The following is a 57,671-nucleotide window of genomic DNA, read 5'->3' as shown; positions in this document are numbered from 1 at the left end:
AAGTTAAATTCGAAGTTAAAGGCGCTAATAACCGTAAGTTTATTAGCATCGAAGCTTAACTTTCGAACCTAGCTTATACTGTTAAAGCCCCGCCATTGGTGGGGCTTTCTGTTTTTTGTGCTTCTATTTACGCCGTGTAGATGCTTGAGTTGGTAAATGATTACCAAGAATGAGCATTGACAGGTAAGATTGGGAGCAAAGTATCTCGAGTTTTTTGGCGACCAATGAAGTTAGACGGTATAATTGCTTCATTCAGTGGTGCCAGGAGTAAGTATGAAGTTTGTCGATGAGGCAGTAATTAGGGTCGAAGCAGGCGACGGCGGTAGCGGTTGTGTTAGCTTTAGGCGCGAAAAGTATGTACCTGATGGTGGTCCTGATGGTGGTGATGGTGGCGACGGTGGCAGTGTTTTTCTGCAGGCTGACGAAAACTTCAACACTTTGATCGAGTTCCGTTTTGAACGTTTTCACATGGCTGAACGTGGCGAAAATGGTCGTGGCCGTGATTGTACTGGTCATAGCGGTAAAGATTTGATCTTAAAAGTTCCTGTTGGTACTCGCGCGGTCGATCATGATACTGAAGAAGTCCTTGGGGATTTAACAACCCACGGTCAAAAGCTATTGGTTGCCAAAGGTGGTTTCCATGGTTTAGGTAACACCCGTTTTAAGAGCAGTACTAACCGTGCCCCACGTCAAAAGACGTTAGGGACACCCGGTGAAGTTCGTAGCCTTAAATTAGAGTTGTTACTGCTGGCTGACGTTGGTTTGCTTGGCATGCCTAACGCGGGTAAGTCGACATTCATTCGTGCGGTTTCCCGTGCAACGCCGAAAGTGGCTGATTATCCGTTTACAACACTGGTGCCTAACTTAGGTGTGGTTAATCCACGTCCTGGTCAAAGCTTTGTGATTGCGGACATTCCTGGTCTCATCGAAGGCGCTGCCGATGGTGCGGGTTTAGGTATTCGCTTCTTAAAGCATCTTGAGCGTTGTCGTATTCTGCTGCACATCATAGATATTGAGCCGATTGACGGAACCGATCCGGTTGAGTCTGCGCGCGCTATCGTAGGTGAGCTTGAGAAATACTCTCCAAAGTTGGCGAGTAAGCCACGTTGGTTAGTCTTTAACAAAACCGATCTGCTGCTTGAAGAGGAGCTGCAAGAGAAGGTTGATCGTATCGTTAAAGAAATGGGTTGGGAAGGCGATGTTTATACTATCTCCGCCTATAACCGCGACGGTACCAGTGAGTTGGCATTAAAACTCCTCGATTACATTGCGAGTCTTCCACCAGAAGACAATGAAGTCGACCCAGATAGTGAAGTTGAGTTCAAGTGGGATAATTATCATCAAGCAAACCTTGATTCATTGAATGAAGACTATGTTGATGAAGATGATGACGATGACTTTGATGATGACGACTACGACGTAGAAGTTATTTACCAAAGATAATAGTAATCTTTGAGTTTTGAGAGTTCTGTGTACGCTGATACTCAAAATGATATTACTCGGCAAGTTGTGCGTGCTGCACAATTGCTACTGGCCTACGGCGCGGAATCTGATTTAGTTGAAGAAATCAGCCAGCGTCTAGGTCAGGCTTTAGGTCTTGCCAGCGTAGAACTCTCTATTTCCTCTAATTCCCTCGTGTTAACCAGTTTGGTTCATGGTCGCTGTATCACAACTACTCGTCGTATTCGTGAGCATGGCATTAACATGACAGTCGTCTGTGAATTACAACGTATCTGTTTACTCGCTGAAAAGGGGTTGTATGGCCCAAATGAAGTGCGTAAACGCTTGGCGCGGATTGAACCTAAAACCTATCCTCCTAGCTTAGTGGTATTCATGATTGGCCTGTCGTGCGCTAGCTTCTGTCATTTATTTAATGGCGATCTCACTGCATGCGTGATTACTTTTTTTGCCGCGGCAGTGGGTATGTCGGTACGTTTAGCAATTGCTAAGCGGCATTTTAATTTATTAGTCAATTTTGCCATCACAGCTTTCGTCACCAGTATGCTGGCTCAAACGGGTTATTTGTTTGAATTAAGTGAAACTCCTAAGGCTGCTATGGCCGCGAGTGTGCTGATGTTAGTGCCGGGTTTTCCGATGATTAATGCGATTTCCGACATGGTAAAAGGGCACATGAATGTCGGTATATCCCGCTGGGGTCATGCAACTTTGCTGACCGTTTCTTCAGTGATAGGGATTACAATTGCGATGCAGATCGGCGGAATTTTCCTATGATGGAATTATTGATAGCTCTTTTGCACGATGCTTTTTTCTCTGCCATCCCCGCCGTAGGATTTGCTATGGTATTTAATGTTCCTAAACGATTTCTTCCTTACTGCGCTTTAGCGGGAGCCATTGGCCATAGTTCCCGTACTTTAATGTTACAGTTTGGTCTGCCAATCGAGTGGGCAACCTTCGCCGCCGCGGCATTAGTAGGGATTATTACCATAGGGTTTGGTAAGCGCCACTTAGCGCCACCTTTAATGTATGCTGTCGCCGCGATTATTCCTATGATCCCAGGCACTTATGCATTTAATACTGTGATTGCCTTAGTGCAATTGACCGCTCAATCTCAAGTCAGTCCTGAACTGACGGGGCAAGTGATTAGTAATGGCCTCAAAACCGTCTTTATTCTAGGGGCGTTAGCCGTGGGTTTGGCCATGCCGAGTTTGCTGTATTTCAGGACCCGCCCCGTCATTCAATAATTCTATTTCTATAAAACAGGAGTGAGCATGCGCATTGCTATGATAGCCGCGATGGCAAACAATCGAGTCATCGGAAAAGATAATAAAATGCCATGGCATCTTCCAGAAGATCTACGTCACTTTAAAGCGATGACCCTAGGCAAGCCTGTTGTGATGGGACGTAAGACCTTTGAGTCAATCGGTAGGCCCCTTCCTGGTCGACATAACATAGTGATTTCACGCCAAACGGATCTTGTGATTGAGGGCGTGACCTGTGTGACCTCGTTTGATGCAGCCAAACAAGCTGCTGGTGAGTGTGAAGAGTTAGTGGTTATAGGTGGTGGCCAGCTTTATGCCGAGTTATTGCCCTGCGCCGATATCTTATATTTGACGCAAATCAATCTTGAGGTGGAAGGCGATACATTTTTCCCCCACTGGGACGATGGGACTTGGAAGGAAACTGAATCTTTGACGAGTATAAATGCGGCTGGTTTGGAATATCGCTTTATCAATTTGGTAAAAAAATGTTAAATTGCAGCTTCTGTTGTGTACCCTGTGTGTATGGGGCGTCAGTTTATCTAACGTATTGCATCATATCGGACATTTAGTTTTCACGGAAAGAGATAGCCTATTTCGTTATCCTAGATTTCGAACGAGAGCTAAAGCCAAGAGGTCAATATCATTTAGACAATAGATGCAGCCCATACAGAATTGATAATAAAACTATAAGAAAGTATTAAGGAGTATCGGATGCGTCTTATGCCTGTGGCCTTGGCTGCGTTGATTGGATTTAGTTCTATTGCAGTACCAACCTCTGCTGTTGCGGGGGAAGATCCACTCGTAGCGAGTCTTTGTGATTATGTAAAAGCTAACGACAAAAACCGCTTACGTAAAAAGTTAAAAGAAAGCCGCGTTAAGTTACGTCAGATTTACAGTGGTATCAGTTGCGATGGTGCAAGTCTATTGCGCACCGCTTACGGTGCGAGTGCGAACGATACCGGTGAGTTTGTGGCTAAGCGTTTGTCGGCGACTGAATTGAGTGTTGCTGAAGCTGATGGGATGACTATCCAAGCTTGGGCTGAAGCAAACGGTCATGGTGCTAGCCCAATTACTGCTGCAGTGAAAGAGCGTCTTGGCGCTGCTGCTGGCGGTGAAGAAGAGTAATGCGGATTTGAACTTAGCGGCACTTTAGCTCTATTTGCTGCTACGTTATATTAAGCGTCTAATATCAAGTATCTAGCATTAAGCTAGATAAAAATGCCAAACTTAAGTTTGGCATTTTTTATGGCCTTAATTTGTGCAAAGGCCGGACAGTTCGAGTCGTCAGTAAGATAGGCAAGTGAATTCGTCTCAAAAGAAAGGGCCGCTAAGCGACCCTAGGTTTTAGTGGTGATAAACATTAGACTCTAAATTCACCGACCGAAGCTTGGAGTTCTTCGGCTAATTTGGCGACTTGATGGCTAGACTGAGCCGTTTGATCTGCGCCGATAGCGGTTTCTTCCGAAATGGCTGCAATATGCTCTAGTTTTTCAGACACTTGCTGGCTGACTAAATTCTGCTCTTGAGCAGCATGGGCGATATGAGTGCCTGAGTCATAGGCCTTATGCACTGATTGGCTAATTGTTTCGAGGGCAATGTTGGCTTGCTCAGTTTTTTCAACGCAGGCATTGGCCTGAGCGCGTCCCATATCCATGGCGGCAACGGCTTGTTCTGCACCTTGCTGCAACACTTCAATCATCTGTTGGATCTCTCGGGTCGATACCTGAGTGCGTGAGGCTAAGCTACGGACTTCATCGGCAACTACTGCAAAACCACGACCTTGTTCGCCGGCTCTAGCTGCTTCAATGGCGGCGTTAAGGGCGAGTAGGTTAGTCTGCTCTGCAATGCCGCGGATCACATCCAAGATTGAGCCAATTGAGGCGCTGTCCGACTGCACTTTATTGATCACAACGCCTGCCTTGGCGACTTCATCGGCTAAAGCCAAAATAGTCAGTTTGTTCTCTTGCGCAATGGCACGCATGTGCTGAGTTTCTTGATCAGCCTGTTTGATTTGCTCAAGGGCTTGATTGGCACTTAAAGACACCTGCTGAGCACTAGAGCTAAGTTCAGTTGTCGCAGTAGCCACTTGGTCAACTTGGCTTTTTTGTTCTTGTATGCCTGAGGTGGTTTGCGCTGTGATTGCTGATGTTTGTTCGGCTGCCGCGGCAAGTTGATTTGACCTATCTAAAATACCTATGATTAAACTGCGTAAGCTATCGACGAGACGATTACAGTTTTTTGCTAGTTCGGCAAATTCATCGTGTCCAGAGTCATCTAGTTTATGGGTAAGGTTACCTGAGGCTAAGACGTTCAGGGCATTGTTCACTTGGCTGAGTGAGCGTTTTAACGGATTCACCACAGCAAAACTCACAATCACAGCGACAATGATTGCTATTAACACGACAATCATGGTTTGTATGCTGGCAGAGTCAATCTTGGCTATGGTGTCATTGCTCATGTTCGCGGCAACAAGTTCGATGTTATCGCTGACATCATTCATGTTGGAATTGATGACTTTTACATCATTTTCGATAATGCCAAGTTTTATCACAGCTTCTTTGGAGTGGGAGAGCTGACTCGATTTTAGCAGCAACATAGATTGCGGACCGGTGACGAGCGCTAATACTTTTTCGATATCTTTAGTGACCGAGCTTAAGGTATCCGCTTCGACGATACCTTGACCGTGACGATTCACATATTCAAGTTTGTTCTTGGTTTCGCTGATAATGTAGTCAAGTTCCTTTGAGATCAGTTCGTGCTTACTGTCTTCGTCATTTGTTACTAAATCTGCAATAGTGGTGATGATATTTCCGAGACTAGTATCAATAGCGCTGGCTGATGCAGCAAGACTCTGCTCATCGGGATTTTGACTGCTTTCTAAATCAACAATATCGAGCAGTTCTGATGAGGCATCATCGGCGGCATTTTCGAGCTTTTTCTTTAGTTCAACGAGCTGTTCTTGCTTGCTCAATGAGGCCTCACGTTCGGCGATCATGGCAATACTATCTCGCTCAAAGGTGGCAAAGCTGCCGCTTAATTGGGCAATTAAAGAAGATAGATTCTGCTGGCTCTTGACTAACTGAGTCAGGGTGGCAATTTCGTTTTTGAACTGAGTCCCGTGGTCTTCAAACACTTTACGAATATTCGGGATATTTGCTGATCTAGGGGTGTTATAGGCAATGAGGATTTGTCTTTGTTGCTCACTCAATGCTTCACTAAGGTGGTTTGTCGATTTCAGCGCGGGCAAGCTTAATTCTTGCATCATAGCAGAGCTGGCTTTTAGGCTATTGTTGGTTAAATAAGATGTAAATCCTAGCAACACGAGTAAAAGTGTGACAATACCAAATCCGCCAATCACTCTGGTGGCTACATTAAATTTCATAGGATACTCCGATTTTTATTATATTTTTCCAAATGAAAACAGGGTGATATTCAGGGTTAGGCGGCTCAGTCTGTTATCGACTTTAAGCTGTTTTAGTTTAACTCTTTTTTAACTTTTTTTGCGTAATTTTTTGGTCTTTTTCAAGATGCCATAAGGTTAAGTGCTCACCCCAGCAACAGCCTGTATCTAAAGCCTTTAATTTAGTATCGTCGACTTTGCCCATCAGCGCAGCCCAATGGCCAAATACTAAGGTATGACTCTGGCGCAGCGGCGAAGCAAACTCAAACCAAGGTTTGAGTTGTGGATTAGTACAGTTTTCAGGAGGTTGTTTGCAATCAAAATCAAGTCGGCCATCGACATAAAGATAGCGCATGCGTGTTAATGCATTGATGCAATAACGTAAGCGCTCTATGCCTATTGCACTTGGATCCCATTGCTCGGCGGTATCTGAATACATTTGGCTTATTAATGTCTCAAGATAATCATCGTGCTTGAGCGCGCGACTGACGAGTGCGGATTCTTCTCTTAATACCTCCAGCGACCACTGGGGTGGTACACCCGCATGACTCATAATGAGTTGGTGTTCAGGTAATTCACGCATAAGAGGTTGTTGTCTCAGCCAGTCAATTGAGGCTGAGATATCGGGGGATTCTAGAATTTCAGTGAGATTATCGCTGGGTTTAGCGCGCTTGAGCTTACCGTGTAATGCCATTAGATGGAGATCGTGGTTACCCAAAACCGTTTTAGCGGAATCACCTAAAGAGCGAAAAAAACGTAGGGTAGCTAAGGAGTCAGGTCCGCGTGCAACAAGATCACCTACAGCCCAGAGTTCATCGCGGGAAGGATTAAAATCGACCTTAGCTAGTAATTTTTGTAACTCAGCGAAACAGCCTTGAATATCACCAACAAAATAATGCGCCACAGTACCCCTTTCCTAACGATATTAATGTAGTAAGCCTGGGGTCGCTAAACGGAAGGGACGGATTGTCGCCTGAAAACGCTCACCCGATTCGCTGACCATACCATAAGTGCCGTGCATTATGCCAAGTGGCGTATCGAGCACAGTACCACTAGTGTATTGATAGGCAGTATTCGGCGCTATGGTTGGCGTTTCACCGACAACACCGGCACCTTGGACTTCACTGGTGTTGCCATTGGCATCAGTGATTATCCAGTGACGAGTTTCAAGTTTAGCCGCTTGCTCACCTAAATTGATGATAGTGATGGTGTAACTGAAGAGGTACTTTTCATCCTCGGGCGATGACTGCTGCTCTATATACTCAGTTTTGACTTCGACCCGAATGGAGGTGTCCAATGCGCTCATTCTTGTTCCTAGGCTCTGGTCTAAGGGCATCTAAGTGCCCTGACATATTTATGCTTTCTTATCGCAAACCATGTTAGCCATAGCAACATACTGCTGCACGCTAATCTGTTCTGGGCGTTGACTTGAGTCAATCCCTAACTGCTCGAACTCATCGTCAGATAACATGTGCTTTAAGTTATTACGCAGAGTCTTACGACGCATGTTGAATGCGGTGGTACAAAGGTGGCGTAGTACGGTCACATCTTTACAAGGGAACGGCTTTACGGCGTATGGCAATAAGCGTACGACTGCTGAGTCCACTTTAGGCGCAGGGGTAAAGCTGTGGGGCGGTACTTCGAGAACCGGAACCACTTGGCAGAAGTATTGTGCCATGACCGTTAAACGGCCATAGGCTTTACAGCCTGGGCTTGCCGATAAACGCAGTACCACTTCTTTTTGTAGCATAAAGTGCATGGTTTCAATCTGTTCGGCAAATTCGAACAGGTGGAACATCAGCGGCGTTGAAATGTTGTAAGGTAAGTTACCGAACACTTTCATTTTTTTGCCGGGCACACTCAGTTGGCCAAAATCAAACTGCAGTGCATCACCTTGGTGGATGGTCAGTTTATCTTTAAGGACTGGGTGTTGATGTAAGCGTTCAACCAGATCGCGGTCGAGTTCGACAACAGTCAGATTATCCACAGCATCGGCTACAGGTTCAGTTAAGGCACCAAGGCCAGGGCCGATTTCGACCATCACATGGTGATTATCGGGTGCAATCGCACCCACAATGCGGTCAATCACATTGCCGTCGGTAAGGAAGTTTTGTCCGAAACGCTTTCTGGCCGTGTGGCCTAAATGTACTTTGTTGCTCATTAATAATGTAATCGTTTAGTTCTTTGAGGATAACTCAATGGCTTTATTCAGAGCACAGACAAAACTGCCAATATCGGCCTTGCCTGTACCCGCGAGATCGAGCGCCGTACCGTGGTCAACCGAGGTACGAATATAAGGTAAACCTAAGGTGATGTTTACCGATTTGCCAAATCCTTGTGACTTGAGAACGGGAAGTCCTTGGTCATGGTACATGGCCAAGACGACATCGGCGTCCTGTAAATATTTAGGTTGGAACAGAGTATCGGCCGGTAATGGGCCGACAATATTCATCTGGAACTCTTCTCTCAACTCGTTGAGTGCAGGAATAATCACGTCGATTTCTTCACGCCCTAAATGGCCGTCTTCACCTGCGTGTGGATTGAGACCACAGACATAAATTTTCGGTGAAACTATGCCAAATTTGCTGATGAGATCGGCATGTAGAATCTTGATAATATGCTGTAAGCGTTGGCGTGTTATGGCTTTTGCAACATAGGCCAGAGGAATATGGGTGGTCACGAGTGCCACTTGCAAACCCGGCGTTGCCAGCATCATCACTACATCGGGGCAATTTGCTTGATGGGCAAAAAACTCAGTATGGCCACTAAAGGAAATACCTGCTTGATTGATAATGCCTTTATGCACGGGGCCTGTCACGACAGCATCAAACTCGCCGCTCATGTTTTTTTCGCCCGCATAACGCAAGGTTTCAACTACATAAGTGCTGTTTTGCTCATCGAGCTGACCACAAATCGATTCGCTCACTAACTTAAAGGGCGCTATGGTTAATGTGCCCGCTTCTTGCGGTTTAGGAGCTTGATTTGGCTGGTAAGGGCGGAAAGTCACTTGCAAACCGAGTCGTTTCGCGCGGCTCGCAAGTAATTCTGGATCCGCACAAACGACTAACTCAGCAGGCCAAGCCTGCTGAGCGAGTTGTACGACTAAATCGGGGCCAATACCTGCGGGTTCGCCTGGGGTAACGGCAATACGTTTAGTGCTCAATTAGAATTAACCTCGATTGGTCTCTGGCTGGAAGATTTCAATGTATGCGTCTGAACGCATTTCGTCTAGCCAGTTTTGCAGTTCTTCGTTAAATTTGCGACGGAAGATCAACTGGTGCGCACGGTTGCTATTGAACTGATCCGTGGCGTCGGTTTTTCTGCGTTCTTCTAACTGAGTGATATGCCAACCGTGAGTCGTACGGAATGGCTCACTAATTTGGTCGTTTTTCAAACTGTTGAGCGTTTGAGCAAACTCAGGTACGTAAATGCTTGGTTCTGCCCAACCTAATTCACCACCTTTTGTTGCCGAACCAGGGTCTTCTGAGTACTGACGCGCTAGGTCTTCAAACTTAGCTTCACCTGAGCGGATTTGCTTCAGGAATTGCTCAAGCATGGCTTTAGCGCGGTCTTCTGACAGGATCGGCGATGGCTTGAGCAAAATGTGGCGCGCTCTAACTTCTTCGATTTCTTTGGTTTGTAGGCCGCGAGCATCCATGATCTTAATAATATGGAAACCTGCACCACTCTTAATCGGGCCGATAATGTCACCCATTTTCGCACCGTTAATCACTTCGGCGAACAGAGTTGGCATTTCGTTGATGTTCATATAATCCCAAATACCGCCTTCGAGTGCCTTAGGACCTGAAGAAGAAGCGATAGCGGTACGACGGAAATCCTCACCACTCTTCAAACGTTCTAATACGATATTGGCGCGTTTGCTTGATGCTTCGAGTTGTTCACTGGTGGGGTTATTAGGCACGTCAATCAGGATATGGCCAATTTGGTATTCCACATCTTTCATCCCTTGTTCTTGGATGAGTTTGACTAGGCTAGTAATTTCCTGTGGTGATACTTGAATACGGCGTTGTACTTGAATACGTTGAATTTCACCTAGAGTGATTTCTTCGCGCAATTGTTCGCGGTATTGGCTGAAACTTAAACCTTCGCTTTCAATTTTTTGTTGCATCTGCGCGACAGACATTTTTTGTTCGCGCGCGATGTTTTCAATCGCTTGGTCTAGTTGTAAGTCACCAATATTCAGCCCTATACGACTGGCCATTTGCAATTGTAGGCGAGTTAAGATTAAACGCTCAATCACCTGAGTACGCAGGGCACTGTCAGAAGGTAATGATTGGTTTGCTGCTTTGGCATTCGCTTTAACAGTGTCAATCATGTTAGTGATTTCACTTTCGAGCACTATGCCGTCGTTAATTTGGACTGCAACGCGGTCGAGCGGCTGGGGTGCGGCCAATGTAGGTTGGCTGATCGCGAGTGCAAATAAAGCAAAAATCAGATGTTTACTGGGTTTCATCCACAAAATCCTTGGCACGTTCTAAGGTCAGGTTCGACGGCTTAATTGAAATAACTTTACCATTTATATCGAAATTACAGTGAGTTGCCCTAATGTAATTTTTTGGCGACGCATTTGAGTGCAAGGTTAGACCTTAAGATCCGCTTTTATTCGCTTTAGCAAAAGGTGAACGGTAAAGCACTCATTAATCTGTTTGGACTCTGAGTCCTTGTTGAGGTTCAGCAATCTATCACAATTCTTTGCTAATTCCTCAGATAAAGCGGTTTTCTGTAGTTAAACAGGCCGTCATTGAGCATATCGGATACGCCTAATGGGCCAGAACCACCGAGTCCCTTAATGATTAAGTTCAGGTAGACACCACTATCAAACTGCTCACGAGGATCAATTGTGGCAGAACCTATATTGTCGTCATAGTTGGTTTTAATGCGATAATGATAACTAAGTCTTACTGCGTAACAGCATGATTCGTATTGGATACCTGTGTAAGTTTCAATACTGCGACTTTCGTTAAGGTCATAATACCAATTACCAACAAAGTAGAGATCGTCACTGATTGGCCAAGCGCCACGAACGCCCGCTTGGGAGATGTTCACTGTATCATTGGTATTTGAGTTCAATAAATCAGGGACATAGCGATAGCTAAATTGCAGTAATTTATTCGCTTCAGGTCTGAAATCTAAGGTGACTTCAGATTTTTTATTGTCACTGGTGTTGGTATCGTACTGAATCGCAGCCCCCATATACCAATCATGGGACAAGCGGGTATCTAACTCTGCAGCAAGTACTGAAGTTGATTGATTAGACTCAAAAATACTGTCTTCGTAACCGACTTTACTGTCTTGCAGGTAAAAAATTTGTCCTAGGCTGAATTTAGTGGCTTCTTGGTTGTGACTATCAAACAGGCGTGTAGTAACACCTAGAGTGACTTGATTTGCATCGGAAATCCGATCCAGACCCGAGAAGCGACGATCACGGAATAGACCAAAGTAGTCGTCCTGTAATTGAGCCGTATCATAAATGCCTATGTTGCGTTGATCTTCGTAGCCGACATAAAGATATTGAAATTGTGGCTCGAGCGTTTGGCGGTAGTTTTGATCGAAAAGCTCAGTAAAACGTTCGAAGTTGATTTGACCATTAATCCGTACCTGCGGGATGGTGCGATTCACTGTGTCGTCAACAACTATGTCTGGATCTTCGTTATGCTGCCAATAATTGGTCTGCATCAACTTAACTTGACTGGTGAGCGAGCCTGAAGGCCCATGTATTGGCAGAGTTACGCTTGGTGACATGTACAAACGAGTCGCCGTATTAACATTGTTGTCCTGATGGGCAAAATTCGTTAGCTCTGAATTAAAACCAAAATCTAAATTGTTCCAAAAATCAGCGGCACGATAGTTAAAGTTAACCTGAGGCATGACTTGATATGGTTTTTCATCCTCACCCAGTACTTTAATATCTTGTACTCGGGTGCTTAGATCCCAGTTACTTTCGAAGTAGCTGATTTCACCTATGCGTGATAACTGGTTATCGGTTGCACGGTTAACATCTGACTTTAAGTCATTGAAATAATTGTTATCTGATACATCGGTAAAATTCGCTAATACACGCCAATTTTTGTCGATCGCCCCTTGATGCTGCCAGTTATATAAGTAGCGATTCGGGCTACCATCGATCAATTGGTCATTGCCTAGATATTCTAAATTGACTCGGCCATTTTGGGCCTCACCCGCCAGATAACCAAACTCTGTTTTAGTGAATAAACCACGGTTTGACATATAGCTAGGTGTAAATGTTAAATCGTACTCTGGGGCAATATTCCAATAATAGGGTGCGGAAATTTCGACACCATCAGTAGTGCTAGTGCTAAAACTAGGGTAGAGAAAGCCAGATTTACGTTTGTCTGAAACGGGGACTGTCATGTAGGGAATATAGAATACAGGTACACCGCCAATTCTTAGTTTGGCATTCCAAATTTCGCCCCATTCTTCTTCACTGTTGATCTTGATCTTTTCGGCCTCGAGTAGCCAAGACACATTGTCAGGAGGGCAAGTAGTGAAGTTGGTATTCGTTAAAATTAAATTGTTATTGATAGTAATTTGCAGTTTTTCGGCATCACCGTGAACTTGTTGGCCATGGATCCAATATTGTGCGCCTTTAAGGGTGGCACGGTTTGTCCGCATTTGAGCTTGTAAGGATTCGGCTGTAACGGTGAAGTTACTGTCTTGAAAGACTAAATTACCATTGGCATCAAACTGTTCAGTAGCTTGATCTAAAATCGCCTCATCGGCAGCTATGTGCCTATCGCCTTGGCTAAAAACCACATCGCCACGGAAAATCGCCTGCTTCCCCATTTCGGCATTGGTGTTATCAGACGCAATACGAATTTTGTTGAGTTCAGCCGCACTCATCCCTTGGGTTTGAGATACGATACGGGGTACTGGCGGTTCGATTAAGCATTGGGATGCCGAAGCGGTTAGAGAGTCGTCTGCCAGGACTAATTGCGGTAACAGGCTCAGGGCCAGAAGGTATCGGATCTGCATCTTTAGGTCAGTAATTATGATTTCTTATTCTGGACAAGTATGGATGGGGAAAGTTGCAATTGACAAACGCAACATCGCTTAATAAATCTCTCAATTTCTTAGCTGTTTCCAAATTCTATGCCAGCTATAATAAAGCAATTTTTCTTTAAGAGCCATGAAATGACTTTATCCGATCCGAGATTTCTTTCCCTTAATCAGTGGCTGAATGCTTATTTTTCCTGTGAGGTGATGCCTGTGTTGATTTCCGGAGACGCAAGTTTTAGGCGTTACTTTCGGATTTCGATGCCTGATGCTACCTTTATCGCCGCTGATTCACCGCCTCAGTTAGTGCCTATCGCCCCCTTTATTGCACTGTCGAATGCTTATTCAGCCGTGGGACTGACAGTTCCAAAAGTAATCCACGCCGATGCCGATTTGGGTTTTATGTTGATGAGTGATTTGGGCGATACCCAACTCTTATCTGTATTGACGGTACAAAATGTGGAAGGGTTTTACCGTCAGGCGCTCGATTTATTACCGCAAGTGGCCGCTGTGATTGAGTGCAAGAATCTTGATAGCGGTTTAGTTCAGGCATTACCTAACTACGATGAAGCCTTTGTGCGCCGTGAATTACACATTTTTACTGAGTGGCTGTTAGGAACACATCTTAATTTGTCTTTGGACGCGGCAGAGTTGCAGTTGCTGAATGATACTTTTGATCGCCTCGTCGGCAATGCGCTGTCTCAACCTAGTGTGGGAATGCATAGGGATTTCCATAGCCGTAATCTTATGCTGCAAGCGGACAAGCTGTGCGTGATTGATTTTCAGGATGCCGTCGTTGGTCCTGTGACTTACGATGCGGTATCACTACTACGCGATTGTTATATTCGTTGGCCGCAGCCGTTAGTCGCAGACTTGATGCGGTATCATTATCAGCAAGCATTAGCGCTTGGTTTTATTTCCGCACAGACTCCTTTTGAGCAATATCAAACTTGGTTTGATCTCATGGGCTTACAGCGCCACATTAAGGCGGTGGGGATTTTTGCACGGTTAAACTATCGCGATAGTAAACCTGCGTATATGGCGGATATTCCACTGACATTAACGTATATTGTCGACATCTCGCTGCAGTATCCCGAACTCGTGCCATTTGCACACTGGTTAACTCGTCGTGTGTTACCTGCGTTTACTGTGAGTCAGTCTTCATCTGAGGTTAAGCAATGAAAGCCATGATCTTGGCCGCTGGACGAGGGGAAAGGTTACGGCCGTTAACGGATAGTTTGCCTAAACCTATGGTGCCAGTGTTAGGTAAGCCGCTGATTGTTTATCATATTGAAAAACTTGCCGCGATAGGCATAGTCGATATCGTCATCAACCATGCTTGGCTAGGGCATAAGTTAGTCGAAGCTCTGGGCGATGGCAGCACTTTTGGGGTGCGCATTCGGTATAGCGCCGAAGAGAGTGCGTTAGAAACCGGCGGCGGTATTAAACGCGCTTTGCCTTTATTGTGTGAGGACGGAAGCGACGAACCTTTTTTAGTGATTAATGGTGATGTGTTTATTGATGCTTTACCGCCAATCACGCAACTGGCTGCGGATAGGCTCGCTCACTTATGGTTAGTGCCTAATCCTGAGCAGCATCCAAATGGCGATTTTGCTTTGAATGGTCATCAAGTGCAGGAGCGTGGCGATGTTAAGCACACGTTTTCGGGCATGGGCATTTATCACCCTGCGCTATTTCATGACACGCCGCAGGGCGCCTTTGCACTGGGTCCGTTGCTCCGATCGCAAATGGCTCAAGACAGAGTTAGTGGTGCCTTGTTTAATGGATTTTGGTGTGATGTCGGTACCATTGCACGATTGCAAGCGCTTGAACTAAGGTTACAAAGTAACAAGTAAATTTCGGTGCTGGCATATCCATAGGATTAAGCTAGTGCATCAAATACATAATAGAAATCAGGAAATAAGATGCGGCTTTGGGGTAAGTTTTTTGGATTTGTCATTGGCTTTATGTTCGGCCGTATTTTTGGTGCGCTGCTAGGTTTGTGGCTCGGTCATCTTTACGATAAGCGTGCAGCATCGGGCGTGGGTTTTCGACAGATTCTAGGGCAGGCTAAGAATCGCCAAGCCATTTTCTTTAATACCACATTTGCAGTAATGGGGCATGTGGCGAAAGCATCAGGACATGTTACCGAAACCGATATTCGCATTGCGACCTTATTAATGGATCAAATGCGTTTAACGGGGGAAGCCCGTAAAGAAGCGCAACAGGCATTTCGTGAGGGTAAATCGGCGGATTTTGATTTGCGCAGCAGCTTACAAGCTTTCCGTGTTATTACGATGGGACGCAAAGAGTTAGTGCAGATGTTCATCGAAATCCAGATCCAAACGGCACTGTCTGATGGTGAATTGGATCCCGCTGAGCACGCTATCTTGATGACGATTGCTCAAGAGTTAGGTTATGGTCGAGCGCAGTTAGATGAATTACTTAAACGCTGGCAGGCGGAGTTTCGTTTCCATCAAACATCGAGTGGCAATAAAACATCGATTACTGATGCCTACAGTTTACTTGGCATTACGAACGAAGCTAGCGACCAAGAAGTTAAGCGGGCTTACCGTAAATTGATGAATGAACATCATCCCGATAAGTTAGTGGCGAAAGGGTTGCCACCGGAAATGATGGAGCTAGCTAATCGTAAGGCTCAGGATATTCAAGCAGCCTATGACAGAGTCAAGTCTGAGCGCGGTATGCGTTAGCCTTGATTAAATTGGTTTTTGTAAAAGATAAGGAATTCATTATGAAAAACACTTACCGTTTGTTGCTGTTGGCGAGTTTGTTACCTGTGGCTATGTCTACGCAGGCCGAGGTATTTATCGCTCCTTTTGGTGGTTATAGTCTGGGGGGCGGTCAATTTGATGTGAATCAATATGAGGTCAACACAGATCAAACTGGTGATAAGGCCGATGTGAAGGTTGAGGAGTCGAGTCATTACGGTTTGATGGTGGGTATTGGCACCAATGATCCCGGTAATATTTATCTTTTATATAGTCATCAAGCCTCTGAACTGAAAAGTGGCGGCTTGTTTACGCCAGACTTTCTTACCTCGTTAGATTTAGATTACATCCACTTGGGTGGTACTTTATATTTCCCCCGTGGCGATATCCAGCCCTATGTCACCGCCAGCGCGGGGATCACCCGCATGCTGCCTAGCGGTTGGTCGAGCGAAACGCGTTTCTCCATGGGGATTGGTGGCGGGGTAGAGTATCAAGTGACGCCACACTTTGGCCTGTTTGCGGATATTCGGGGTTATGCGACTTTTATCAACAGTGACACTTCGCTGTTTTGCAATGAAGATGATTGCCTATGGCATATTACGTCAGATGTGATATGGCAGGCTCAGGCTAACCTTGGGCTCAAAGTCAGTTTTTAGATCTAACGCATCGTCTTAAAAGGAGATTTAGTGGCATGAAAATAGTAGTACTTGATGGTGAAACCTTAAATCCTGGCGATCTCTGCTGGCAATCCTTAAATGAATTAGGCGAGTTTGCGTGTTTTTCCCGCACGAGTGGCGCTGATATTGTCGCGCGAGCCCAAGGTGCTGAAGTCATTCTCACCAATAAAACGCCGTTGAATGCAAAGACGCTAGCGCAACTTCCTAGTCTCAAATACATAGGCGTATTGGCCACGGGCACGAACGTTGTCGATATCGCGGCAGCTAAAGCGCAAGGTATAGTGGTCACTAATGTGCCCGCTTATGCGCCTGATGCCGTTGCGCAAATGGTGTTTGCCCATATTCTGCATCACACCCAAGCCGTGGCCGCCCATCATCAAGCTGTGGTCGATGGGCAGTGGGTGAACTGCCAAGATTTTTGTTTTACTTTAATGCCGTTGCAATCTTTAAAAGGCAAGACTTTAGGCTTAATAGGTTATGGCGATATCGGTCAGCAGGTGGGAACGCTTGCCCTCGCATTCGGGATGAAAGTTCTTGTCAATACTCGTTCAATCATCAAGGATTTACCCCAAGGCGTGACGTGGGCGCCACGTGATACTGTGCTTAGCGAATCAGATATTATTTCGCTCCATTGTCCGCTTACTCCAGAAACTGAGCAATTTATCAATCAACAAACCCTCGCCTTGATGAAGCCTAATGCGTTGCTGATTAATACAGCGCGCGGTGGATTAATTGATGAAGCCGCGCTTGCTGCTGCGCTGGCTCAAGGCAAGTTATTTGCCGGCGTTGATGTGTTATCGACTGAGCCGCCCACTGCAGATAATCCCTTATTGCGTGCGCCTAATATCAGCATCAGCCCCCATAATGCGTGGGCGACGAAGGAAGCAAGACAAAGTCTACTCAATATCGCAGTGGCGAATTTGAACGGTTATTTGAAGGGGGAAGTGATTAACTGCGTGAACAAGTAAAGCGGTATGCGTCTTCCTCTCTTTTCATCATATCGACGTTGAGAGAGAAAGACGTTAATGGTTATTTATTATTGAGTTTTTCTTCTACGCATCCACCACACACCCAATAAGCCTGTGATGGCTAATACGCCAAATACGACGGGCTTTTTCAGCTTGTGGTACAGTGCGTTCCATTCTGCCATTTCATTCGCCTGCGCTCGTTTTACTGCACCGTCAAAATCGGGCGCTTCACACTGCAAACCAAATTTCTCGGCCCAAGGCACAAAGGGGCCGTTGGCGACGTATTTTTTGTAGTAACGCAGGGCAAGCTCTTGATCTCGATACAAGACCCAACCAGTGGCTTGGCAGAGTAGCGCTGCATAGGCTTGGCTGTTGTGGGGTACATGATCCGATGCCTTGTTGGCTAGTTCTGCTGCCGTGTAGCGATAATGGAAGCGTTTATCGGGGATTGCTTGGCTGGCACTGATCCGCAGCTGTTCTTTCTCAGCCAGTTTGCTCGGTTCATTCCAATCACTTAGATCGAACACACCTTGGTAAATAGTGTAATCCGGGGCTAATTCAAACCCTAAGAGTTCCATGCCTTGGTGGCGGGCAAGTTCGGCAACAGCCCAATAGGCTTTCGCGCTATCAATGCCTTTTGTTTTTTTCGCTGCATTCAACTCTGTGCCGTAGGCAAGGGCGCTGGCATTCAGTTTAGGATTAGGGAAGTAAACTGGCGCTTCAGCTATCGCGCCTTCGCGTAATAGCCTGCGACCTAACAAGTAGCGCAAGCGGTTGTTAATTGGCTCAATATTATCGTACCAGTCGCTGTCTTTAGGGTATTCAAAGGCGATAAATGGCACATGTTCGTCGACAAATAACTTAAGTTCAGCCGTGGTGAGCACGCGCTCCGCCACATAGGCGATGTCTTGCCAGTACTCATCACCGCTGGCGAGTAAGTGATTGAGCGCATCGACATATTCGCCACGCTCTAGTGACAACACCCCTTGCTCGGCACGAATACGGCAGTAAGTGGCTGTATCTTCATCGGCATTAATGGCTTGTTGCTGAGTTTCTTTAGCGTCAACTGTGGCCGAGATCTTATTGAGTTGCTCAGGGAAGTGACGCGCTGCCTGAGCATAGGCCTTGGCAGCTTCTGCTTGATCGCCCTTTTGTAGCATTAATTTTGCGTTGAGCCACCAAGTGAGGCCGCTCGGTTTCGCTAGCGTTAATAGGCGCTCAGCACTGGCATAATCCCCTAACTGGTAATAAATCGCCGCTAATTTATCGCCATGGTTGAGCTGTAAGCCATCGGTTGGAAATACTTTAAGGAGCCCAGCAACCTTTAATCCCATTTCTGAAAGCTGGCCATTGTAGGCGAATTCATTAGTGCTGCTTTGCCAATAGGCAATCAATAACTGCTGCACGCTCGCCTGTTGCAGTAGCGGCTTAAGTTCAGCAATCTCTTTACCCATCAAAGTGCGGCTTAACATCAATAAGGAATCATAACCGCCGCTATCGCCCTGTACCGATTGGGTGGCATAGAGCTCAATAGCTTTATTCAGTGCATCAGGGGTGAGAGTCATTTGCAGCTCTGACTCAGTTTCACCTGTAGCTTGATTGGCCAATTGCGGGAGCGGCTGGCCTTGGTGTAGCAGGATATAGGCTTGTTCACCTAAGCTCGCTAAACTCAAACGCAGGGGATCGGCGGCGCCTTGTGCGACTTCGGTTTGTAATTGTGTCAGGTAAGCATTGGCACGATTAAAATGTTCAGGATCAGCCGAAGTCTTGCTTAAGATAAGCTCAATACGCGACAGCGAATAGAGTGCCCACAGGCTACGAGATGCGCGTTCACTTTGTGGTAATTTAATGATTTTGCTGAAATAGTTACTCGCCCTCTCATAATCTTTTGCTTCAAACGCTACGGCACCTAAGGTGTACCAAGTTAGCGCTTGTGGTAGATCTTTGTCTAACTTAGCGGCCATTTGTTCGGCTTCAATGGGGCCCGTTGCATCCCGCAAAGTGTTCACTAAGGCCAAATGGGCGTCACTTAACTCGCTGTTTTCAAAGGCGCGAGTTTGTGAAAGATAACGGCTATGCACTTCATCCCACAGATATTCCTGTGCAGCGGGTGCATCTTGATACTGCCAAGTTAAAGGCTTGGCGAGGGCGGTGAGCTGCTGGCTGAAAGAGGTTTGCGGTAAATAACTGAGATTGCTCTGCCTATCCTGAGTGAGTTGCAAAGGAAAATCGGGGCCGCAGGCCAATAGCATAGGGGAAAATAAGCTTAAACAAATGAGCGTGGTCTTTTTAAGCATAAAAGCCCGATTGGGTGTTGCCATGGTAAACGATAGTTTTGGCTTATGGCGCATAAATTCCCTGTAAATATAATGACTCACAACGTGCCCAGCCTATCACTTTTTGGCCGCCAGGGTTGAGCATGTGTGTTTGAATGTCTCTGTTTGATTGCGGCATAGGCATGATTGCAGTGCGTGAAACTGTTTTGGTTGGTGTCAACGCTGCTGTATTCTCAGCTCGCCATTGCCACGTTAACAGCCCATCTTTTTGTATTACGCTATAGCCATTTTGCGCATCATACCCGCTGCAAGCTTGTCCCGCTAGCGACAAAAGAGGAGGAATTTCACCTGCAATATTACCGTGATTCATTAAGCTCAGTTGGAATAGCTGTGGCTTGCGGATTTCCAGATTTTTTGGCTTATTTTCAGCGGCTAATATCGTTTGGGCTGTGGCCTTGTTATCGCTTGAGATCACTAATTCAATCTTGGCGGCAAGTTCACCTTGCTGTGCAACGGCGATTAAGGTGTTGAGTGCCCAAACCCTTTTATCCCCTTCCAGCGGCAGCCTAAACCAGATAATGCCTCTGAGTTTGGCATCTTTTTGAGTGTGTAGTTTTTGCACAAAGGCTTGTAATACTAGAGGATCGGCCATCAGTTCCTGTACTACATTGACTGATTTGAGTTGATCGCGCAGCGGTGTTTCACTTTCAACTTTATAACCTGAAGCTGTACTGATGACCGCTGAACCATAGGCGGGGAGTGCAATAAGGTAAGGCACAGTGCTGATATTTGAGAGTTGCTGCACCCACTGCCAACCTTGAGTCGCATCGAATAGTCCGAGGCGTGGATCGCTTACGCTGTGAATTTGTAGCACCAGTTCATCAATACTGGTGAGTAACACGGGAAAATCGGCGCTACTGAGCCAAGCGGGCAGTGCAGTAATGCTGAGTTTGAGTTCTGCGGGTAACTGCGCTTTAAGCTTTTTAAGAAAATCCCGATAGGCTGGCAGCTTACTGTTGGCACTGTCGTGGTCGATTTCAACCCCAGCGATTTTAGTGCCTTTAGCCTGCCAGCTGTTAAGTACTTGGCTGATTTTACTGATGATCTCAGCATCATTGAGTCGAGTAAGTTGACCATCTAAGCGAATCACGGCAATTTTTGGCCTAGGATCTGCCTGCAACCAAGCATGATTGACCGCAACTTCAAACCAAATGTCTGCGCCATTGGGTTTTGGATGTGCTTGCAGCGCTAAAATACGTAATCCTTGAAATGCATCTTGGCTTTGCACTAATGCCGTTTGATTGGCGGGGCGCCATTGGCGCTGCCAGATATAGACTTCCTGTGAAAGTGGCGCTCGAAGGGTTGTTGCTTCTGTAGCGGCTTTTACTGCGACACTGGTATTTGGGCTAGCCGTGGTTTCATTAGCGTTCGATGCTGGCTGACAGGCGCTCATAAATACGGCGGCGCTCAACAAAGCAAATAAGAACCATTGATTTCGGCTTATGTTTTTAACCAGATTGCCTATGCCCATACTACCGCTGTCGGTTCGTTTTGAGTGAGGCATTACTATGCCCGAAAAATGCCACTTATACATCGCGGTCAAACTTCTGATAATGCCCACTAAGCTTGGTTTTCCTTTTGGTGCCTTGCTAATCAATATCAGAACTCAGATCTCAAAAATCAGGATCGACTTGAAAGCGCATCTGTTCACGGGTGACGGGATGTTGAAGCATCAATAAATCGGCATGCAGATGCAGGCGATTGGCGCGAGTGCCGTACAGATCGTCACCCACAATGGGCGTATTTAGCCCTTCTGAGTGGGCGCAGTGAACTCTGAGTTGATGGGTTCGGCCCGTTTTTGGGGATAGATATACGCGGGCTGTACGTGCCATTTCATCGATATGGCTTAATTCCCAATAGGTTTGGGCCGCTTTGCCAAACTCGTGGCAAACGAGTTGCCTCGGTCTATCGTCTAAATCGCCACGTAGGGGTAAAGAGATTTGTCCTGCTGCCTGCTTATCTGCCATTGCTGTAGGGATCCCTGCTAAAAGTGCCACATAACGCTTAGTTACTGTGCGCTGGATAAACTGTTTTTGCAGCTGTTTATGGGCGTCTTTTGTCAATGCGATCACCATTAATCCCGAGGTCGACATATCGAGCCTGTGGACGATAAGTGGCCCAGTGGCATTGGGAAACATTTGCTGCATGCGCGAATACACTGAGTCTTCAATCTCTTTGCCGGGCACTGATAAAAACTCGGCGGGTTTGTTCACAATCGCCATCGCCTCGTCTTGGTAGAGGATGCTTAAGGTTTTGCCTTCGGCGGGGTTCGTCAGCAGCGGATTTTCATCGACAATAAGCCCTTCGAGCATATGCCCCAAGATAGGTTGGCATTTACGCAGACAGGCAGGATAAAACTGCTTATGTTGGCGAATTTCTGATTTTGGCGGCGCCCCCCACCAAAATTCGGCAATCGCCAATGGTTTAAGACCGTGTTTAAAGGCGTAATGTAGCAACTTAGGGGCGGCACATTCTCCCGAGCCTGCGGGCGGTGTTAACTCAACCGTCCCGTTAAATATGCCGTTAAGGCTTTTTTCTGCGCCGCGAATATTCAAAAAACGATACTGCTCAAACAGCTTTTGCTGCAGCGCCGCCGAGAGCTGTTTACGCTGTAGTCTTAATGCGTCACGCTTATCAGTGAGCAGAGTTAACGCTTGGCTGATGGCATGGATACGTTCATCCCAATAGTGCTTAATATCTCTTAACTGATTCTTTTCATTGATACTTTCTTGGCTGAGCTTGGCTTCAGTTACTGCGTTTTCACGCAATGTCTCATCAGTTGGATTAGCAGCCCATTGCATTGCGAGTTGATTGCGCTGCGTCTTGCGGGATTGACGGCCGTCAATCATCACTTGCCTGTGGGCGGCAAGCTTGGCTTGTGCTTGGGCTTGCTCAGCGTTGAGTTCGCTCGATAGCCGAGGAATATCGGGGTGATTTTCTACTGCAAGTAGCTGTTCGTTAATTTGGTTGATTTGCAGATTTTCGGCGTGGAAAAAATTGTCCTTAGCCAGCATATCAAACACAGGTGGAACGAAGCGTGGCCAATGGTTCTGCTCAGCTAACTTGCCCGAAAATGCCGACAAATAGCCTACTTTTCCCTGCAGATCTTGCACTAAAAGCACACCAAACATCTTGCCAATGGCGCCGGTTAACTCCCCCGTGAGGCCAAAGTTATGTTGCCAATCGTTTTGAGTCTCAAGGTGGCGTTGTAATTCGTTGGCAGCGATCACGCACAATGGATGTGGCTCGTAATAGAAAGGAAAGGTAAAACGCTGCGGCAGGGCATAGGCATCAATGGCTTGTGTGAAAGAGGTAAAGCAAGAAGGCTGAAGATGCATATTGGGGTCTACTGTTGGTTTTACTTATCAGGGTTAAGCCGCAACTTAAAGATGAGGGCTAGCAAGAAAGGGCGTTAGTTTACTCTGTCGATTTGGGACTGTCGATTTTGGGCCGTCACTTTTTATTAGTGCGGCTCTGTGTTGAAAAAGGGAAATGGCATTAAAGCGCATTTCCCTTTGATGTGTCACTTGTACTTAAAGCCAATTTTAAACGCTTAAACCCGCTTAAAAGATGACTTTCACTTTACTGGCGCTATCGAGTGCTTTGCTGATTGCGCTGTCTATATCGATATCACGGGCAAGCGCGACACCTAAACGGCGGCGACCATCAATATCGGGTTTGGCGAATAATCTAAGCTGAGTATTGACCGCTTCTAATGCCGCCCCAATCCCTTGATAGCGGATATTGTTTGAGATGCCTTCGGCCAAAATCACCGCCGAGGCACTTGGACCATGCTGATGGATATTGGGAATAGGCAGGCCGAGAATAGCTCTAACATGCAGGGCAAATTCCGATAAGTCTTGGCTGATGAGTGTGACTAAGCCTGTGTCGTGGGGTCTTGGCGAGACTTCAGAGAAATACACTTCATTGGCTTTAACAAACAGTTCTACGCCAAATAGTCCATAACCGCCAAGGGCTTCGACGACTTTGCTCGCAATCGCTTGGGATTTTGCTAACACTTCATCGGACATGGCTTGTGGCTGCCATGACTCGCGATAATCGCCATCTTCTTGCCTGTGGCCAATGGGCGCACAAAAATGAATGCCGTTGACTGCGCTGATGGTTAACAGGGTGATTTCATAATCGAAGGGAATAAAGCCTTCGACTATCACGCGACCGCCGCCGGCGCGTCCGCCTTCTTGGGCGTATTGCCACGCTTTATGGCTGAGGGCGATATCGCGAATAACGCTTTGGCCTTTGCCCGAGGAACTCATGACTGGCTTCACCACACAGGGAACACCAATTTCACTAATCGCTTGATTAAATTCGGTTTCGGTATCACAGAAAAAATACGGAGAAGTCGGTAAACCTAAGGTTTCAGCAGCGAGACGACGAATACCTTCCCTGTCCATAGTGAGCTTTGTTGCCCGAGCAGTCGGGATAATATTCACCCCTTCGGCTTCCATGTCCACTAAGGTTTGGGTGGCGATGGCTTCAATCTCTGGGATGACTAAGTGCGGTTTTTCTAACTCGATAACCGCACGCAGGGCGTTGGCATCGAGCATATTGATCACATGGGAGCGATGCGCGACTTGCATGGCGGGGGCGTTGGCGTAACGGTCAACGCCAATCACTTCAACGCCTAAGCGTTGTAGTTCAATGGCCACTTCTTTGCCAAGTTCACCGCAGCCGAGCAACATGGCGCGTCGTGCGCCCTCAGTGTAGGGAGTGCCTATCATGTGTGGGTACCTTTGAGATTGTAGGGATGATGGGTTTTATGCTTGCGTTCTATGCCGCAATGATGTGGCTAGTTTAGCCTGAACAGGCTTTAGGATCATGGAGTAAATTGACAAGTGTGTCCCGGATCACTGGGGGCAAAAACGAAACAGCATATCTTTGGTTAATATTGGAGCTGAGGTTGAGAGTAAACTCAAATGTTAATGTTATGTTGGTGGCATGTTTAGAGACCATCCACTAATCTTTGGGATGGAATACATATTATTAATACAAGGAGATGCAGATGTTCTTAGATTACTTTGCGTTAGGTATTTTGTTTTTTGTCATCATTATTATGTTTTATGGTGTCATTGCCATTCATGATATCCCCTATGAAATAGCCAAAAAACGTAATCATCCCCAGCAAGATGCATTGCATATCGCCGGGTGGGTGAGTCTATTCACCCTACATGCAATTTGGCCATTTTTATGGATCTGGGCGACTTTATACCGTGAAGATCGCGGTTGGGGGTTCAATACTGTAATGAAGCGAGAATTAGTTTTAGAGGAGGATGTGAATTTATTGCGCGAGACAGTCAGAGGGCTTCAGACTCGGCTTGAACAGTTAGAGCAAATAACTCCCATGAATATAGCGCCTGCTGTGGATGCGATAAAAACAGACAAAGTTGAGGTATAACATGGATTTATTACTCATACTCACCTATGCGGCCGTGTGTATTGCTATCTTTAAAATCTTTAAAATTCCGATGAATAAATGGACTGTTCCCACCGCAGTGCTGGGTGGGGTGTTCATTATTGGTGCCTTATTGCTCGTGATGAATTACAACCATCCTTATTCTCGTTTTGCCCGTGAATATTTTGTCACTATCCCTATCACACCCGCAGTAAAAGGCTTAGTGACTTCGGTGGAAGTGCAGCCTAATATGCCTGTTAAACAAGGGGATGTGTTATTTCGTCTCGATCCTATTCCCTTCGAGGCCGTTGTTAAACGTAAACGCGCAGCTTTGATGGAAGCAGAGCTCCAAGTGCCACAACTCGCCGCGGCGTGGGAGTCGGCTAAGGCTAATGTAGAGCGCGCTAGGGCCGATAAAGACCGTAATAAATCTGCCTTCGAGCGTTATGAGTTAGGCCGCAAGAAAGGGGGCGCGAATTCGCCTTTTACTGAACTGGAACTCGATAATAGGCGTCAATTGTACTTAGCCTCAGAGGCACAACTGACTGTCGCGAATGCTGAAGAACTGCGGGTTAGACTGGCCTATGAATCTAATATTGATGGTGTTAATACCAAAGTAGCTGGCTTGCAAGCTGATCTAGCCAGTGCACTCTACGATTTAGAACAGACCGTCGTGCGGGCACCTGCAGATGGTGTGGTGACGCAAATGGCACTTCGTGCGGGAGCGATGGCAGTGCCTTTACCATTACGTCCAGTAATGAGCTTTATTCCCGACGAGCAGCGCTACTTTGCGGGGGCATTCTGGCAAAACTCGTTAATGCGTTTGCAGGAAGGTGATGAAGCTGAAGTGATATTGGATGCCGCTCCAGGACAAATCTTTAAGGGAAAAGTGGCGAAAATATTACCCGCTATGGCTGAAGGTGAAGTTCAAATGGGCGGCGCGCTGCAGTCATCGGCTCGTTTATTTCAAAATGGTCGCGTTATTGTGCTGATTGATATCGAAGATGATGCTATTCGTAAGCAATTTCCTGCGGGTGTTTCTGGGCAGGTTGCAATTTATACTGAACATTTCCATCATGTCGCTGTGATGCGTAAAGTATTGCTGAGGATGCAAGGTTGGTTGAATTACTTGTTTTTTGATGGACATTAACCCTTAATCGGTTAACTTTTGTCTGTTGTATCAAGTCCAGTTCGCTGGACTTTTTTATGACCCATTTTGGGTGAATAAAAAGGAATTTGAAAGCATGCAAGATATTCACGATTTAACCTCAGTGCTGCGCTCCAATACGCCAATTGTAGTGATTGAAACCAATGAAGAATATCGCGTGGTTGAGCTGCTTAAGCGGGTCGCAAGTGTGCTCTATCAACCTGTGTTTACATGGAGCATCACCCAAGGCCTAGCACGGGTCGATAAGCCCTTGGCGGCGCAAAAGTTTAATAGTGAGCCAACCGATCTACTCGGGCAAATTAAATCAACCTCACAGCAGGGGATTTATGTGTTGTGCGATTTTCATCCCTTTGTGATTGATGCACCTAAGAATGTCCGTTTGCTTAAAGAAATCGCCCTTGAGTACGAGACGCTGCAACACACATTAGTGCTGGTGAGCCATGCCTTTGAAATCCCGCCTGAAATCAAACGTTATTGCGCTTATTTTCACTTAACTTTGCCAAGTACAGTGCAATTGCAAAATCTGATTTATCTTGAAGTTGATAAAATTCGTCACCAAGGTACGCCGCTACAGGTCGATGATGCTGCTGTGGTCAAATTAGCCGATAATCTGCGAGGCGTGACTTTAGACGATGCCCGTCGTCTCGTACGCAGAGCCATAGTCAATGACGGTGCTATTACCTTGTCAGATATCGACGCCATCAATAAAGCCAAGTTTCAGCTACTCGATCTTAATGGTGTGTTGCAATTTGAATACGACACCAGTGATTTTTCACAGGTTGCCGGACTGCATAACCTTAAAAAATGGCTCAAGCAGCGCTCGCCCATAGTGGCAGTCAGCGCCATTGACCAAGACGGTCAGCCGACTCCAGTTCAGCACGTCAAAGCGCTCGATGCGCCCAAGGGGATTTTACTGCTGGGCGTTCAGGGCAGTGGTAAGAGCCTCGCGGCTAAGGCGGTTGCGGGCGTTTGGCAACGACCTTTGCTTAGGCTCGATATGGCAGCCTTATATAACAAATACATAGGCGAAACCGAGAAGAACCTGCGTAACGCACTGGATCTGGCTGACATGATGTCGCCCTGTGTGCTTTGGATAGATGAAATTGAAAAAGGCTTAAGCGGGAGTAGCAGTGATGAGGGAACATCGACGCGGATACTTGGCACCTTACTCACTTGGATGGCGGAGCGTAAATCTGAAGTGTTTGTGGTGGCTACCGCTAATGATATTCAAGCTCTGCCGCCAGAGTTGATGCGAAAAGGCAGGATGGATGAAATCTTTTTTGTCGATTTACCCGACGAAGCCATACGCAAAGCCATCTTCTTAATCCACTGTAAGCGCCGTGGAATCGATGTGGCGAGCTTAGATCTCGCCCTTTTATCAGCTCGTAGCCAAGGATTTTCCGGCGCCGAAATCGAACAAGCGGTAATTGCTGCCATGTATACCGCAAGAAGCGTTGAGCGCAGTGTCGATCAGCTGTTACTACTCGAAGAACTGAGCAAAACTCGGCCTTTATCTGTGGTCATGAGCGATAAAATCAATGCGCTACGACAATGGGCTGCAGGGCGAACCGTGAATGCCCATGAGTAAGATTTTTGCTTAGTGCCATGAGTGCTAACTAGCATTTTTAAACGCTATATTGGCTTAGTTATTTTCGAGATTCCCAAGGTACCGTTATGAATGATGAGTCGTTTTGCTGGATATTAGTGATATAAGGATAAGAGATTGAAAAGTATATATGAACTGATTGATATCGAAGACTCTGGCATAAAAGTAGTCAATGAAATGGTTGCTGGTGCTGAGCATTGTGTAGAGATACTGCCGCCTTCAAAGGATCGGGTTGAAGTACTTGAATCCCTTCAGGTATCGACTCGTTCGGTATTAGGGGCTATTGCCTATGAAACCGGTGGGATTTTGATCGACAATGGATGGATTCGATTTTTCGGCTCTGGACATGAAAGATTGTCTAGAAACCTTACTGATTGGAATAGAAGTGCACATTATCTTTTAGTGGCGAATGACGTAGTTGGTGGATTTTTTGCTATCAACGGCGGCGGTTTAGGCGCAGATGTTGGGAATATATACTATTGGTCGCCAGACTCAATTCATTGGGAAGGGTTAGAAATCGGGTTCGCAGATTTTTTTCAATGGTCAGCTACAAAGAGAATCAATGAGTTTTATGCGAGTTTAGGTAAAGAGCGCTTTCAAAAAACCTATTCACAGATAGCTACAGATAAATGCCTGAGCTTTTATCCATTTTTATGGGCGAAAGAAGGTTCTATTGAAATAAGCAGCGTGAAAGTGGTGTCAGTTGATGAAATGTATAGGCTGAAATTGGAATTATTAACCTCGGTTAGTTAATTCGTTTACCCGCTGATTTTATGAGTACTTCTGCAATAATTATTTGTTATAAACATCTAATATATTGATTGTTAGATGTAAATCTGCTTATCAGCTCTATTGATTCAACATGGATGGGCTGTATATGCCATCCATGATTAATCACTTCTTCGGAGGGGACAGCGCCAAGATCTAGCTGACGTTTTGGCGGTATCTTGGGCTTTCTCGTTACCGCTTGCATCAAAAATCAAAGCTGTCGCTATCACCAAAAGTTGTCGCGGCAATGCCTAATGAGTGCTTTAGTGTTTGGCGTGACAATATCTCTCTAAATGGTTTGAATCTTAGCGGTATCCACTCCCTGTGGTACCGCTAATGCTGCTTATTCCTATTATGATGACATTAGATATCAAAGGCGAGACTGCCCGGAGTCAGGAATGGCCAACTTAGACGCGTCGGTGAACTCTCACCCTGCGCACCAAAGAAGTAAGCTGTTCTTGGGGTAGCGTAAACTACACTGCCTTTTTGCAACCCGAGTTCCTGCAGATTATGGTGGGTGAATTTGGCTTCCCACAGTTCTTCGCTATGCCAGCCATGTGGGGCTAATTCCAGTCTTACTTCGGCGCCAATGGGGGTCATGGCGACAATATTGAACGGCAAATTGGCCTGACTATTAGGCTTATTTGACAGCGCTAATTCGTGACTGCGTACATAGAGAACACCATCTTGCTGCAGTGCTGGCTGTTCTGGAGGTGTTAAAAATGCTTGACCATTTTCCCAACGTTTTTGTTGCCAACTGGCTTCAAAGACATTGACGTTACCAAGAAAATCAAACACAAAGCGACTATTGGGGTGTGAGTATAGCTCAGCAGGTGTATTAATCTGTTCTATATGACCATTGCTCATCACTACCACTCTATCTGAAAGCTCAAGAGCCTCATCCTGATCGTGGGTCACAAACACGCTGGTGAATTTCAATTCATCATGCAGGCTGCGTAGCCAGCGGCGTAGTTCTTTACGCACTTTAGCATCCAAGGCGCCAAAGGGTTCATCCAGTAGCAAGACTTCTGGTTGGGTCGCCAGTGCGCGGGCCAATGCAATGCGCTGTTTTTGTCCACCCGAGAGTTGTTCAGGATAGCGCTGTGCGAGGTGGCCTAGTTGTACTGTTTCTAGCAGTTGTGTCACTCGCTTATGAATTTCTGCCGCCGAAGGCCTTTGTTTTTTCGGCATGACTTCGAGTCCAAAGGCGACGTTATCGGCGACCGTCATATGGCGAAACAGCGCGTAGTTTTGAAACACAAAACCCACACGTCTTTCACGCACATGCACTTGAGTGACATCTCGGTTGCCGAATTGAATTTGGCCGCTATCGGCTCCTTCAAGACCAGCAATAATCCGCAGCAGTGTGGTTTTGCCTGAACCTGATGGTCCCAGCAGACCAATCATTTCCCCTTCTTGAATATCGAGATTAAGTGGGGAAAGCGCCTGAAATTGGCCAAATTTCTTGGAAATATTAGTAAGACGAATACTCATAGTTGGCTCTGCTCTTTATTGTCATTGGCGGTTAAACTGCGTTGTTGCCGCCATTCCACTACGGCTTTTAACATTAGGGTAAATAGGGCGATCAGGGCCAGTAATGACGCGCTCGCGAAGGCGGCTTCGGCCTGATAATCTTCATACAATAATTGCACATGTAAAGGTAAGGTATTGGTTTCGCCGCGAATGTTGCCAGATACGACAGCAACGGCACCAAATTCTCCTACGGCTCTGGCATTGGTGAGGATCACACCGTAAATCAGTGCCCATTTGATGTTGGGTAGGGTCACGCGGCGAAAGAGTTGCCACCATGACGCTCCAAGGATCACTGCAGCTTCTTCTTCCGATGCGCCCTGTTGTTGCATCAATGGGATCAGTTCTCTGGCTACAAAGGGGCAAGTGACAAAAATGGTCACTAATAGTATTCCCGGCCAAGCAAACATGATCTGCAGATCGTGCTCATATAGCCATTCGCCCAGCCAGCCACTGTTGCCATAGAGCAGCAAATAGAGCAAACCTGCGACGACAGGGGAGACCGCAAATGGAATATCAATTAGCGTGATCAGTAACTTGCGACCGGGGAATTCAAAGCGAGTCACGCTCCAGGCCAGCATGATTCCGAACACTAAATTGATCGGTACTGTGAGTGCTGCCACCATCAGCGTTAAACCAATCGCATGCAGCGAATCCGGTTGAGTTAGGTGCCCAATATAACGCTCCCAACCTCCGACAAACGCCTGCTGAAAAATACTCACCAACGGCAATAGCAACAATAGCAAGCCCAAGAGCACGGCGAGGGTAATAAGGCTCCATTTGATCAGGGGCGCTTCACCGACTCTTAAGGGTTTAAATGAGTTCATATTCGCTCCTTATCGTCCATGAATGCGGCGCAGATAACGCGCCTGCCACAGGTTTATCAGCAGTAATAGCAGTAACGAGGTCATCAGAACCACTGAGGCAATGGCGCTGGCACCTGCAAAATCAAATTCTTGCAGGCGGACAAAGATCATTAACGAAGTGATTTCACTGATATAAGGCATATTGCCAGCGATAAAGATCACTGCACCAAACTCACCCAGACTGCGGGTAAAAGACAGTGCCGTTCCAATCATTAATGCTGGCCAAAGAGAGGGCAAAATAACCCGCCAGAATACCGAACGATCCGAGGCGCCAAGCGTCATTCCCGCTTCTTCTTCCTCGTGGGATAACTCTTCGAGAACGGGTTGTACCGTACGAACCACAAAGGGAATACTGGTGAAAATCATCGCGACCACTATGCCTAGCGGGGTGTAGGCGACTTTTATGCCCCATTCAGCTAATAGACTACCGATTTGGCCGTTTTCCGCATAAAGGGTGGCTAAGGTGATACCGGCAACGGCGGTCGGCAAGGCAAAGGGTAAATCTACCAAGGCATCTAAAATGCGTTTGCCGGGAAATTCATAACGCACGAGTACCCATGCGAGTAATAATCCGAAAAGGCAGTTAAATAATGATGCCGCGAGCGCCGATAGTATGGTAACTCGGTAACTGGCAACCACTCTGGGATCGGCAATCACACCCCAGTATTCGGACCAGCTCATTGAACTGGTCTGCATAATTAAGCCTGTGGTCGGCAATAATAGGATTAGGCTGACAAATAGTAGTGACACACCTAAGCTGATGGTAAAACCGGGAAGAACCCGCTTATGGCGTAAACGCCCGTTATTAAAAATCACAGAATAATCACCCGATCAGGTTAATTGCGTTAAACCAATACTATTTATACGGTTCGCTCGTTGTTGGCTCAAGCCTTTGTTGGATGCAATCTTTACGGCTAACACTGATTGATAAATGCCAATTAGCGATAAACCCGAGACTTTGCTCGGGTTCAATGTTGATATCTTACTACATTAAGGACGATATCAGCGCTTTAATAGCTCATCGAGTTTTGCACCGTTAGCAAACTGCGTTTTCATCGCATTATCCCAACCACCTATGATTTGCTCAACAGTCAGCAGGTCAACGGTAGGGAACTGCTTAGCAAACTCAGCTTTTACCTTTTCGTTGTGTACACGATAGCTGAATCCTGCCAGTAGACGTTGCGCTTCTTCGCTGTAGAGATAATTCAAATACTCAGTTGCGAGTTCCTGTGTACCGTTACGCTTAGCATTTTTCTCAACCACAGCGACGGGGAACTCTGCCAGAATCGAGGTTTTTGGTACAACCACTTGGTAATCGTCCGTACCATACTGCTGGCGGATATTGTTCACTTCCGATTCAAAGGTAATTAATACATCACCGATCCCACGTTCAACAAAGGAGGTGGTCGCACCGCGGCCGCCAGTATCAAATACTGCGACATTACCGAGGAATTTTTTCAGGAATTGATCCAGTTTAGCCTGATTATCCTTACCATAGTTTTTCTGAGCATAACCTAATGCGGCTAAATAAGTGTAGCGAGCATTACCAGAGGTTTTTGGGTTAGGAAAGACCAGTTTAACGTCATCTCTCGCTAAATCGCCCCAGTCGCTGATCTGCTTTGGGTTACCTTTGCGTACCAAAAATGCGATGGTGGAATAGTAAGGTGAACTGGCGTTAGGCAGTAATTGTTGCCAATTTTCTGGGATCAATTTACCGCGATCGTGCAGAACTTGAACGTCTGTTACTTGGTTAAAGGTCACCACATCTGCGGGTAATCCCTGCAGAATAGAGCGTGCCTGTGCAGATGATCCTGCATGGGATTGTTTAATTTCGACGGTTTTACCTGTTTTCTCTTCCCAATGTTTGGCAAAAACGGGGTTGTAGGCATTGAATAATTCCCGTGCGATATCATAAGAGGAATTAAGCAGGGTTTGATCTGCGGCAGTCACATTGAGTGAGGTTCCCAGAATGAGGGTTCCTAGCAGGGCCTTTATCAATTTTACGGACATTTTTAACTCCTTAATCTGGCAATTTTGTCAGCGTTATGGCACCTAGAGTAATAGAATTAATTGTTTATAAAAAGCCAGTTGAATAGAACTTTTTTGAATAACTATGAGCGATTTATTTTATGTTATAAGCAGTATTCACCGTGTTTGTCAGTGGTAACCGACTTAGAATAGGCTATCGCTTAGTTGTTTTTATCAAGTAAAGGATAATCCTAGTGTCTGACTTTCCGACAATTGAAGCCTGCATCGGGCAAACTCCGCTGGTTCGCTTGCAGCGGCTTAACTGTGGTACTTCCACTGTACTGTTAAAATTGGAAGGCAATAACCCCGCGGGTTCAGTAAAAGATCGTCCTGCACTTAATATGATTATTCAGGCCGAACTTCGCCAAGAAATAAGCCCTGGTGATACGCTTATTGAGGCAACGAGTGGCAATACTGGGATTGCGCTGGCGATGGCGGCGGCAATCAAAGGATACAAGATGATCCTGATTATGCCGAATAATTCGACTCAGGAGCGTAAGGATGCGATGCAAGCCTATGGCGCAGAACTCATGCTAGTGGATAACATGGAGACTGCGCGGGATTTGGCGCTGCAGTTACAAAGCGAAGGCAAAGGTAAGGTGCTGGATCAATTTAATAACCAAGATAACGCTAATGCCCATTTCCTCACGACAGGCCCTGAGATCTGGCAACAGAGTCTAGGCAAAATTACCCACTTTGTGTCAAGTATGGGGACGACAGGTACCATAATGGGTGTGTCAAAATACCTTAAAAGTTGTAATCCCGACATCACTATCGTCGGCCTTCAACCCGCCGATGGCAGTGCTATTCCAGGGATTCGGCGTTGGCCGCAGGCATATTTGCCTGGGATTTTTGATGCTTCTTGGGTTGATTTAGTTATGGATATTGAAGAGCAAGATGCAAAAGCCATGGCGAGAACTTTAGCGCGAGAGGAAGGGATTTGTGCAGGAGTCAGTTCGGGCGGTGCCGTGTTTGCTGCGCTGGAGATTGCTAAACAATATCCGGGTTCTGTGGTCGTGGCGATTGTCTGTGATAGGGGCGATCGTTACCTTTCGTCAGGGCTTTTTTCCTGAGTCCTAGATTTTTACTTTAAGCATATTGAGCGATATGAATGTTTGATGGGTGAAAATGGGCGAGATACGCCCATTTTTACCCTTTAAAACGTGATCATTTTTTCGGTGGGAATTGCGCCAAAATTCGGTTGACGGCTTTGGCGGTATCTTGGGCTTTCTCGTTACCGCCTGCATCGAAATCATAGCTGTTGCTGCCACGCCAAATAAGAGCTTTGGTCTTAGGATCGACAATATCTATCTGAATGGTTTGAATTTTAGCGGTATCACTCCCCAGCGGCACGCCAACACTGGTGCCTATTCCAATCCCGCCCGAATTTCCGAATGTGCCTGTGCCTAATCCAATGGATAGCCCTGAATCTTTGGGCTTATCTTGGGTGAGTAAGGCGTAGGCGACGTTAAAGTCGGGCGACGCTGTATTTTCTACAAACCCTTTTTGAGTCAATTGGTTGTTAATTTCTACTTGAATACGCTGGGCGCTTAACGGGTCATCCGTCGGCTGTGGTGTTAACTGGGTAAAGCTGCGTAGTGCGGTGAAGTCGTAATTGAGATCATAATCGTTTTTCGGTTTACTGCTGCAAGCGCTTAATAAGGCAACAGCGACGAGCAGACTGGCAAAGTGACGGTATCCCATGATAGTGCTCCAAGTTGTACAAACTCTGTTCAATGTGCCTTGATTAAGGTTGTTTCTGCAAGTACTTTAGATGAGCGTGTTGTATTTGAATCGCTTTGAGTGCAATTCCACACGCTTTGTTTTTAGCAAGGATCGTTTTGAGTATGGTTCATTTTTAGATAGGAATAGCGGCGGGTTATGGAACAGTTAGCCTTTTTTGATATCCCGAGTCCTTGTATCGGTGTGTGTGTTACCGATGCGCGCGGTTACTGTAATGGTTGCCTGCGAAGCCGTGACGAAAGATTCAATTGGTTAACGTTTTCAGATGCGCAAAAGTATGATGTCATTCGCCTGTGTACTCAACGTAAACGTCGTCGCCAGTTAGCGATGATGAAAGCAAGGCAAGCACAAATAGAGCAAGAAAGGGCAGCGTTAAACCCACAGTTGAATTTTGAGCCTGAGCCCGAAGCCGATCTGGATTTTGGTGGCTTCGAGCTAGACTAATAGGTTGAATTGACTTGTTTAACTCGCTTTTTGCATTCGCGAGTGGGATTAATGACTGACATACAATAGTCTCATCTCGCTTGCTATTACAGCTTGCGCTTCTTCGGCCAGATTAAATTAAATCGGGTATGTTGCTCATCGCTGGTGACGCTCACATTCCCCTGGTGTCGCTGCATAATCCGTTTGATGATCGCAAGGCCTAAACCATGTCCTTTATTGCCATTCTGTACCGATTGGCTGCGATAAAATGGCTCGAACACTTTCGGTAAATCCACCGCGGGGATAGGTTCGCCGTCGTTACTCACACTTAAATTGACCCTGTGCTGCGTTTGCTTAACCTCAATAATGATTTCAGTGCGGGCAAAGCGTTGTGCATTGGTCAGTAAATTCTGTAGCGCCCGTTCGATTAATGCGGGTTCTCCGAATAAGGGCAGTTTTTCGACTTCGGCTTTGAGCGTTATAGGCGTTGGACTTAAGGTTTCTAGGCGCTTAATACTTTGATTGATGAGATTAATTAAATCGTACTCATCCAACTGGATACCTTCTCGCTGTGACTCTAAGCTGGCGTAGGTCAGCAGTTCTTGAAGTAAGTCTTCCATTTCTTTGATGTCGAGCTGCATTTCATCGAGAAAGTCTTGTCGCTTCTGTTCGTCCGAATCTGGCTGACAATACATAGGCATAAGTGCAAGAGCAAATTTGAGCCTCGCCAGTGGCGTGCGGATCTCATGGGATACCGCATTAGAGAGGTGTTTCTGGTTCTCAATCAAGGCGCTGATATGTCGCGCCATTTCGTTAAACGTATTGGCTAAGGGCTTAACTTGGGAGCGATTTGACAGGGTAATCCGCGTGTCCCATTTGGCTTCGCCAAATTCTTTGGTGGCCTTACGCAGTATGCTCAAATCCCGTGAAAGCGGGCCGACCCAAATTAGCGCAACGAGGGCGAGCGATAAATAAAAGAACAGGGTGAACAGGCTGCGAAGGTTGGCTCTGGGATCTATGTCCAGCGGCCCCGCCATTAAAACTTGATCGTCTACTCGAATAAATTGCAGCAAGCTATCATCATTGGCCGTGGTGGTGAACACCTTGCTTGTGCTTAACGCTTGATTATCTGCCAGCGCGACTTGATCTGCATTGAGTAATTGCAGTGGCATCATAGGGTTCGCTGGGATCGCCTCCAGATACCGTTGGCGGGCATCGGGAGGTAATTCCGCTAATAATTGCGCCAATGCCACTAACGGCGCATCGAGGGCATTATTGTCATCAACATTCTTCTGCCACAGGCTGTCGAGTGTCCAGCCAATCCCAAGCACGCTGAGACTGAGTAGCAGATATAAACTGATAAAGAGACGTTTCACTGTATTTGTGCTTAGTTATTCCAAGCTTCAGGAGCAAAGAGATAACCTTGTCCCCAAACGGTTTTAATTCTGAAAGGTGTCTCAATATTATCGTTGAGTTTTTTACGTAATCTAGAGATCCGCACGTCAATTTTTCGATCTTTACCATCGAAATCAATATTGAGTAACAACTGATAAATATACTGACGGCTGAGCACTTGGCCCGCTTGCGAGGCCAGTAACCACAGCAATTCGAATTCATGGCTGGTGAGATCAATTTCAGTTTCATTAAGACGAATCGCATGGGTATGCGGGTCGATACTCAATTTACCGAAGGTTAGACAGTGTGATTCTGCCTGTGGTGGCTGATTCTGACGGCGAAGTAAGTTGTTGATCCGCGCAACTAACAGAGCAGGATCGACGGGCTTGACCACGTAGTCATCGGCACCGAGTTCTAGTCCTTTGATTTGATCTTCACTTGAACCAAGTGCGCTCATCAATAGGATTGGACCTGCAAAATAATCGGGCAGTTTCTCACACAGAGTGAGACCATCCATGCCGGGCAGCATAATGTCTAACAGTATGATATCTGGCTTGTAATTGATTAATCGTGTTAGCACTGTATCGCCACGGCGTTCAACTTCAACATGCATACCATGGGATTTTAGGTAATCTACAATCAAGTTTGCTAGGCGAACGTCGTCTTCAACCAATAATACTCTGTGGTTCGATTGTGGGCTTGTCATTAAAATAAACTCCAAGGGTTGCGGTAACGTCTGCGAACCTGAGGTTGTGATGCAGAAGTGATTTTAAGTTTGGCACCAGCCAAAGTTTGGTTACTGTCTTTACTCACCATGACAAATTGAATATCCGTCATAGTGTGGATTTTCATGCTTAACGTATGGGTTGAAACTGAATCACTGCACCATTTGGGGTAGGCAGCGTTGTCGGACAAGATACAGATAAGCTCATCTTTAGCGAGTTCCCACTGTAGTTCTATATAGACGTCACAGGCCTCAGTTTCTGAACTTGTGATGCAAATTTCGGGTGTGAGTTTGAGTGCCGAGTCGCGAGTTTTGGCTTGTGCTGAACTTTGGCCCATCAAGCCGAGGCTTAGACCTATAAAGCAAAGCAAGCTTAACTGAGGCAGTGTCACTAACGTTAGAACCTATAGGCTGCGCCGATAAAGTAGGTGCTGCTATAGTCTTGGTCTAACAAGGGACTGGCGGCAATCTCATCGGCAATTAGAGTGTAACGAACTGCCAACAGTAGATCCCAATTGTCAGTTAATATGTAACGGGCCGTCATTTCCGCACCTTTATCCCAACCTGATTTTGCTTGATATCTTTCGCTCCAATAGGCGTTTTCACTGGGTCTAACGCTGTAATAATAATCCACTACGGCTTGGCTTTTCCAATCAAATACCAACGCAAACTCAAAAATGAAACGATCGTAATCCCAGCCATAGGTCCATTTTATTTGTGCTTCTGAACCTTGATGAACATTAAACATATCATGGGTGTACGCCAATCTAATAATACCGAGCCGCGTATAGATGAATGCTTCGGCACCGCCAAGTAAGGTGAAGTTCCGAGTCTCTAAGGAATTAAACTCAGGCTCTGGCTCAGTCGACAAAGCCATACTATTTATGGCTTTGGCTTCAACTTGAGTGCCACGATTCAAAAAGATATTTGATGGGTCCCATTGATAGAAGTAGGCTCTATCTAAGCTATAACTTGTTACTAAGTTAATTGTAAAGCTTTCTTGCTCGGCTAAGGTATAACCTAAATTACCATTGTCGAAGAACCAGTGTTCGCCGTAATAGGCCACTGTTGGAATAAAGAACAATGGAATATCGTCAAAATCCCTGAGTGGATTGCTTTTTTGTCCCCAGCCTATGGCGATGCCTAGATCCCAGTTGTTCATCTCAATACATTGATTTTCTGGTGCACAGGCTTCTTTCGCCATTCCGATTGCAGGCAAAATACTTAAACTTGTAATTAGGACAAAAAGAATACGATACATGATTTAACGATTAAGGGCTGAGGTTAACAATACAGGAAAACAGATTAGCATTTTATGCTCAATTCAACAGTGGTTTCATTCACGCAGATGCAAAATGATACAGCTATCAATTAAATAGTAAATTTGTAGATCGCACAATACCTTGATAGTCATGCTAAAAGCTTATCTTGGCAGCTTTCGTACGGTTAATTGTGGATGTTAAATTTTGTGTTTTATAAGTTTCGAGTGTAACTGAAATGATGTCAATTATGGTGTAAAAGCTGTGTTGCTTGGAAATAATAATGCCATTCGCAAGTGTGAATGGCACTGACTGAAGCCGAATAACCTACTTTGTGGTAATAACACAGAGATTAGAATGAAGATTAATTGACCTCAGTAACTGACTTGTAGCCCATTTCTGTCAATTGATCGTTTACACAATCAAGCACATATTGTTTTAGCTCAGCATTTTCGACTTGATCTTCAGAGGCCATCTGCTGGCACACTTCTTTCAGCTGAGCGAGATCGGCTGCTGGTGCAGGCGGTAAAGAGGAGTCGTCAGCAAAGGAAGTGAAACTTACTAATGCCAATAGAGTAAAAACAGCTGATAACTTATTCATTTTATTTCCTTTAGTTATGTATTGCCAACCACAGATTAAGAAGCATTCTCTTAACACCACTGTGCCAACATCAGCAATTTATCACTGCTATTCTGTTTTAGATATAAATAATTTTCACCTTTCTTGATTAAGGTTTTTTACCTTGTTTTCCCTTGATTCGCTTCGAGTAAATGGGCTGGCTGAGTGTACTTTATTTGCTCTAGTTTGATTCATTCTCAGCATCTTTTGCTGCTTGAGTTAGGTTCACACCCCCCCCTCTGAACTCATGCGTGCTAAGTTGGCTCTTCTGAACTTGTGCTTGAAATTAATTGATGAAACTCTGCACATAAACTTATGTGCTTAACTTATTGCGCTTAATTGTGTGTACAGTAGAACTTGGATTTCTTTCAAAAATGCTGCTTACATCACTTTAAGGGCTTATTTGCGATAAAGTGCATTATTATCACTGTTTATGGTCGATTTTTAATGAAGGTTTAATCGCCGCTGTTAACTGAATTATGCGGTAGTTATAAGAAGTCATATAAAATGAGATATGACGCATGTTGTAGGCCGTTTTTTTTCTAGAATATTGAATTAAAAAGAATTAATTTTTATGTGTTTTTTAGTTTAAATTTTATTTTACAGTTTATTATTTTAACTTTATGTTTTTATTGTTTATTTTTATGTGTTCGTTTGTTTTTGATGATTACATTGCTAAGATTATAGCTATCCTCTAGAATGCGCCGCTCTCGCAGGTGCGCGTGCATAAGATTAATGGCAAATGCTATTGATTTTTATTGAATTGTTGATTTTTCTCTAGGGGAACTCTGTGTCTACAAAACTGGCTAATCCAGCGCCATTAGGTTTAATGGGCTTTGGTATGACAACAATTTTGTTAAACATTCATAATGCGGGATATTTCCCTATTGATTCTATGATCTTAGCCATGGGGATTTTTTACGGTGGCATTGGTCAAGTGATTGTGGGGATTATGTGTTTCATGCGCGGCGATACTTTTGGTACGACGGCATTTACCTCATACGGTTTGTTTTGGTTAACGCTAGTGGGCCTCATTTTAATGCCTAATGCTGGCATTGCGGCGAGTCCAACGTATTTTATGGGCTGGTATTTAACGCTTTGGGGCATATTCACGGCATTTATGTTTGTGGGTTCTTTGCGTTATCCAAGAGCCAAACAGTTTGTGTTTGCTTCTTTAACTATCTTATTTTTTCTGCTGGCGGCGCGTGATTTTACGGGTAGCGCCTTGATTGGCACTATTGCGGGCTTTGAAGGGATACTTTGCGGTGCGAGTGCGATTTATTTTGCGATGGCGCAGGTGCTTAATAATGAGTATGGCCGTACGATTTTACCGGTGGGTGAATTGAAAAAGTAACGATTCAGCAATGCAGAGTTGTAAAAAAGGCTGATGAAGATCAGCCTTTTTTATGGGTGTTAGCTGTACTAGATTTTAGTTTTAATATAGGCCACAGCTGCTTCATCTAAGCTACGGAGAGAAACATAACTCGTGCCTGCTTTGTGGGTGATCAAGAAGCCTTTTTCAGTTTCTTTAATCCGGTAAATGTCGGTCCATAAAATTTGGCTGGTCACAGACATGGATTGAGTATGAATCCCTTGCCCATCAATAGTGAGTGTGACCTCATTGCTGGCCGCTTTACTCATCATCTGACGCATCAACCACCATGCTTTGTGATACTTCACATTGAGCGCTTCGATAACACCTAACCCAACAAAAAAGTAAGCTAAATAAAGGCTAATATCGGTGAAAATAAGCGCGATACCTATCAGTGTTAATCCAATGGCTTTGTAGTAAGGTTTGAGCGTGGGATCTGGTACCACTGATTGTGTATAGCATTCATCGAAATGGGCTTTATCTAAAATATACGTTGTGGAGTATGAATAGGGCGTTGGCATCATGTCATCTAATTGAGGTGGCACTTAATGCGGGCTAGTGTAGCGATTACAGTGATGAAAGTAACTAACCTTGCTATTGCAAGCATGAATGAGCACTTTGGTGTTTTCAAATTCGACGTTTAAACCCGCTCGTTAATACAGGTCAAGATATGAGTTGGACAGAAATACGGCAACGGCTATATTAGTCTTGCCGTAAGCATTGTTCGATTTTCGTGATTTGACGCAAGGAGTGCAAAACATCATGGCCCTAGTCCCCAAAGATTTTGTCAATTACAAATCAACGCCGGTTTTCAACCATGACAACGTCCCTAAAATGTTGCTGCACATGCACAATACTAAGGCTGGCGTATATGGGCAAATCCAAGTGTTAACGGGCAGCTTAAAGTTTTATGGCTATACGGGTAGCAGGGGCGAGTTAGATAAAGAAATTATTATTCGCGCAGGTGAAACCGCCATTTCACATCCTGAATATTGGCATAAAGTGGAGCTACTGACCGAAGATACTCAGTTTAGACTCCACTTTTATGCCCATAAGGATTCGGCCATTGTGGCGCAGCAACAATCCGAGCGAAGCGAATAGTGTCTAGTACCTAGCTCCTACACCCTATTCACTACAAGCGGTTCTTGGCTACTTCTTTTTAATAACGATTTACGCTAGCTAATAGCTAATAGCTAATAGCTAATAGCTAATAGCGATTTCGTTCCGTTGGAATATCAGTTAAATACTCCACAAATTCCACTTCAAAGCCATGGGCATCGAAGAAGTAAATATTGCGTCGATAGGGATCATCCATGCCATCTTTGGCAATAGGAAAACCTGCTTGGGTCAGTCTTGCTATCACAGCATCTAAGTTGTCGGTCACAAAGGCAAAATGCGCCAGTCCAATTTGATGACCAGCCAAATCGCGGTTTTCACCTTCACCATTGTCACTAAAAGCAATGTATTGATAATCATCGCCAAAATGAATCCAATTACGGGGTTTGCCGTACCAAGTGCCTTTATCGCCACCGCGAACACGCCAATGGGGGAAAGCCGCTTGATAAAAGCGCAGTGCTGCGGGGATGTCGTCTACCACTAAATTGATATGCTCTAAATGAATCATAATGCGTTCCTTGTAATGATTTTAGTCTGTTGCTGGTGGTTAAAATCTCAAGCCGCTTACATACCGTAACAGTATTCCTGCTGTTTTGGGTACGCTTGATTGGCATGTTGTTCACGAATGGGGGCTAATGCTTGGGCGTATTGATGCAGCATATATAAGCTGTATTGCACTCTTTCCCTAAGCGCGATATCGCGGGCACTCTCAGGGATTGCATTGAGTACATGGCTGACATTCCGGATGATTAAGTGATCGGGGATGGGCACTAATTTATTGTTTTTGAGTGCATTCATCTTCACTTCAACGATAGGATAGGTACCGCTAATACCATCCGATATTGAGACTAATAAGGCGGGTTTATGGGCGGTTTCTTCGCGAGTACACATCAACAAAAAGTTCTTCAGTAATGGTGATGCCATGCCGCCCCATTCCGGGGTGATCAGCACTAGCGCATCGGCTTCATCGACTCTGTGCTCTATTTCGTGCCAGTGTTCACCTTTGTTGTCTTCTTCTCCGTCCCAAAAGGGCAGATTAAACAGGCATAGTTCTAAGTGATGTATCGTGTCGTAACCCATGTTGTGGGGAGATGAGAAACTGCTTTCCGCGATATAACGACCGACTTTAGCACTTTGTGAATCGGGTCTTTGGCTGGTGCTGATGATGAGTAATTTCATTAAGTAAACCTATTTGTTTATAAATTATTTGTAAGGTAATTGCTTTATTTAATCTTGTAAAGGATAAAGTAAATAAAAAAGTTTATTTAATCTGTTAAAGCCGCGGAGATTGGGAGATAATGCTTCGGCTGAAATCGGGGAGGCTCAATGAAAACTACTGATAAGATTATTCAATTACTCAAGTTGCATGGCCCGCTTACCGCTAAAACCTTAGCGGAGGAATTGGCGTTAACGACTATGGGGGTGCGTCAACATCTTCAGGCTTTGGAAGATATGGGTGATGTGGATATTGAGGATCGAGTTGAAGGTCGCGGTCGCCCAACACGTTATTGGGGATTGACCGAACAAAGCCGTACTCACTTTGCCGATCGCCATGAGGAATTGACGGTACAGCTGATTGACTCGGTAAAAATGATCTTTGGCGACCAAGGCTTGGATAAGCTTATCGGTCACAGGGAGCAAAGTGCGTTAGTCCAATATCGTGCGGCAATGGAAGGTGCTACTGATATTCCGACACGTTTGGCCATACTTGCGAAATTACGCTCGAACGAAGGTTATATGGCGACCATGGAACACATCGATGGCGTGTATTTTTTACTCGAAAATCATTGTCCAATCTGCGCTGCAGCGACTAAGTGTTTGAACTTTTGCCGCTCTGAGTTGCAACTTTTCCAGCAGTTATTCGCTGATATCGCCTTAGTGAGCCGCGAAGAACATATCATCGAAGGTGCTCGCCGCTGTGCATATAAGATTGCGGCAATTAAAGTTGCGACGATAGTCTAGTAGTGCAGTTAAGTTGTTCGCTTGAGGCGTTTTATCTGTGGGATAAAACGTCACTGAAAGCTAACGCTATATATTAAGCATTCGTTATGGGCTTAAACCTCGGAGCTTAGGGCTTATCAGGTTCGTGATAGGCCAATAAGGTTTCGAAACGAGGATGCCCTTTAAGTTGTGAGAAATCAGCTTCATCCAACGCTAGCTCTTTGAAGGATGCGCTGTTATGGATTGCACGTTCCAAATCAGAAATTGCCCTATCTTCAACACCTAAACACGCAAAGGCGCAGGCTCTTTGATAAAAAGCATGGGCGTTAGTTGGGTCAACTTCCAAAACACGATTACATAGGCTTTGTGCCCAATTAAATTCGCGCATTTCCATTGCGGCATCGGCCTTGTAGGTCAGCGCTTCCAAGTCTCCAGGTCGAATCGTGAGGATTTCATCGTAGACTTCAATTTTTTGTTCGGGTGTCTGGGCACTTTGGGCGCGTAGCCACAGATTATGAATTTCATTAATCACTTCTATTTCACGATTATTATCCGTGATAGTACGACTCTTATGCTTGAGTTCTTGCTCGAGTAATTTGAACTTTTCTTCGTATTGTTCGGCAATACTCTGTAGCTGATTCGCGGCCAGTTTGGCGGTATGTGTCTTGATTTCCCGTAGGGATTGCCAGCCGATAAAGGCAACTAAAGAGGCGACGCCGGCGATCATATAAAAGAAGTAAGTGACAGTGACATTGGCGTAATTCATCGACTTGTCGGCAACGGCCAGTTCGCGATCTGTGATATCTATGGTGAGGCGCCGCTCAAGATCCTGTTGATCGTATCTGAGGGATTTGAGTTCATCGAAGACGTAGCGCTCTATCAGCGGTTTATCATGGATGGCGAAAGGTTGAGGCGCTTCAGGGGGATTTACTGCATCGCTCGCTTGAGTGAAGAATGAGCTCGCGAGTATCACTAAAAACAAGGCTAAAAATAGCAGGTTCGAACGTATCATAACGGGACTTGCAGATAAGTTTTTGATGCGGTAACCACTCACAATAAGATGAATTGAACGCCTAGCTTAACAAATTTTGCCTAGTTTGATCTAATTTTGCTCTAAATAACCTCTGTGATGCTTACTGTATTGGCTCGCTATGACCTGAACTCGCATCCTGCTAGAATGGCTATCCCATTCATATTTCGTCATTTGTGGTGTTATGCAGTCTAAGCGCGGCCGACTCGATCGTTATCTTTGTACCCAGTTACACACTCACCGTAAAGCGGTGCGTGAACTGTTACTCTTGGGCCGAGTTCGTGTCGATGGATTGATAGTGAAGGACATGGATAGGCAAGTGGATGAGTTTTCTCACATCCAACTCGATGGGCAAATATTACAGGCCAACACGCCAGTTTACTTGATGTTGCATAAGCCGATTGGCGTGGTGAGCGCGACTAAAGATACTCAGCATAAAACTGTGATTGATTTGCTCGATTGCGAAGCCCGTGATGAGTTACATATCGCGGGTAGGCTAGATTTAAATTCTTCGGGTTTGTTATTACTGACCAATGACAGCCGCTGGTCTGATGCACTAATGTCACCGACGCATAAGGTCGATAAAGTGTATCGTGTCACCTTAGCTAATCCATTAACTGAAGAATATATAGCCGCATTTGCCGAAGGCATGTATTTCAGCTTTGAAGAAGTAATGACTCAGCCCGCTAAATTGGTGATCATTGCTGACCATGTTGCTGAAGTGACTTTAAAGGAAGGTAAGTACCATCAAATTAAGCGGATGTTTGGCCGCTTTCGAAACCCAGTTGTTGGTCTACATAGATTATCAATAGGTGATATTGTGTTGGATGAAGCTCTGGCGTCGGGCGAAAGTCGTGTGCTGACTGCCGCAGAAGTGGCTTGCATCCGCTGTAAACCGGTAGCTTAGAGACATAGATCACTTCAATTTATCAGCCATTATTCTGCGTATTCTAAATATAAAAATGGACTTGAGAGTCAAGTGTCCCAAGCCAGTGACATGGGATTAGAGATCGGCGTGGGGGCCGAATACTTCATAGTGCATGTTTTCAGCTGAGACACCCAGAACGAGTAATTGTTGCTTGATGGCTGACATGAATCCAATAGGCCCGCAGAAATAGTAACGTGCATGGGGAAGCAGTTGGTCTGCGACTTTGCTTAATTCCATTTGTCCTTCGAAATCATAATCTGTACCTACCACATCGGTTGAACTCGGCTTGCGATACCAAACATGGCTCTTCAGATTATGATGTTGCTGGCGCTTGGTGTGAATAGCCTGTTTGAAACCATGTACATCACCTTGCTCACAGGCATGTAGCCAAGTAATAGCACTTGGATGTTGCAACTTGATCAATTGATTCAACATGCTTTTCATCGGTGTTTGACCCACTCCTGCCGAAATGAGCACTACGGGGATGTCCGCCCCAACTTCTAAGATAAAATCTCCCGCCGGCGGCATAACTGCAATTTTGTCACCGATATGCATGGTATCGTGTAGCAGATTAGACACTTGGCCACCTAATTCACGTTTCACACTGATGCGGTAGCTGTTGCCATTCGGTGCATCGGATAGGGAATATTGACGGATTTCTTCATATGCTAAATTGGGATGTTTTAGTTTTAAACTTAAATACTGACCAGGAATGAAATCTTTAACTGGCTTACCATCTTCGGGCGTCAATATGAAGGAGGTAATGACTGTGGACTCAGTCTTTTTCGCGCTAATGATAAACTGACGCTCACCTAACCAACCGCCATCTTGTTCTGCATGTGCCTGATAAATTTGAGCTTCTCGTTGAATAAAGATATCTGCTAAAAATCCATAGGCCTGCGCCCAAGCTTCTAATACTTCTTCTGTTACTGCATCACCGCCTAACTCTTTAAGGGTGGCCAATAAGTGGCTGCCGACGATCGCATATTGCTCAGGCTTGATCAGAAAGCCTGTATGTTTTTGGGCAATGCGCTCGACAGTCGAACTTAGCACCGCTAAGTTTTCAATATTTTTAGCATAAGCCGCGACGGCGTTGAACAGGGCAACAGGCTGGCCACCAGAATGCTGGTGTGCCAAGTTAAATACATCTTTTAGTTCAGGATTATGTTTGAACATACGTTCATAAAAATGGGTCGTCAGCGCAGGGCCTGCGGATTCGAGTAAGGGGATAGTGCTCTTGATAACTTGGATTGTACGGCTGTCCAACATAGAAATTCCTTAACGTGCAAATATTATGAATGTTAAATAAGTTTAAAGATCTATTTGATTTGGATCAATAGTGATGATCGCAATTCGTGCTACCGACAAGCGTGATTAAGGTCATTTGAAGTGCTTTATCAAAGCGGATATGAGATAGGGGAATGATGAATAAATATTTTATTTCAATGCATTACAGAGGGGGGAGGGAGGTTAACTGCAACAGCAAAGCTTATTGCAGTCATAGTGTGGTTTTTTGACTTAGAGTTTAAATGCACTCACTTGATTGCGCATGCTGTTGGCGAGTTTAGTTAAATTAACCACAGATTCACTTAATTCAGCCGCCGATGCGGTGGAATGTTCGGCAATATCGCTGATGGCAATAATACTACGATTAATGCTTTCGGCAACGCTACTTTGTTCTTCGGCAGCGGTCGCAATATGAGTATTAAGTTCTGTGATGCTATCTACTGAGGAGACGATTTCTTTCAGTGCTTGGCCTGCTTGATTAGCTTTATCATTAGCATCATCTACTTGATTTATACCTATTTCCATAGCGTTAACTGCTTCTTTAACGCCTTGTTGCAGTGTGGCAATCATGGCCTCAATTTCTTGGGTAGACTTTTGGGTGCGCTGCGCAAGGGTCCGCACTTCATCCGCAACGACTGCAAAGCCGCGGCCTTGTTCCCCCGCACGGGCTGCTTCAATGGCGGCATTTAATGCCAATAGATTGGTTTGCTCGGCAATGCTTTTTATCACATCGAGTACGCGGCCGATATTTTGGCTTTCATTAGACAGAAATCCAATGACTTGTGCCGTTTTTTGAATTTGATCAGATAATTGCGACATACTGCTAATCGATTGCATCACAATATTATTGCCATTGGCTGCATAGGTGTCGGCATCTTTGGCTGAATCTGCCGCCGCAGATGCGCTTTGGGCGACTTCTGCAACCGTTGCCGTCATCTCATTCATGGCCGTTGCAGTTTGCTCCGTTTCGGCTTGCTGCTGTTGCATACGTTTATTGGTTGCCTGCGTGAAGCTGCTTAACTCATTTGCTGAACTATTAACGGTATTTGCCGCTTCGGCAATCGAATGAAGAATGCCCCGCAAGTGTTCAATAACTTGGGTGAGGCTAGTGGATATTTGTCCTAGCTCATCGTGATTAAAAGTAGTGAATTTGACGGTAAGATCTGAGTCTTGATGGATTAGCTTCAGTTTACTGAGAATGTCATTAATAGGATTCATCACGCTGCGATTGACCCAGAGCCCAATCACAATACTGATAATCATGGCGGCACAGGCTAATGCTACAAAAATAGTGATTGAAGATTGGTAAATGGCATTCACACGATCTTTTTCTTCGCCTGCCACGCGAATTTGCAGTGCAATCAGTTCAGATATTTGGTTACTGATGGGGTCTATTACTTGGTAAAGCGGCAGGATATTGGCCGATAATTGGCTTGATACATCACCATTTAATCCTCTTAAGCGTGAGACCAGAGTGTCAATCTGTTGATTCGCGGGTAAGAACAGCACTTCGGCTTGTTTTACGAGTCGGGATTCTTCTGAGGTAAGTTCAGTGGCTAGGTATTTTTGCCAATGCTGGGTAATGGTAGATTTAGCACTGTCTAGTGCTTCAGCTGCTTGGGAGGCGGTGAAACCACCCGCGTTCGCCTTATTGACCGCATCGATAACATCGACCGCGTATTTATCAGCAATCACTTTTAAATCGTCTAGTGGTACAACTCTATCGCCATAGATACGTTCAACACCCGATTCAATTTTACCCATCATATTAATGGCGAGAAAGCCAATCGTCATTAGCATTACAAGGGGAACCAGAATGCCGATAAACATTTTTTGTTTTATTTGTAAACCGTTCATATGGATAGCCTCTGTGAACTAAAGAGTCCTTTAGGCAGAACTCTATCTATCTCTATGATGAGTCTGTAACAATAGGTATAGCAAATCTGAGGAAAGAGGGGAGAGTTACAGAAAATTTATTTTGCTTTAGATACAAAAAAACCTCGCTTGGCGAGGTTTAAATGTTGGTACAGATGAGAGGACTTGAACCTCCACGCCCTTGCGAGCACCAGCACCTGAAGCTGGCGTGTCTACCAATTCCACCACATCTGCATGGCTATTCGATATTTCATCGAATTGACAATCTTAACACTGTGAATCTTAACTTTTGAACTGCAATTTGGTACAGGTGAGAGGACTTGAACCTCCACGCCCTTGCGAGCACCAGCACCTGAAGCTGGCGTGTCTACCAATTCCACCACACCTGCACTGTACCTATCACAGTTCTCTAACATAAGTCGCTATAGCAACCCATTTAAAGATGGTGCCCGAACCCGGAATCGAACCAGGGACACGAGGATTTTCAATCCTCTGCTCTACCGACTGAGCTATTCGGGCGACGGGCGCAATTTAAAGGCTTTTCGGGTTTTGAGTCAATAGATTTTTACTAAATAACGGAAAAAGTGACTCAGTTGGATAAGATTTACACGAAAGTGTCATTTGTGTTGGTATTGAGGATATAAAAATAACCAAACCACTATCCACACTGAGAACTTAGCGTTATCTATTTATGGCTTATCTAGGGTCACCAAGCAAAAAAATGCCCCTATTAAAGGGGCATTCTCGGTTAGTTTGATAAGATTTCATTGTTTGGGAAGTTAGCTTGCATTACCATGAGCACGTTTTGCTTCAGCTTGCTCTGACCTAATTCGCCATAAGCTTCTATCATTATCTCTAATGCCCGTTCATTTGAAGGGGTGCCAGGGTATGTTTCCATTACAGATTGTGCTCGGATTGCTGCGGCGCTCCATGCATTCATCTTGAGATAATACTCGGCAACTTGAATTGAATATTTTGCTAAGCGATTCTTCAGCGCTAACATGCGTTTTTGCGCATCGGCGGCATATTTGCTGTTAGGGTAGGTTTTGATAAGACGATCAAAATCTTTGAAAGCATCTTGAGCATTTTTAGGGTCACGATCGGTTCGGTCGATATTAAGCATGTCGTGGAACATGTAATTGTCGGCTTGCATGTTCACTAAACCGCGCATATAGAACACATAGTCTACATCTGGATGAGTTGGATTAAGACGGATAAATCTGTCTATGTTCGCAATACCAGAAGCGACATCGTCCATTTTATAGTAAGCATATATCAGGTCTAACTGGACTTGAGTTTTGTGAGGTCCGAAGGGGAAGCGTGAGTCTAACGCTTCCAAAGAACGGACAGCTTTAGAGTAATTGCCAAGCTCCATAGAGGTTCTTGCCTGAGTATAAAGTACATCAGGTGACGTTTTGGCGGCAATATCGTTATCATCAGGGCTGCTGCTACAGGCTGATAACGCTAGTGAAAATAGGACTAAGGTAACGCCTTTGGAAAATTTATACATACTTGAATTCAATTCTTTTTAAGTTGTAGTTAAGAATTTTTCCATTTCACTATAAAATAGAAAACATCCGATTGTAACAGATAGCACACATTTTTTTGACCCCTAAATGGGGATACGGTTCCTATGACACAAGAGATTAATCTAAAAAGCGAGATTTCGGCAACACAAACTGGACTGAGATTAGATCAGGCCCTAGCAGAGTTGTTCCCAGATTACTCGCGCACGCGCATCAAGGAATGGATCCTATCTGATGCAGTTTATGTTGACGGCGTTGTCGTTAATAAGCCCCGAGAGAAAGTTTATGAGCTGCAACAGATACTCATAGATGCCACTCTTGAAGAAGAAGTTCACGCAGCGGCACAGGCCATTGATCTGGATATCGTCTATGAAGATGACGACATTATTGTGATCAACAAGCAAGCGGGACTCGTGGTTCACCCTGGTGCAGGCAATGCCGATGGCACTTTGATGAATGCACTATTGCACCATTGTCCCGATATTGAGCATGTACCACGTGCTGGTATTGTGCACCGTCTGGACAAGGATACTACAGGTTTAATGGTTGTAGCCAAAACCGTTGAAGCGCAAACCCATTTAGTTGCCGCCTTGCAGGCCCGTGAAATCACTCGTGAATACGAAGCGATTGTGATGGGGACTATGACAGGTGGCGGTACTGTTGATGAGCCGATTGGTCGTCATCCAACGAAACGTACTCATATGGCGGTGCATCACTCAGGTAAACCAGCTGTGACGCATTATCGTGTGGCGGAAAAATTCCGTAATCACACTCGTCTAAGATTGCGCCTTGAATCTGGCCGTACTCACCAAATTCGTGTGCACATGGAATACATTGGCCACGTATTAGTGGGCGATCCTGTGTATGGTGGTCGTCCAAAACCGCCGAAATGGGCCAGCCCAGAGTTTTTTGATATTCTGAAAAACTTCAAGCGCCAAGCTCTGCACGCAGTGCGTCTTGAATTAGCGCATCCTGTGAGTTGTGAAATCATGAGCTGGCACGCGCCAATTCCTGAAGACATGGTGATTTTGACGAAAGCACTGCGTCAAGACACGGTCGAGCATCCGATCGAGTATTTGTAAGTGTTTAATCACGATTGGCCTGTTCCCGCTAATGTCGGCATCGCTATGACAAATCGTCATGGCGGTGTGAGCGTGCATCCCTATGACAGTTTGAATCTTGGACTGCATGTCGGTGATGCGCCTGAGCTGGTGATGGCTAATCGTGAATTACTCTGCAAACAATTAGCGTTAACCGCAGATCCTGTCTGGCTCGAGCAAGTGCATGGTACTCATGTGCTTAATTTAGACGCGCTGAACTTAGCTCCTGCTGTGGATACACAGATTGCCGATGCCTGTTACAGCCGAACCGCGAGCCTAGTTTGCGCTATAATGACTGCCGATTGTTTACCTGTGTTGTTGTGTAATCAAGCGGGAACCGAAGTGGCTGCAGCTCATGCCGGTTGGCGTGGTTTATGTGATGGCGTGATTGAGGCCACCGCGGCGCAGTTTAGTTCACCTATGGATGAGTTGATTGCCTACCTCGGCCCGGCAATTGGTCCACAAAAATTTGAAGTCGGCGTTGAAGTACAGCAAGCTTTTTGTACTTTACATTCGCAGTCGGCAGCGTGTTTTATTCCAAGTGGTAACAAGTATCTTGCCGATATTATTGGCTTGGCTAAATTACGCTTGAGTTTACTCGGGATAAACCATATTTATAGCGCAGATATCTGCACAGTCAGCGACACGGATTACTTCTCTTATCGTCGCGATAAGGTGTCGGGACGCATGGCTTCATTGATCTGGCTTAAGTCTTAAGCTAATTCCCCTACAGTTTGTATTTATTTGCGCGTTATTCGCTTGAATTTGGCTAAATAGCCCCCATCTTTTAACTAACGAAATGTAATACCAATCCTATTTAGATCTCTCCATTAGCGGTACTGATTTTAAAGCCACTAAATTGGCAAGATGTCTTGTGGATTGGCATATCTCTACTATATGAGTGTTAGGAGGCTGTATGCGACTCGATCGTATGACCAATAAATTTCAGCTTGCCATCTCTGATGCCCAGTCACTCGCACTTGGGCGTGATCATCAGTTTATTGAACCGCTGCATTTGATGATGGCATTGTTGAACCAAGATTCAGGTTCAATCCATCCCTTATTGACCCAAGCTGGTATTCGAGTGAGTGCACTGCGATCGCTCTTGAGTCAAGAGCTGGAACGCTTACCTCAAGTCGAAGGTACGGGCGGCGATGTGCAATTATCCCAAGGTTTAATCCGTTTATTAAATCTGTGCGATAAATTGGCGCAAAAGCGTAAAGATAAATATATCTCTAGCGAATTATTTGTATTAGCTGCGTTAGAAGGTGCCGATGCTCTTGCACAAGCGTTGAAAAAAGCCGGCGCGACCAAAGAGTTGATGGAACAAACCATTGAACAAATGCGCGGCGGCCAAAAAGTGGATGATCCGAACGCTGAAGATCAACGCCAAGCGTTGAAGAAGTTTACTATCGATCTCACCGAGCGAGCCGAACAAGGCAAGTTAGATCCTGTGATCGGCCGTGACGATGAAATTCGCCGTACGATCCAAGTGTTACAACGTCGCAGTAAAAATAACCCCGTCCTTATCGGTGAACCGGGTGTGGGTAAAACGGCGATTGTTGAAGGACTTGCCCAGCGTATCGTTAATGGTGAAGTCCCCGAGGGCATTAAAAATAAGCGTGTCTTATCCCTCGATATGGGCTCATTGATTGCGGGTGCTAAATATCGTGGTGAGTTTGAAGAACGTTTAAAAGCGGTACTTAATGAGTTGTCACAGGAAGAAGGTCAAGTGATCCTCTTCATCGACGAACTGCATACTATGGTCGGCGCCGGTAAAGGTGAGGGCGCTATGGATGCGGGTAACATGCTCAAACCTGCGTTAGCGCGTGGTGACTTGCACTGTGTGGGCGCGACCACGCTTGATGAGTATCGTCAGTATATTGAAAAAGATGCGGCGCTTGAACGTCGTTTCCAAAAGGTGCTGGTGGATGAGCCAAGCGTTGAAGACACCATCGCCATTTTGCGTGGACTGAAAGAACGTTACGAGCTGCATCACCATGTGGAAATTACCGATCCGGCGATTGTGGCGGCAGCGACCATGTCGCACCGTTATGTGTCGGACCGTAAGTTACCCGATAAAGCGATCGATTTGATCGATGAAGCGGCATCGAGTATCCGTATGCAAATGGACTCAAAACCTGAGTCACTCGACAGGCTCGAACGTCGTGCTATCCAGCTCAAACTGGAGGAGCAAGCGTTAGCCAAAGAAAATGATGAGGCGAGTCGTCGCAGGCTTGACCATCTGCAAGAGGAATTACGTGACGTTGAAGCGAAAGCTTCAGAGTTGAACGAAATCTGGCGTACTGAAAAAGCCGCATTAGCGGGCACTCAGCACATAAAAGCCGATCTCGAACAGGCTCGAATGGACTTAGAAGTGGCGCGTCGTGCGGGTGATTTAACTCGGATGTCTGAGCTGCAATACGGTCGTATACCTGAGCTTGAAAAACAGCTCGATTTGGCATCGCAAGCCGAAATGCAGGACATGACGTTATTGCGTAACAAGGTTACTGAGTTCGAAATCGCCGAAGTATTGTCGAAAGCGACGGGAATACCCGTATCGAAAATGCTTGAAGGCGAGCGCGAAAAATTACTGCAAATGGAAGTGGCGCTGCATGAACGAGTGATCGGCCAAAACGAAGCCGTCGATGCGGTCGCGAATGCGATTCGTCGTAGCCGCGCGGGTCTGGCGGATCCAAATCGCCCGATTGGCTCGTTCCTGTTCTTAGGCCCAACGGGTGTAGGTAAAACTGAGCTGTGTAAATCACTGGCGAGGTTCTTATTTGATACCGAATCGGCTTTAGTGCGGATTGATATGTCTGAGTTTATGGAGAAACACTCAGTATCGCGTTTAGTGGGTGCGCCTCCAGGATACGTAGGTTATGAAGAGGGCGGTTACTTAACGGAAGCCGTTCGTCGTAAACCTTATTCGGTGATATTGCTCGACGAAGTCGAGAAAGCGCATCCCGATGTGTTTAACATTTTACTGCAAGTGCTTGATGATGGACGCTTAACCGATGGTCAAGGTCGTACTGTCGATTTTAGAAATACAGTGATCATCATGACCTCGAACTTAGGCTCCGACATTATCCAAGAAGGATTTGGTCAAGTGACCTATGCAGAGATGAAAGCGGCGGTAATGAATGTCGTCACTCACAGTTTCAGACCCGAGTTCTTAAACCGTATCGATGAATCTGTGGTGTTCCATCCATTGGATGCTGCCAATATCAAACGTATTGCTTCGATACAAATTGCTTCCTTACGCCAACGTTTGGCTGAAAAGGACTATACATTGGAGATCACCGACGACGCATTATCATTGATTGCGGAAATTGGTTTCGATCCTGTGTATGGTGCAAGACCGTTGAAACGGGCATTGCAGCAAGAAGTCGAAAACCCGCTGGCGCAGAAATTACTGCGTGGTGACTTGTTACCGGGTAAACCGATCAAGGTCAGCTGTGCGGGTGGCGAGTTAGTGTTCGAGCAATAACTAGTAGCTAGTAACTTAGTGTGTTGTTTGAATGCGATACGTTAATCGCAAGCTTGAAGTTGGATATGTTTAAATAGGCGAACTGAAATAAGCGTTCTTGAATGAACGAGCTTGAAATAAACTATCTTGCAATAAGAGATAGCGCTGTTTTAGTCAGTATCGCTCCCGCTTCAAGCACTAAAATGAAAGGAGCCGAGTTTTTAACTCGGCTCCTTTTTTATTGCATCAGCTTAATCGTTGTTCATTAATGTAGTGGCATAGTAAATTTGGCTACTTCTTATCACAGAAGAGTTTGATTCTTTCCTGCTGCTGGGCAATCGAGGCTTGGCGATCTTCTTCAGTCATAGCGACAGATTCACCTGAATCGGAAGTTTGGCGGATAAGCTTAGTATGCGTTGTGAGTATTTCTAAATTGTGTTTTGCACTCTCACAAATGGATTTAGCCTGTTTGGTGTCTTTTTCTTTAATCAGCGCCGCTGACTTTTCTAATTCATTGGCTTCAGAAGTGGCTTCCGCTTTCTTTACCGGTGCGATAAAACCCACTTTCGCCTGCTCTAAATCTTCACTGTAGAGCTTTTCTGCTTTGATGTTTTCTTGTTGCGGGGCTTGTTGGCTGTAATGCGTCACCCCATTTTCGTCGACCCAAGTATAGATAACGCCCGCAGAAACGGGGCCAATGAAAAGGCCGAGCCAGAGCCATCGATACAGTATTATTCTGAACATGTTCACTTTTAACATCGAAATTATCCCTAACTGGTCTCTCATCGACATGATAATAAAATATGTTATCTTGAAAGCTAACTTCTCTTCACTGAACTAGCGTAATAAGTGTATGCAAAATTCTTCAAATCAAACAGTAAAGAATAAAGGTATCTATTTACTGCCTAATCTTTTTACGACAGCAGGATTGTTTTCTGGCTTTTATGCTGTGATTGCTTCCATGAATGCTAACTTTGAAGCTGCTTCAATAGCCATTTTTATAGCCATGATCTGTGATGGTCTCGATGGTCGAGTGGCAAGACTGACTAATACCCAAAGTGATTTTGGTGCCGAATACGACAGTATGGCGGATATGGTGTCCTTCGGAATGGCGCCAGCACTACTCGCCTACAATTGGGCATTAGCCGACTTAGGTAAAATTGGTTGGTTGGCGGCATTTATTTATTGTGCAGGTGCGGCACTCAGGCTCGCTCGATTTAATACGCAAGTTGGCGTTGCCGATAAGCGTTATTTTCAAGGTCTCGCTAGTCCGGCCGCTGCAGCTGTTATTGCTGGCAGCATTTGGCTTGGTAATCAATACAGTCTCGATGGAAAAAATATCAGTTGGATTGCAGCCCTTGTGACTGCGGCAACTGGTCTATTGATGGTCAGTAATTTTCGCTATCACTCTTTTAAAGAAATTGACTGGCGTGGCAAGGTTAACTTTATCGTGATCTTACTGGTCGTAGGTGTATTTGTGGTGGTGTCAGTTCAACCTGCATTGATCTTATGCGTCGGTTTTTACTTATATGCGATTTCAGGTCCGATCATTACGATTCGAACTGTGAGAAAACTTAAAGTCGCTCATATTGTCGGTGATGATACGGTGACGAATGTCGAGATCAATTCCTCAACCCAAGCTGCAGCACAAATACAAAGCGCTACAAATATCGAAAAAGAGAAATAAGAAGAGCATAAATCTTAGGGCTCGTGCTTTTGATCAGTGCTTATCATTAGCTAGGTGCAAACAAGAGTAAGACATCACACTGGGCATAACGCTTTTAGAGGTTTACTGATAGATATAGCGAAAATAGCTATCAACTTCTGTTTATGCCCATTCAATCTATTAAAACTCCAGCAATAGGCTATTCCTTCTGCCAAACTTATCAACCCAAACAGCGATATTGCTCAGTATTGCAGTATATTTCTGCAGTTTGGTGGTTATTTATTCGCTTGGCGGAGATTGTTAAAAAAGCCCTTGCACAAAAAGTTTCACTGCCTATAATGCGCATCCACTGACACGGCAGACAGCGAAAGCGTGCTGACGAGTTAGGTTGAATTCAGTAGCTTTTAAGCACTTAATTCAAGCGCAGCAAGAAGTTGTTAAATACTCCTTGACGCGAAACGGGAAATGCGTAAAATGCACGACCCTGAGCTGATGAAGCATCAGCACGACCCGCCGGCAACGGTATGTGGTCAACGCTCTTTAACAAGATAAAACAAGAAATCTGTGTGGACACTCACAGGTGTTGAGTTAATCGAAACTGCTTAACCTTCGGGTTGGCAGTCAAAAATTTAAATCAATGTAACAATGAGTGTTCATAGTAATATGTACAGTTTGTTTCAGCCCTTCTTTTATAAGGAGTGCGAGAAACAAAAAATCAGAATTCATTGAGCCGCTGAAGTCGCAAGACGGAAGCAACAAAACTTTAATTGAAGAGTTTGATCATGGCTCAGATTGAACGCTGGCGGCAGGCCTAACACATGCAAGTCGAGCGGCAGCGCAAGGGAGTTTACTCCTGAGGCGGCGAGCGGCGGACGGGTGAGTAATGCCTAGGGATCTGCCCAGTCGAGGGGGATAACAGTTGGAAACGACTGCTAATACCGCATATACCGCATA

At 45.4% G+C, this 57,671-nt stretch carries 54 protein-coding genes, 3 tRNA genes and 1 rRNA gene (1 of these 58 running past the window's edge); 26 read left to right on the top strand and 32 right to left on the bottom strand.

All coding sequences use genetic code 11. The features are described 5' to 3' along the window. From rpmA to L5M18_RS02165, 6 genes are all read left to right on the top strand, one after another. Positions 1-59: the 3' portion of a 50S ribosomal protein L27 gene (rpmA, locus tag L5M18_RS02190; RefSeq protein WP_006080527.1), read on the top strand. The gene continues 196 nt to the left of window position 1, outside the view; the window shows 59 of its 255 coding nt (coding positions 197-255); its start codon lies off the left edge, out of view; it ends in the stop codon at positions 57-59. 214 nt (positions 60-273) lie between these two features. Further along, a complete protein-coding gene (gene cgtA, locus L5M18_RS02185; protein WP_105250000.1) occupies positions 274-1,443 on the top strand; it encodes an Obg family GTPase CgtA in 1,170 nt (389 codons plus the stop codon). Between the two features lie 27 nt (positions 1,444-1,470). Then, positions 1,471-2,232, top strand: coding sequence for a threonine/serine exporter family protein (locus L5M18_RS02180; RefSeq protein ID WP_113939893.1), 762 nt, complete (start codon positions 1,471-1,473; stop codon positions 2,230-2,232). Further along, a complete protein-coding gene (locus tag L5M18_RS02175) occupies positions 2,229-2,702 on the top strand; it encodes a threonine/serine exporter family protein (protein WP_028761533.1) in 474 nt (157 codons plus the stop codon). The genes L5M18_RS02180 and L5M18_RS02175 overlap by 4 nt, the downstream gene beginning before the upstream one ends. Positions 2,703-2,729: 27 nt before the next feature. After that, positions 2,730-3,212 carry a type 3 dihydrofolate reductase gene (folA, locus tag L5M18_RS02170; protein WP_263195840.1) on the top strand — a complete coding sequence of 161 codons (483 nt, stop codon included), beginning with the start codon at positions 2,730-2,732 and terminating at the stop codon, positions 3,210-3,212. A 219-nt stretch (positions 3,213-3,431) separates the two neighbouring features. Continuing rightward, positions 3,432-3,845 (top strand): DUF3718 domain-containing protein, encoded by a 414-nt coding sequence (locus tag L5M18_RS02165; protein WP_105249997.1) that lies wholly within the window; start codon positions 3,432-3,434, stop codon positions 3,843-3,845. Between the two features lie 235 nt (positions 3,846-4,080). Here the strand turns inward: L5M18_RS02165 and L5M18_RS02160 are convergent, their stop codons facing one another. The 7 genes from L5M18_RS02160 to lptD all read right to left on the bottom strand — a co-directional run bounded on the left by L5M18_RS02160 (position 4,081) and on the right by lptD (position 13,134). Further along, entirely contained in the window at positions 4,081-6,102 is a 2,022-nt protein-coding gene (locus L5M18_RS02160) for a methyl-accepting chemotaxis protein (RefSeq protein ID WP_263195839.1), read from the bottom strand. 97 nt (positions 6,103-6,199) lie between these two features. After that, positions 6,200-7,024 (bottom strand): symmetrical bis(5'-nucleosyl)-tetraphosphatase, encoded by an 825-nt coding sequence (locus L5M18_RS02155; protein ID WP_113939897.1) that lies wholly within the window; start codon positions 7,022-7,024, stop codon positions 6,200-6,202. A 21-nt stretch (positions 7,025-7,045) separates the two neighbouring features. Continuing rightward, complete coding sequence (gene apaG, locus L5M18_RS02150) at positions 7,046-7,426, bottom strand: Co2+/Mg2+ efflux protein ApaG (RefSeq protein ID WP_028761528.1); 381 nt, start codon at positions 7,424-7,426, stop codon at positions 7,046-7,048. Positions 7,427-7,474: 48 nt separating this feature from the next. Next, positions 7,475-8,281: a 16S rRNA (adenine(1518)-N(6)/adenine(1519)-N(6))-dimethyltransferase RsmA gene (gene rsmA / locus L5M18_RS02145; protein WP_212600376.1), complete on the bottom strand. Its 807-nt coding sequence runs from the start codon at positions 8,279-8,281 to the stop codon at positions 7,475-7,477. Positions 8,282-8,296: 15 nt separating this feature from the next. After that, the gene (pdxA, locus tag L5M18_RS02140; RefSeq protein WP_105249994.1) at positions 8,297-9,283 is read right to left on the bottom strand and encodes a 4-hydroxythreonine-4-phosphate dehydrogenase PdxA; all 987 of its coding nucleotides are present in this window, start codon (positions 9,281-9,283) and stop codon (positions 8,297-8,299) included. A gap of 6 nt (positions 9,284-9,289) precedes the next feature. Beyond that, a complete protein-coding gene (surA, locus tag L5M18_RS02135) occupies positions 9,290-10,594 on the bottom strand; it encodes a peptidylprolyl isomerase SurA (RefSeq protein WP_105249993.1) in 1,305 nt (434 codons plus the stop codon). A gap of 242 nt (positions 10,595-10,836) precedes the next feature. Further along, positions 10,837-13,134 (bottom strand): LPS assembly protein LptD, encoded by a 2,298-nt coding sequence (gene lptD / locus L5M18_RS02130; protein WP_263195838.1) that lies wholly within the window; start codon positions 13,132-13,134, stop codon positions 10,837-10,839. A 117-nt stretch (positions 13,135-13,251) separates the two neighbouring features. On the opposite strand from lptD, the gene L5M18_RS02125 reads away from it, so the two are divergent. The 5 genes from L5M18_RS02125 (at position 13,252) to L5M18_RS02105 (ending at position 17,532) form a co-directional block, all read left to right on the top strand. Further along, positions 13,252-14,337 carry an aminoglycoside phosphotransferase family protein gene (locus tag L5M18_RS02125; protein ID WP_263195837.1) on the top strand — a complete coding sequence of 362 codons (1,086 nt, stop codon included), beginning with the start codon at positions 13,252-13,254 and terminating at the stop codon, positions 14,335-14,337. Further along, entirely contained in the window at positions 14,334-15,011 is a 678-nt protein-coding gene (gene murU / locus L5M18_RS02120; RefSeq protein ID WP_219250291.1) for an N-acetylmuramate alpha-1-phosphate uridylyltransferase MurU, read from the top strand. The genes L5M18_RS02125 and murU overlap by 4 nt, the downstream gene beginning before the upstream one ends. Positions 15,012-15,080: 69 nt before the next feature. Continuing rightward, positions 15,081-15,869 carry a co-chaperone DjlA gene (gene djlA / locus L5M18_RS02115; RefSeq protein WP_113939902.1) on the top strand — a complete coding sequence of 263 codons (789 nt, stop codon included), beginning with the start codon at positions 15,081-15,083 and terminating at the stop codon, positions 15,867-15,869. Positions 15,870-15,910: 41 nt separating this feature from the next. Then, entirely contained in the window at positions 15,911-16,543 is a 633-nt protein-coding gene (locus L5M18_RS02110) for a porin family protein (RefSeq protein ID WP_263195836.1), read from the top strand. 35 nt (positions 16,544-16,578) lie between these two features. Then, positions 16,579-17,532, top strand: a complete 954-nt coding sequence (locus L5M18_RS02105) for a D-2-hydroxyacid dehydrogenase (protein ID WP_263195835.1) — start codon at positions 16,579-16,581, stop codon at positions 17,530-17,532. Positions 17,533-17,600: 68 nt separating this feature from the next. Here L5M18_RS02105 and L5M18_RS02100 read toward each other — a convergent pair whose 3' ends face one another. From L5M18_RS02100 to purT, 4 genes are all read right to left on the bottom strand, one after another. Beyond that, a complete protein-coding gene (locus L5M18_RS02100) occupies positions 17,601-19,883 on the bottom strand; it encodes a hypothetical protein (RefSeq protein ID WP_263195834.1) in 2,283 nt (760 codons plus the stop codon). Further along, on the bottom strand, positions 19,873-21,339 hold the full coding sequence (locus tag L5M18_RS02095) for a DUF3142 domain-containing protein (protein ID WP_263195889.1): 1,467 nt from the start codon (positions 21,337-21,339) through the stop codon (positions 19,873-19,875). Before L5M18_RS02095 ends, L5M18_RS02100 begins: the two co-directional genes overlap by 11 nt. Positions 21,340-21,481: 142 nt before the next feature. Beyond that, positions 21,482-23,206 carry an RluA family pseudouridine synthase gene (locus L5M18_RS02090; protein ID WP_263195833.1) on the bottom strand — a complete coding sequence of 575 codons (1,725 nt, stop codon included), beginning with the start codon at positions 23,204-23,206 and terminating at the stop codon, positions 21,482-21,484. Between the two features lie 225 nt (positions 23,207-23,431). Then, positions 23,432-24,607 (bottom strand): formate-dependent phosphoribosylglycinamide formyltransferase, encoded by a 1,176-nt coding sequence (purT, locus tag L5M18_RS02085; protein ID WP_263195832.1) that lies wholly within the window; start codon positions 24,605-24,607, stop codon positions 23,432-23,434. 281 nt (positions 24,608-24,888) lie between these two features. Here purT and L5M18_RS02080 point away from each other — a divergent pair, with 281 nt between their 5' ends. The 4 genes from L5M18_RS02080 (at position 24,889) to L5M18_RS02065 (ending at position 28,805) form a co-directional block, all read left to right on the top strand. Beyond that, on the top strand, positions 24,889-25,281 hold the full coding sequence (locus tag L5M18_RS02080) for a DUF3302 domain-containing protein (RefSeq protein ID WP_263178459.1): 393 nt from the start codon (positions 24,889-24,891) through the stop codon (positions 25,279-25,281). Position 25,282: 1 nt separating this feature from the next. Beyond that, on the top strand, positions 25,283-26,428 hold the full coding sequence (locus L5M18_RS02075; protein ID WP_263195831.1) for an HlyD family secretion protein: 1,146 nt from the start codon (positions 25,283-25,285) through the stop codon (positions 26,426-26,428). Positions 26,429-26,522: 94 nt separating this feature from the next. Further along, complete coding sequence (locus L5M18_RS02070) at positions 26,523-28,034, top strand: AAA family ATPase (protein WP_263195830.1); 1,512 nt, start codon at positions 26,523-26,525, stop codon at positions 28,032-28,034. Positions 28,035-28,169: 135 nt separating this feature from the next. After that, positions 28,170-28,805: a DUF2625 domain-containing protein gene (locus L5M18_RS02065; RefSeq protein ID WP_263141545.1), complete on the top strand. Its 636-nt coding sequence runs from the start codon at positions 28,170-28,172 to the stop codon at positions 28,803-28,805. Between the two features lie 378 nt (positions 28,806-29,183). On the opposite strand, the gene L5M18_RS02060 is transcribed toward L5M18_RS02065, so the two are convergent. The 4 genes from L5M18_RS02060 to cysP form a co-directional block, all read right to left on the bottom strand. Further along, positions 29,184-30,314 carry a sulfate/molybdate ABC transporter ATP-binding protein gene (locus L5M18_RS02060; RefSeq protein ID WP_028759250.1) on the bottom strand — a complete coding sequence of 377 codons (1,131 nt, stop codon included), beginning with the start codon at positions 30,312-30,314 and terminating at the stop codon, positions 29,184-29,186. Beyond that, on the bottom strand, positions 30,311-31,177 hold the full coding sequence (gene cysW, locus L5M18_RS02055) for a sulfate ABC transporter permease subunit CysW (protein ID WP_028759251.1): 867 nt from the start codon (positions 31,175-31,177) through the stop codon (positions 30,311-30,313). The genes L5M18_RS02060 and cysW overlap by 4 nt, the downstream gene beginning before the upstream one ends. Positions 31,178-31,186: 9 nt before the next feature. After that, positions 31,187-32,032 carry a sulfate/thiosulfate ABC transporter permease CysT gene (cysT, locus tag L5M18_RS02050; RefSeq protein WP_105249982.1) on the bottom strand — a complete coding sequence of 282 codons (846 nt, stop codon included), beginning with the start codon at positions 32,030-32,032 and terminating at the stop codon, positions 31,187-31,189. Between the two features lie 186 nt (positions 32,033-32,218). Next, positions 32,219-33,226 (bottom strand): thiosulfate ABC transporter substrate-binding protein CysP, encoded by a 1,008-nt coding sequence (cysP, locus tag L5M18_RS02045; RefSeq protein WP_028759253.1) that lies wholly within the window; start codon positions 33,224-33,226, stop codon positions 32,219-32,221. Positions 33,227-33,438: 212 nt separating this feature from the next. Between cysP and cysM the strand changes: the two genes are divergently transcribed. Beyond that, positions 33,439-34,317, top strand: coding sequence for a cysteine synthase CysM (gene cysM, locus L5M18_RS02040; protein ID WP_105249981.1), 879 nt, complete (start codon positions 33,439-33,441; stop codon positions 34,315-34,317). Between the two features lie 94 nt (positions 34,318-34,411). On the opposite strand, the gene L5M18_RS02035 is transcribed toward cysM, so the two are convergent. Further along, entirely contained in the window at positions 34,412-34,948 is a 537-nt protein-coding gene (locus L5M18_RS02035; protein ID WP_263195829.1) for a DUF4136 domain-containing protein, read from the bottom strand. A 177-nt stretch (positions 34,949-35,125) separates the two neighbouring features. Between L5M18_RS02035 and L5M18_RS02030 the strand changes: the two genes are divergently transcribed. Beyond that, entirely contained in the window at positions 35,126-35,431 is a 306-nt protein-coding gene (locus L5M18_RS02030) for a DUF1289 domain-containing protein (RefSeq protein WP_028759256.1), read from the top strand. Positions 35,432-35,517: 86 nt separating this feature from the next. Here L5M18_RS02030 and L5M18_RS02025 read toward each other — a convergent pair whose 3' ends face one another. The 5 genes from L5M18_RS02025 to L5M18_RS02005 all read right to left on the bottom strand — a co-directional run bounded on the left by L5M18_RS02025 (position 35,518) and on the right by L5M18_RS02005 (position 39,389). After that, positions 35,518-36,786, bottom strand: coding sequence for an ATP-binding protein (locus L5M18_RS02025; protein WP_263195828.1), 1,269 nt, complete (start codon positions 36,784-36,786; stop codon positions 35,518-35,520). A gap of 11 nt (positions 36,787-36,797) precedes the next feature. Further along, complete coding sequence (locus tag L5M18_RS02020) at positions 36,798-37,511, bottom strand: response regulator (RefSeq protein WP_006080570.1); 714 nt, start codon at positions 37,509-37,511, stop codon at positions 36,798-36,800. Beyond that, entirely contained in the window at positions 37,511-37,921 is a 411-nt protein-coding gene (locus L5M18_RS02015) for a DUF3019 domain-containing protein (protein ID WP_028759258.1), read from the bottom strand. The genes L5M18_RS02020 and L5M18_RS02015 overlap by 1 nt, the downstream gene beginning before the upstream one ends. 5 nt (positions 37,922-37,926) lie before the next feature. After that, the gene (locus L5M18_RS02010) at positions 37,927-38,790 is read right to left on the bottom strand and encodes a MipA/OmpV family protein (RefSeq protein WP_219250276.1); all 864 of its coding nucleotides are present in this window, start codon (positions 38,788-38,790) and stop codon (positions 37,927-37,929) included. Positions 38,791-39,152: 362 nt separating this feature from the next. Further along, complete coding sequence (locus L5M18_RS02005) at positions 39,153-39,389, bottom strand: hypothetical protein (protein ID WP_028759260.1); 237 nt, start codon at positions 39,387-39,389, stop codon at positions 39,153-39,155. Positions 39,390-40,197: 808 nt separating this feature from the next. On the opposite strand from L5M18_RS02005, the gene L5M18_RS02000 reads away from it, so the two are divergent. Beyond that, positions 40,198-40,761, top strand: a complete 564-nt coding sequence (locus L5M18_RS02000) for an acetate uptake transporter (protein ID WP_113939919.1) — start codon at positions 40,198-40,200, stop codon at positions 40,759-40,761. A gap of 68 nt (positions 40,762-40,829) precedes the next feature. Here the strand turns inward: L5M18_RS02000 and L5M18_RS01995 are convergent, their stop codons facing one another. Continuing rightward, positions 40,830-41,300: a YcxB family protein gene (locus L5M18_RS01995; RefSeq protein WP_219255296.1), complete on the bottom strand. Its 471-nt coding sequence runs from the start codon at positions 41,298-41,300 to the stop codon at positions 40,830-40,832. Between the two features lie 241 nt (positions 41,301-41,541). Here L5M18_RS01995 and L5M18_RS01990 point away from each other — a divergent pair, with 241 nt between their 5' ends. Beyond that, on the top strand, positions 41,542-41,880 hold the full coding sequence (locus tag L5M18_RS01990; protein ID WP_168825047.1) for a DUF1971 domain-containing protein: 339 nt from the start codon (positions 41,542-41,544) through the stop codon (positions 41,878-41,880). Positions 41,881-41,986: 106 nt separating this feature from the next. Here L5M18_RS01990 and L5M18_RS01985 read toward each other — a convergent pair whose 3' ends face one another. Beyond that, positions 41,987-42,403 carry a VOC family protein gene (locus tag L5M18_RS01985; protein ID WP_113939921.1) on the bottom strand — a complete coding sequence of 139 codons (417 nt, stop codon included), beginning with the start codon at positions 42,401-42,403 and terminating at the stop codon, positions 41,987-41,989. A gap of 56 nt (positions 42,404-42,459) precedes the next feature. Next, entirely contained in the window at positions 42,460-43,074 is a 615-nt protein-coding gene (locus L5M18_RS01980; protein WP_263195826.1) for an NADPH-dependent FMN reductase, read from the bottom strand. A 147-nt stretch (positions 43,075-43,221) separates the two neighbouring features. Here L5M18_RS01980 and L5M18_RS01975 point away from each other — a divergent pair, with 147 nt between their 5' ends. Continuing rightward, positions 43,222-43,857 (top strand): helix-turn-helix transcriptional regulator, encoded by a 636-nt coding sequence (locus L5M18_RS01975; RefSeq protein WP_263168028.1) that lies wholly within the window; start codon positions 43,222-43,224, stop codon positions 43,855-43,857. A 106-nt stretch (positions 43,858-43,963) separates the two neighbouring features. On the opposite strand, the gene L5M18_RS01970 is transcribed toward L5M18_RS01975, so the two are convergent. Then, positions 43,964-44,890, bottom strand: a complete 927-nt coding sequence (locus L5M18_RS01970) for a TPR end-of-group domain-containing protein (protein ID WP_212601711.1) — start codon at positions 44,888-44,890, stop codon at positions 43,964-43,966. A gap of 160 nt (positions 44,891-45,050) precedes the next feature. Here L5M18_RS01970 and L5M18_RS01965 point away from each other — a divergent pair, with 160 nt between their 5' ends. Further along, positions 45,051-45,773, top strand: coding sequence for a pseudouridine synthase (locus tag L5M18_RS01965; protein WP_263172380.1), 723 nt, complete (start codon positions 45,051-45,053; stop codon positions 45,771-45,773). Between the two features lie 96 nt (positions 45,774-45,869). Here the strand turns inward: L5M18_RS01965 and hmpA are convergent, their stop codons facing one another. The 6 genes from hmpA to L5M18_RS01935 all read right to left on the bottom strand — a co-directional run bounded on the left by hmpA (position 45,870) and on the right by L5M18_RS01935 (position 50,466). Then, positions 45,870-47,063, bottom strand: a complete 1,194-nt coding sequence (gene hmpA / locus L5M18_RS01960; protein WP_168825053.1) for an NO-inducible flavohemoprotein — start codon at positions 47,061-47,063, stop codon at positions 45,870-45,872. Between the two features lie 249 nt (positions 47,064-47,312). Continuing rightward, complete coding sequence (locus L5M18_RS01955; RefSeq protein WP_263195825.1) at positions 47,313-48,938, bottom strand: methyl-accepting chemotaxis protein; 1,626 nt, start codon at positions 48,936-48,938, stop codon at positions 47,313-47,315. 165 nt (positions 48,939-49,103) lie between these two features. Next, a tRNA-Leu gene (locus L5M18_RS01950) sits at positions 49,104-49,190 on the bottom strand. 68 nt (positions 49,191-49,258) lie between these two features. Then, positions 49,259-49,345 (bottom strand) — tRNA-Leu (locus tag L5M18_RS01945). A 54-nt stretch (positions 49,346-49,399) separates the two neighbouring features. Continuing rightward, positions 49,400-49,475 (bottom strand) — tRNA-Phe (locus L5M18_RS01940). Positions 49,476-49,704: 229 nt separating this feature from the next. Next, entirely contained in the window at positions 49,705-50,466 is a 762-nt protein-coding gene (locus tag L5M18_RS01935; RefSeq protein ID WP_105249967.1) for an outer membrane protein assembly factor BamD, read from the bottom strand. 123 nt (positions 50,467-50,589) lie between these two features. Between L5M18_RS01935 and rluD the strand changes: the two genes are divergently transcribed. The 3 genes from rluD (at position 50,590) to clpB (ending at position 55,072) form a co-directional block, all read left to right on the top strand. Continuing rightward, positions 50,590-51,564 carry a 23S rRNA pseudouridine(1911/1915/1917) synthase RluD gene (gene rluD / locus L5M18_RS01930; RefSeq protein WP_105249966.1) on the top strand — a complete coding sequence of 325 codons (975 nt, stop codon included), beginning with the start codon at positions 50,590-50,592 and terminating at the stop codon, positions 51,562-51,564. Further along, on the top strand, positions 51,565-52,299 hold the full coding sequence (pgeF, locus tag L5M18_RS01925; RefSeq protein ID WP_263195824.1) for a peptidoglycan editing factor PgeF: 735 nt from the start codon (positions 51,565-51,567) through the stop codon (positions 52,297-52,299). Positions 52,300-52,498: 199 nt separating this feature from the next. Continuing rightward, positions 52,499-55,072, top strand: coding sequence for an ATP-dependent chaperone ClpB (gene clpB, locus L5M18_RS01920; RefSeq protein ID WP_105249964.1), 2,574 nt, complete (start codon positions 52,499-52,501; stop codon positions 55,070-55,072). A 270-nt stretch (positions 55,073-55,342) separates the two neighbouring features. Here clpB and L5M18_RS01915 read toward each other — a convergent pair whose 3' ends face one another. Next, positions 55,343-55,810 (bottom strand): DUF4124 domain-containing protein, encoded by a 468-nt coding sequence (locus L5M18_RS01915; protein ID WP_263195823.1) that lies wholly within the window; start codon positions 55,808-55,810, stop codon positions 55,343-55,345. A 94-nt stretch (positions 55,811-55,904) separates the two neighbouring features. Between L5M18_RS01915 and pssA the strand changes: the two genes are divergently transcribed. After that, positions 55,905-56,738 carry a CDP-diacylglycerol--serine O-phosphatidyltransferase gene (gene pssA, locus L5M18_RS01910; RefSeq protein ID WP_263195822.1) on the top strand — a complete coding sequence of 278 codons (834 nt, stop codon included), beginning with the start codon at positions 55,905-55,907 and terminating at the stop codon, positions 56,736-56,738. Positions 56,739-57,481: 743 nt separating this feature from the next. Next, positions 57,482-57,671, top strand: a 16S ribosomal RNA gene (locus L5M18_RS01905); the annotation flags it as partial.

The organism is Shewanella sp. SM20 (genome assembly GCF_025654545.1).
GTDB lineage: Bacteria > Pseudomonadota > Gammaproteobacteria > Enterobacterales > Shewanellaceae > Shewanella > Shewanella oncorhynchi.
This window is presented reverse-complemented; position numbering and strand designations above follow the sequence as displayed.

Coding starts and splice junctions, on each gene's coding strand:
- cgtA (WP_105250000.1), top strand. CDS start 274: ATGAAGTTTGTCGATGAGGCAGTAATTAGGGTCGAAGCAGGCGACGGC.
- L5M18_RS02175 (WP_028761533.1), top strand. CDS start 2,229: ATGATGGAATTATTGATAGCTCTTTTGCACGATGCTTTTTTCTCTGCC.
- folA (WP_263195840.1), top strand. CDS start 2,730: ATGCGCATTGCTATGATAGCCGCGATGGCAAACAATCGAGTCATCGGA.
- L5M18_RS02165 (WP_105249997.1), top strand. CDS start 3,432: ATGCGTCTTATGCCTGTGGCCTTGGCTGCGTTGATTGGATTTAGTTCT.
- L5M18_RS02160 (WP_263195839.1), bottom strand. CDS start 6,102: ATGAAATTTAATGTAGCCACCAGAGTGATTGGCGGATTTGGTATTGTC.
- apaG (WP_028761528.1), bottom strand. CDS start 7,426: ATGAGCGCATTGGACACCTCCATTCGGGTCGAAGTCAAAACTGAGTAT.
- rsmA (WP_212600376.1), bottom strand. CDS start 8,281: ATGAGCAACAAAGTACATTTAGGCCACACGGCCAGAAAGCGTTTCGGA.
- surA (WP_105249993.1), bottom strand. CDS start 10,594: ATGAAACCCAGTAAACATCTGATTTTTGCTTTATTTGCACTCGCGATC.
- lptD (WP_263195838.1), bottom strand. CDS start 13,134: ATGCAGATCCGATACCTTCTGGCCCTGAGCCTGTTACCGCAATTAGTC.
- L5M18_RS02125 (WP_263195837.1), top strand. CDS start 13,252: ATGCCAGCTATAATAAAGCAATTTTTCTTTAAGAGCCATGAAATGACT.
- murU (WP_219250291.1), top strand. CDS start 14,334: ATGAAAGCCATGATCTTGGCCGCTGGACGAGGGGAAAGGTTACGGCCG.
- djlA (WP_113939902.1), top strand. CDS start 15,081: ATGCGGCTTTGGGGTAAGTTTTTTGGATTTGTCATTGGCTTTATGTTC.
- L5M18_RS02110 (WP_263195836.1), top strand. CDS start 15,911: ATGAAAAACACTTACCGTTTGTTGCTGTTGGCGAGTTTGTTACCTGTG.
- L5M18_RS02105 (WP_263195835.1), top strand. CDS start 16,579: ATGAAAATAGTAGTACTTGATGGTGAAACCTTAAATCCTGGCGATCTC.
- L5M18_RS02100 (WP_263195834.1), bottom strand. CDS start 19,883: ATGCGCCATAAGCCAAAACTATCGTTTACCATGGCAACACCCAATCGG.
- L5M18_RS02095 (WP_263195889.1), bottom strand. CDS start 21,339: ATGGGCATAGGCAATCTGGTTAAAAACATAAGCCGAAATCAATGGTTC.
- L5M18_RS02090 (WP_263195833.1), bottom strand. CDS start 23,206: ATGCATCTTCAGCCTTCTTGCTTTACCTCTTTCACACAAGCCATTGAT.
- purT (WP_263195832.1), bottom strand. CDS start 24,607: ATGATAGGCACTCCCTACACTGAGGGCGCACGACGCGCCATGTTGCTC.
- L5M18_RS02080 (WP_263178459.1), top strand. CDS start 24,889: ATGTTCTTAGATTACTTTGCGTTAGGTATTTTGTTTTTTGTCATCATT.
- L5M18_RS02075 (WP_263195831.1), top strand. CDS start 25,283: ATGGATTTATTACTCATACTCACCTATGCGGCCGTGTGTATTGCTATC.
- L5M18_RS02070 (WP_263195830.1), top strand. CDS start 26,523: ATGCAAGATATTCACGATTTAACCTCAGTGCTGCGCTCCAATACGCCA.
- L5M18_RS02060 (WP_028759250.1), bottom strand. CDS start 30,314: ATGAGTATTCGTCTTACTAATATTTCCAAGAAATTTGGCCAATTTCAG.
- cysW (WP_028759251.1), bottom strand. CDS start 31,177: ATGAACTCATTTAAACCCTTAAGAGTCGGTGAAGCGCCCCTGATCAAA.
- cysP (WP_028759253.1), bottom strand. CDS start 33,226: ATGTCCGTAAAATTGATAAAGGCCCTGCTAGGAACCCTCATTCTGGGA.
- L5M18_RS02035 (WP_263195829.1), bottom strand. CDS start 34,948: ATGGGATACCGTCACTTTGCCAGTCTGCTCGTCGCTGTTGCCTTATTA.
- L5M18_RS02030 (WP_028759256.1), top strand. CDS start 35,126: ATGGAACAGTTAGCCTTTTTTGATATCCCGAGTCCTTGTATCGGTGTG.
- L5M18_RS02020 (WP_006080570.1), bottom strand. CDS start 37,511: ATGACAAGCCCACAATCGAACCACAGAGTATTATTGGTTGAAGACGAC.
- L5M18_RS02010 (WP_219250276.1), bottom strand. CDS start 38,790: ATGTATCGTATTCTTTTTGTCCTAATTACAAGTTTAAGTATTTTGCCT.
- L5M18_RS02005 (WP_028759260.1), bottom strand. CDS start 39,389: ATGAATAAGTTATCAGCTGTTTTTACTCTATTGGCATTAGTAAGTTTC.
- L5M18_RS01995 (WP_219255296.1), bottom strand. CDS start 41,300: ATGCCAACGCCCTATTCATACTCCACAACGTATATTTTAGATAAAGCC.
- L5M18_RS01990 (WP_168825047.1), top strand. CDS start 41,542: ATGGCCCTAGTCCCCAAAGATTTTGTCAATTACAAATCAACGCCGGTT.
- L5M18_RS01985 (WP_113939921.1), bottom strand. CDS start 42,403: ATGATTCATTTAGAGCATATCAATTTAGTGGTAGACGACATCCCCGCA.
- L5M18_RS01980 (WP_263195826.1), bottom strand. CDS start 43,074: ATGAAATTACTCATCATCAGCACCAGCCAAAGACCCGATTCACAAAGT.
- L5M18_RS01975 (WP_263168028.1), top strand. CDS start 43,222: ATGAAAACTACTGATAAGATTATTCAATTACTCAAGTTGCATGGCCCG.
- L5M18_RS01965 (WP_263172380.1), top strand. CDS start 45,051: ATGCAGTCTAAGCGCGGCCGACTCGATCGTTATCTTTGTACCCAGTTA.
- hmpA (WP_168825053.1), bottom strand. CDS start 47,063: ATGTTGGACAGCCGTACAATCCAAGTTATCAAGAGCACTATCCCCTTA.
- L5M18_RS01955 (WP_263195825.1), bottom strand. CDS start 48,938: ATGAACGGTTTACAAATAAAACAAAAAATGTTTATCGGCATTCTGGTT.
- L5M18_RS01935 (WP_105249967.1), bottom strand. CDS start 50,466: ATGTATAAATTTTCCAAAGGCGTTACCTTAGTCCTATTTTCACTAGCG.
- rluD (WP_105249966.1), top strand. CDS start 50,590: ATGACACAAGAGATTAATCTAAAAAGCGAGATTTCGGCAACACAAACT.
- clpB (WP_105249964.1), top strand. CDS start 52,499: ATGCGACTCGATCGTATGACCAATAAATTTCAGCTTGCCATCTCTGAT.
- L5M18_RS01915 (WP_263195823.1), bottom strand. CDS start 55,810: ATGTTAAAAGTGAACATGTTCAGAATAATACTGTATCGATGGCTCTGG.
- pssA (WP_263195822.1), top strand. CDS start 55,905: ATGCAAAATTCTTCAAATCAAACAGTAAAGAATAAAGGTATCTATTTA.